We start from the raw sequence: 57671 nt of genomic DNA on the forward strand, positions 1-57671 counted from the left end.
GCAGGTCGTCGGCCTGGAACAACGCCGTCGTGAGCTGGCCGACGAGCTGGCCGAACTCGACGACGCGGACGGCATCGAGGAGCAGCGGGTGGGGTTCCTCGCCCGGCTGACCGAGCGGGCGGGCGGCACGTACGCCCGCGCGCTGGCCGCGGGCGACGCCGCGCCGAGCGACGTGGCCGCCTTCACCGACTCGGTGGCCGCCCAGCTCGCCGACGCGCGGGCCCGACGGCGCGGACTGGCCCGTCGGCGCACCGAGTTGGCCGAGGAGTTGGCCGCGGTCGAGCGCGACCTCGACGCCGCGCGCGGCAAGCGGGCGCCGGACCGGCTGGCCGCCGAGGTGACCGTGGCGGTGGAGGTCGACGACGCCGAGATCGAGCTGGAGCTGAGCTACCTGGTGGACGGGGCCCGTTGGCAACCCTCCTACGACCTGCGGCTGGTCGACGACACCGTGACGGTCACCTGGTTCGGGCTGGTCAGCCAGAGCACCGGGGAGGACTGGCCGGAGTGCGAACTCCAGCTCTCCACCGCCCGGCCGGCGGCGACGACCGGCGTACCCGAACTGTCGCCCTGGTACCTCGACCGGCTCCGGCCGGCGCCCCCGCGCGGGATGCCGGCGGACCTGCCGCTCGCGATGGCGGTGCCGCCCGCGCCCGTCGCGGCCGCCGCGGGCGGCGGTCCGGCCCGTGCCGGGGCACCCCGCCCGAAGCTGCGGGAGAGTGTCGCCGAGGTCGAGCAGGGGGTCAGCGCGGCCACCTACCGGCCGGCCCGGCCGGTGGCGGTGCCGGCCGACGGCAGCGCCCACCGGGCCACCATCGCCGTGGTCGAACTGCCGGCCCGGCTGGACCACGTCACCGTGCCGCTCCGCGCCGCCGAGGCGCACCTGCGGGCCACGGTCCGCAACACGTCGGAGCACACGCTGCTGCCCGGCCCGGCTGCGGTGTTCCACGACGCCGACTTCGTCGCGTCCAGCCGACTGCCGATGTGGGCGCCGGGTGAGGAGACCGAGCTGGCGCTCGGGGTGGACGACCGGCTGCGGGTGGAACGGACGCTGCACCGGCGTGCCGAGACCAAGGCGACCCTCGGCTCGACCCGGCGGCGGGAGATGGAGTACCGGATCACCGTCGCCAACCACACGCCCCGCCCGGCGACCGTCGAGGTGCGGGACCAGCTTCCGGTGTCGCGCGACGAGGCGGTGGTGGTACGGGAGACGACCGTCGAGCCGCCGCCGGTCGAGCGTACCGAGCTGGGTGAGGTGACCTGGCGGCTGCCGCTGGGGCCGGGCGAGAGCGGCGAGGTCGCGCTGGGTTTCCGGGTGGAGCTGGCCAAGGGGGTCGAGCTGACCGGCTGGCGGGAGTAGGCGCCACCCCACCGGCGGTCAGGGTGTCCGGGCCCGCCGGGAGGGCCGTCGGGGGGCGTCGCTGGGTACCACGACGTCGGCCTGATCGGCCGGGTGGACCGCGGCTGAGTAGAGCTGTTGGGCGGGGAGGCAACGGGCCGGTGTCGCTCGGTGGGTTCCCCTGCCGGATCGGGATCCGTCAGGGGAACACCACGGTACGGGCCTACGGCACCGCCACCGCCGCGTCGTTGCCCGGCAGCTGGGTCACGCTGGGCAGCTGCGGCGCCACCCCGGTCGTGCGGCCACCCGGCTCGGTGGCCGAGCAGGCCGCGGTGAGCAGGAAGGTGTGCCAGGCGATGTCGATCGGGTGCGGATCGGGCAGGCCGACCTGGTAGTGGCTGATGTTGATGCCGGAGGACACCTGGCGGGCGCCGTCGCGGCTGTGCATCGAGAACGTCAGGTGACCGATGACCGCGCCGTCGTGACCCCAGAACTCGCCGCACGGGGTGGCGAACGTGCGGATGCCGAGACCGTAGCTGCCGGCCGCGGGCAGGTCCGGCCGGATCGGCACCCCGTCGAGCATCTCGTCGAGGGCGGCCGGGCTGAGCAGGTCGCCGCCGAGCAGGGCCCGGAAGAAGGTGTTCAGGTCCGCGGTGGTGGCGATCATCTCGCCGGCCGTCCACGCCCAGCTCATGTTGAACTCGCTGTGATCGCGCACCCCGAACGGGGCGAAGTAGGCGCCGCTGTGCGGGCCGCGGATCGTCGGATCGGTACCGGGGAACGAGGTCCCGGTGAGCCGCAGTGGACGCAGGATGCGCCGCTGCACCTCGGCGACGGCGTCGTTGCCGGTGACCGCCCCGATCAACAGTCCGGCCAGGACGTAGTTGGTGTTCGAGTAGCTGAACCCGGCGCCGGGGGCGTTGGTCGGCGGCATGGCCAGGCCGATGGCGACCAGCGCCGCCGGAGCGTACGAGGTGACCCGCATCCGCGGGATCGACGCGTACGAGTCGATCAGTGCGTTGGTGTAGTTGCCGATGCCACTGGTGTGGTTCAGCAGCATCCGGACGGTGACCCGGGCGCCGGGTTCACCCGGCACGACGTCGGGCAGCCACCGCCCGATCGGGTCGTCGAGGCCCAGCCGGCCCTCGTCGACGAGTTGCAGCACGGTGGTGGCGACGAAGGTCTTGGTGACGCTGCCGATCCGGTGCCGCAGCTGTGGCTGCATCGGTCGGGGCTCGACCAGGAACGCGTGACCGGCGGCGCCGCGCCAGTCGTGGCGGCCGTCGCGCACGTCGGCCAGCACGCCGGGGACGCCGGCTTCGGGCACCGCGGCGAGTGCGGCGCGCAGCCCGGCGCGATCCAGCCCGCCGGTGGACGGGCCGGGCTGCCCGGCGGCGGACGCGGGTACGACAGCGACCGTGGCCACCAGCGTCACGCCGGTGGCGACGATCTTGAGGATTCGACGAAGACTCGACATACTTGCATGTTTGCCGGGTCCGGAACCGGTCGCCTCCTGCTCAGGCGCGAGATCCGACTCCCACCGTGGACTGAGCCGGCACCGACCAGCGGCGCAGGACCGGGCGTGATCCCGGCCTGGTGCGCACGACGCCAACCACCTACTGCATCAGGGGCATATCGTCCGCCCATCGTCTTGCGGAATCGTCAAGTCATCATGCTGTCAACGCAAGCTCGCCCTAGCGTGGCGGGATGACCCACGCACCCCACCACGGCCACGACGCCGCACAGGCCGAGATCCTCGACCTGGACGCCGAAGTCCTCGCGGCGAAGATCGCCGAGATCACGGCGTGGCTGCCCCTCGACACACCCCCGCGCCGGATCGTGGATCTCGGCAGCGGCACCGGGGCGGGCACCTTCGCCCTGCTGGACCGCTTCCCCGAGGCACACGTCACCGCGGTCGACTCGTCGGCCGGGCACCTGCGGCGCCTGCGGGACAAGGCGAGCGCCCGGGGCGCGGCGGCGCGGGTACGCACCGTACCGGCCGATCTCGACCAGACCGGCTGGCCCGACCTCGGCACCCCGGACCTGGTCTGGGCCTCCGCGTCGCTGCACCACTTGGCCCGGCCCGAACAGGCCCTGCGGGCGGTCCACCGGATGTTGCCCGTGGGCGGACTGTTCGCGGTGGTGGAACTCGCCGGCTTCCCGCGCTTCCTTCCCGAGGACGCCCCCGAGGACCGACCCGGCCTGGAGGAGCGCTGCCATGCCGTCGGCGACCACGCCGGGCACGTGCCCCATCGTGGTGCCGACTGGGGGCCGATGCTCGCCGCCGCCGGCTTCACCGTCGAGGGCGAACAGCGGGTGACCGTGCACATCGAGGCGGCGGACGACCCGGCCGTGGGCGCCTACGCCCTGGTCAGCCTGCGGCGGGTCCGGGACAAGGTCGCCGACGCCCTCGTCCCCGGGGACCGTGCCGCACTCGACCGGCTGCTCGACACCGACGGTCCGCGCAGCATCCTGCGCCGCGGCGATCTCGCGGTCCGGACCACGCGGACCGTCTGGGCCGCACGCCGTACCGGCTGACCGCCGGCCGTCCGGGGTCCGCGCCGGCGCGCGACGCTATCCGTGCTCCACACCCGCTTCGAGCCGGGCCGGCCGCCCGGGTGGGGGACCGGTCCGGGCTCCGGCGGTCAGGATCGCCTCGGCCAGGGCGGTCACCGTCTCCGGCGGGGCGCCGTCGCGCCGCAGCAGCACGAACTCCACCTCGCCCAGCGGGGGAAGCCGGTGCCCGACCGGTGCCGGCACCAGCCCCGGCGGGACCAGCTCGGCGGAGTGGGCCATTACCCCGAGGCCGGCTCGGGTGGCCGCCACCAACCCGCCGAGGCTGGTGCTGGTGCAGGTGAGCTGCCAGGTCCGCCCGGCCGAGGCCAGCGCGTCCAGGGCCTGTGCCCGGGAGATGCTGGGTGGCGGGTAGACGACCAGCGGCACCGGCTCGTCGGCGCCGAGCCGGTGGTCGGGGGCGGCGAGCCAGATCAGCCGGTCCCGCCAGACCATCCGGCCGCGGGACTGCCCGGCCACCCGTTTGGCGAAGACCACGTCCAGTTCCTGGTCGTCGAGCCGCTGGTGCAGGGTGCCGCTCAGGTCGACGGTCAACTCCAGGTCGACCAGCGGGTGTCGGTGCCGGAAGTCGCGCAGCACCCGGGGCAGGTGGGTGGAGATCAGGTCGTCGGAGACTCCGAGCCGCAACCGGCCCCGGACCGGTCCGGTGCAGAAGTATCGCCGGGCCCGGTCGCCGGCGTCGAGGATGTCCCGGGCGAAGGTCACCATCGCCTCGCCGTCGACGGTGAGGCTGACGCGGTGCGTGTCCCGGAGGAACAGCGGCCGGCCGACCTCGTCCTCCAGCCGCCGTACGTGCTGGCTGACCGTGGACTGGCGCAGGCCCAGGCGGGCCGCGGCCCGGGTGAAGCTCAGCGCCTGCGCCACCGCCAGGAAGGTGCGCAGCTGGGTCGGCTCGTACACCTCGGCAAGTTATCACGAGCCGTGATCGCAGTCAGCGCGCTGATCGTCTTTCCCGCTGATCCATCCTGGGCCGACAATGGCCGGGCCGCTGCCCGTCGACAGGTGTCGGGCAGCAGGACCGACCGGAGGGGAGAGGCGATGCGCTGGCCTCGTCGGCTGCCGATCGACCCGTTCATCGCGGCGCTGCTGGGTACCGTCGCGCTGGCCGCCGTGATCCCGCTGCGCGGTACCGGCGCCGAGGCCGGTCGAGTGATCACCGGTGTCGCGGTGGCGTTGCTCTTCTTCCTGCACGGCGCCAAGATCGCACCGCGCGCCGCCCTCGCCGGTGCTCGCCACTGGCGGCTGCACACGGTGGTGCTGCTCACCACCTTCGTGGCCTTCCCGCTGCTCGGGCTCGCCGCCGCGGCACTGCGTCCGGCGGTGCTCACCCCCGAGCTGTACCAGGGGCTGCTGTTCCTCTGTGCGGTGCCCTCCACCGTGCAGACCTCGATCGCCTTCACCGCCATCGCCCGCGGCAACGTGCCGGCGGCGGTCTTCACCGCCTCCTTCTCCAACATCGCCGGCATCGCCCTGACCCCGCTGCTGGTCACCCTCCTGCTCCAGGGCTCCGACGACGTACGCCTCAGCGCCGGCTCGATCGGCTCGGTGGTGCTGCAACTGCTGGTGCCGTTCGTGGCCGGACAACTGTCCCGACGCTGGACGGCCCGGTGGATCGAGCGGCACCGGGCCCTGACCGGCCACGTCGACCGTGGCGCCATCCTGCTCGTGGTCTACTCGGCCTTCAGCGCGGGAGTGGTGGCCGGCGTGTGGGACGAGGTCTCACCGGGTCGGCTGGCCGCCCTGACCGCCGTCGTCGGCGGGCTGCTCGCGGCGGTGCTGGGCCTGACGTACGCCGCCGGCCGGCTGCTCGCCTTCGAACGCGCCGACCGGGTCACGATCCTGTTCTGCGGTGCCAAGAAGAGCCTCGCCACCGGCCTGCCGATGGCCACCGTGTTGGTCAGCCCCGAGGCGCTCGGTCTGCTGGTGCTGCCGCTGATGATCTACCACCAGATTCAGCTGATCGTCTGCGCCGCCATCGCCCGCCGTTGGGGCGCCCGACCGGCCGAAGTCGAGCCGCCCGGCTGAACCGTGGGCCGCCCCGGTGCAGCCGAACCGGACGCCCGCCACGGCGGACGCGCGGGCCGGGTCCGTCGGTCGTGGACGGTCGTCGACCGATGGATGGCAGTCACTCTGTGCAACGTCTCTGCGGGGCGCAGTTCGGCTGAGGCTGATGTGCTTCTGGTTACCGGTCGGTGACGCAGGGCTTACCCGTGTCGTCGGGTCACCCGGAAACATGCAATTAACCTGCGCGAACGTCGTGTAGGTAGTTCATTTTTCGTTGCCGACGACCCTTGTCTTGGCCGCAGGTGTCGGCTACCTTTCGTACGTATCAATCGGGTCTTTAAGCCCGGACGCTCGGTTCACCGCATACAGGGAGTAGCGAATGAACGACGTCAATATATCTGTCTTCGCCGGGACCATGGCCGAGATGACCCACGAGGCGCTCGTGGTGGCCGCCGAGCGGCGCAGCGCCGTTCTGCTCCCCATCGGAGTGATCGAGGCACACGGTCCGCACCTTCCGCTCGGGGTCGACGCGTACGGCAGCTACACCCTCGCCCGACTGGTCCGGGAACGACTGATCGCGGCGGGCCTGCCGGTGGTCGTCGCGCCGCCCTTCTACTGGGGCGTCAACCAGGTGACCGACGCCTTCCCGGGGAGCTTCCGGGTCCGGCCCGAGATCTCCGGGGCGATGCTCGACGACATCGTCACCAGCATCCACCAGGACGGGTTCGACCAGGTCTTCCTGGTCAACCACCACGGGGACCCGAACCACGCCGCGATGATCCTCGGGGTACTGGAGTCGCAGCACGCGGCGGGGCGTACCGGGGTCACCTGGCTGGCGGCCCCCGACGTCCTCGAGCGCTTCGGACGCGACCCTCGGGAGCCGTACTGGACGGTCTATCCCAAACCCGAGCGGCTCGCCACCTTCCAGCGCGGGGACGTGCTCAACGTGCACGGCCACGACCTGGAGACCGCGATGATGCGGCGCTGGTACGGCCCCCTGGTCAACGAGGACCGCCTCGGGGGACTCGAACCCACCAGCCAGCTGACCCGCGAGGATCTGGCCGTGTGGCGCAACGGCGGCGAGAAGGCCCGGGCCCTGACCCCGCTCGCCTTCTTCGGCGACCCGCACCCCCGTGATCCCGAACTGTCGGACGCGTACGAACTGGAGGCCGACTCGATGGCGGAAGCGGTCCGTCGCCGATTGTCCTGACCGGACGTTCCCCCACCCACCCCCACGGAGGTCAGGATGAGCGAGTCGACCCAGCCGCCCGGATCCACCGAGGCGCTACTCAACATCGCCGAGCACCACCGCCAGCACGAGCGCTACTACGTCCTGCGCTACCTCGAACACGCCCACCTGCTGCGTACCGGCGTGACGACCCTGCGTACGTTGTCCCAGCGCTGGTCCGCCGTCGAGGTGAGCGCCGGCAGCACCGAGTACCAGGACCCCCGGTTCAAGATGGCGGGCTGCCCCGACCTCAATGTCCTGATCGGGATCCCGAGCATCGGGGTGCTCTTCATGGAGGGGGAGGGGACCCCCCGCGAGTTGCTCCTGCTGCGCCGGGACATCGAGTCGGTGCTGCGCGACCACGAGCAGATGGACTCCTGGCTGACCGAGAAGATGCGGGCGGCCTGGGAACGCGACTTCCAACTGCCCGACGACGCCTCCTGGCGTCGGGCCGCCACCCGGCACCAGGTCCTGATCACCACGACCTGGGCGGGTCGGCACAGTGGACTCGTCGCCGACATCCTTCGCCAGGCCCTGAGCCTGTTCGACCGGCTCGACCTCACACCGGCCGGCATCCGCGAGAACCTGCGGCTGAGCGCGGTGAAGGTGGCGACGGTGGCCGAGTTGCTGGATTCCGCCGCGAACCTGGTGGCCGAGTGCAGTGTCCTGCTCAGCCGCAACGACCGCGGCTGGGGCCGCTACCTCGAGATGATCGAGATCGGCTCATGAGCACCGGACGTGAACCCGCTCGGGACCGGGCCGCCATGGTCGGTCGCCTTCTGGAGGTGGCGGTGTACCACCGCCAGCACGAGCGCTACTACGCCCAGCGCGACCTGTTGGACGCGGTCCGGCTCAAGCAGTGGGCCTCGACGCTGCGCTCGGCGGCCGAGGCGTGGCGCACCGAGGAACACCGCCGGGCCGATCCGGCCGATGTCGGGGTGCCGCCCCTCTTCGGGCCGCTGACCTCCGCGACCGGGCCCGCCGCCCGGGTCGATCCGGCGCAGGCCCGCGACATCGACGAGTTGGCCGTCGCCACCCTGGTCCGCGACCTGACCGGGATGGCCGAGCGTTACCGACATGCCGGACAGTGGCTGGACGCGAAGATGGCCGCCTCCTGGCCGCGCGAGGAGTACCTGCTGCAACCCGGGCTGAGTCGGGTCGCCCCGGCCCGCTTCCGTGCCCTCACCTCGACCACCCTGAACGCGCTGCGGATGCGGATCACCGCCACCCTGACCGGCGCGGCCGTCCGACAGCTGCGCGACCTGGCCGCGGCCGATGCGTCCGAACGTGCCGTCCGGGCGATCGTCGCGGCCGGGCTGGTCGACGAGGCGGGCGCCGCCCTCACCCGCAAGGCCGCCCAACTCGGCGGCGTGGACGAGGCATGGCAGCAGGTCATCGGCGAGCTTGCGGCGGTGGTGCCCGATGCTGCCTGACCGCACCCTGCTCGTCGGGCTCGCCCTCGACATCGGCGGTCGGGAGGGCCGCAGCGGCGTCGCGGCCCTGCGCGCGGCGGCCGAACGGCTGCGGCCGTACCTGGTGGAGCCACCCGTACCGCTCGGCGAGCCGCCGGTCGGAGCGGACCTGCGGGAGTGGGCCTGGCGACACGAGGCCACCCTGCGGGTGGTGATCGCCCACCGGCTGCTGGCCAACGCCGGCCGGCTGTGGGACGTGGCGGACGAGCGGGCCCGCCAGGACGGGGCCGCACTCGCGGAGCAGGCGGCGAGCGTACTGCTGGAGGTCGCGGCCGGGATGTGCGGCCCGTCCGGCCGCAACGACGAAGAGACGACCACACCCGACCCGAGGACGTGAGGTTCCATGGCCACTCTGGAGTTCGTCGCCGCCGCCAGTCACGCACCCGGGGTGACCGGTTGGCCCGACAAGGTCGCGCCCGCGACAAGGCAGGAGATGGATGCGGCCTACCACGAACTGGGCCGGCGGATCCGGGCCAGCCGACTGGACCTGTTGATCGTCATCTGCAACGACCACGGGTCGAACTTTCCCCTCGACGACCACCCCGATCTCGCGTTCGTGCTCTCCGAGACCCACGTCGGCCCGGCCGAGTGGTTCACCAACTGGCTGAACGTGCACACCCAGTACTCGCTGACCGGGGCGCCGGAGGCCGGTCGGCTCCTCTTCGACGCGCTCCGTGCCGACGACGTGGACCTGCGGGAACTCGCCGGCGAGGTGCTCTTCGACGACAACCTCACGATCCCGACCAAGATGATGGGGCTGGCGGAACTCGGCGTTCCGGTCCTGCCGCTGATGCACAACACGATGATCCCGCCGGTGCCCCGGGAGAGGTTCTGTTACGACTGGGGTCGACGACTGCGAACCGCCGTGGAGACGGTCCTTCCGGCCGGGATGCGGGTCGGGATACTGGCCACCGGCGGTATGAGCCACGAGCCGGGCGGTGCCCGCTACATGCTCATCGACGAGGAGTTCGATCGCCGTTTCCTGGCGCTGGTCGCCGCCGGCGACCCGGAGCGGCTGCTGACCGAGGCCACCTACGAGGCGATGGAGGCCGCGGGAGCCGGCGGCACCGCCGAGCTCCAGTCCTGGCTGATCGCCGCGGGTGCGGCCGGGGGCGGGCCGGCCGAGACCCTGTTCTACTCCCCGATCCTGGAGTTCCGGTGCGGCATCGGCCTCGTCGACTGGAACGTCGCGACGACCTCGCCGCTGGAGGTGGCCCGGTGAGCCTGGACCGTTTCAATCCCGACCTCGCCGTACACCGGCTGGTGCAGGAGCTCAAGCGGGACCGGATCCTGCGTGAGGAGTTCGAGCGCGACCCGGCCGCCGTGGCCGAGCGGTCCGGGCTGTCGGCCGCCGAGGTGGCGGCGATCCGGGGCCGGGACTTCAAGGCCCTCTTCGAGTTGGGCATGCACCCGTTCCTGCTGGGTCAACTGTCCCGTCTGATCTTCGGTACCACCGAGGGCACCGCGACCTCGGCGGCCGCCGAGGCACTCGTCGCCTCACTGCGGGGCGAGGACGCGCCCGCGAGCTGACCGCGCGAACTCCGGCCGGAGTGCCGCTCCGGCCCCGGTTTGCCCAGGTAGCGCAGGACGACCGACGTCACCGACACCACCGTCTGCGTTGACAATTGAACCGCTTCATTCGTATCATAACTATGGTTATCCCTCGTGCGGGGTGGCCAAGGATGGGGAAGCATCATGGGCAGTTCCAAGGCACGACAGTGGTCGATCATCGGAGGAACGATCGCGGCCCTGCTGGCACTGAGCGCCTGTAGCGGCGACGGTGGCAGCGCGGACGGCAACGTCAAGCTCAGGCTCGGCACCATGCAGCTGAGCAGCACCCACCTCCCGCAGATCGCGATCGACCAGGGCTTCTTCGCCGAGAAGGGCGTCGAGGTCGAGCTCACCTTCGCCAACTCGGGCGCCGAACTCCTTCCCGCCCTGCAGGCCGGCGCCATCGACATCGCCTACTCCAACGTCGTCTCCCCGCTGCTGGCCGCCGGCCAGGGCTTCAAGTTCAGCATGATCCTCGACAACGGGCAGTTCCCGAGTGCTCCGCCGGACAACAACCCGGTGATGGTCCGCGCCGACTCGGGCATCGAGTCGCTCGCGGACCTGCAGGGCAAGCGGGTGGCCGTGGTCAACGTCGGCGGCCTCAACGACGTGTTCCTGATCGAGCGGATGCGGGAGCAGGGGCTCGACCCGAGCGGCATCAGCTGGGTGGAGGCGCCGTTCCCGACCATGGTCGACGGCCTGCTGTCCGATCAGTACGACGCCGCGGTCACCGCCGAGCCGGTGACCACGCTGGCCAACAACAGCGGGAAGATCAAAGAACTGGACTCCTTCTTCTCCCGGGTCAATCCGGGGTTCAACCTGGCGGGCTACTACGTGATGGGCGACTGGGTCGCCAAGCCGGAGAACGCCGAGGCGATCACGGCCTTCAACGCCGCGATGGAGCAGGCCCGCAAGTACGTCGTCGACGGTGACAAGGCCGACGAGGTCCGTTACGTCACCGAGTGGAGTTCCCTGGACCAGGGCCTCGTCGAGGCCATCGTCGACAACGACCTGACCCTGCGCAGCGGCTACATCGACCTGCCGTCACTGCAGCGCACCGCCGACCTGCTGCACAAGCAGGGGCTGCTGAACGAGCCCCTCGACGTCACCGCCCACGTGTGGAGCGGCGCCCCGACCGAGCAGCCGTCATGACCCGGACCGCGACGGGCGCCACGGAAGGGGGTGAGCCGCGATGATGAACTGGATCAGAGAACGTCGGGCCGGTTACGGTCTGCACGCCGTCGGCGTCGACGAGGCACCGACCCTGCGCGTCGAGCAGGTCACCAAGCAATACGCCGGGCACACCGCGAAGGCGCCGGTGCAGGTACTGGCCCCGGTCGACCTCACCCTCGAGCCGGGCAGCTTCACCACCATCCTCGGCCCCTCGGGGTGCGGAAAGTCGACCCTGCTGCAGATCATGGCCGGACTGGTCGCACCGACCGACGGGACGATCAGCCTCGACGGGCGGGCGGTCCAGGGCCCCCAGCCGGAACTGCTCTACCTGTTCCAGCAGTACTCCCTCTCCCTCTTTCCGTGGCGCACGGTCCTGCAGAACGTCGCCTTCGGCGTGGAGTCGCGGGGCCGCCGGTCCGCGGAGACCCTCGACGAGTGCCGGAGCCTCATCGAGCGGGTCGGTCTCAAGGGGTACGAGGGCCACTACCCCTGGCAGCTCAGCGGTGGGATGCAGCAGCGGGTGGCGATCGCCCGGGCCCTGGTCGCCCGGCCGAAGATCCTGTTGATGGACGAGCCGTTCAGCGCCGTGGACGCCCTCACCCGCGAGGAACTCCAGGACGAACTGCTCGGCATCTGGCAGGAGTACGACCTGACGATCGTCTTCGTGACCCACGATTTCGAGGAGGCGATCTATCTCTCCCAGGAGATCGTGGTCCTCAAGGCGCACCCGGGGGCCATCGTCGAGAAGCGGGCCGTGCCGATCGCGTACCCCCGCAACCAGCTGCACACCCGGGCGAGCGAGGCGTACCTCGCGCTGCGGCACGACCTGCACGAACTGATCTTCAGCCTGAAGAAGAAGCCAGGCGCCGGCGTACCCGTGGGGGCGCCATGAGTGTCCGCAGCGTCCCGCGTCGCCGCGTACCGGGCGGATTCTTCCTCGACACCAAGACCAGCGGCTTCACCCTGGTCGCCCTGCTGCTCGTCCTCTGGGAGGTGTCGGTCCGCACCGCCCTGGTCGACTCGATCTCGGTGCCCGCGGTCTCCACGGTCGCGGAGCGCTTCATCGAACTGCTGCGCGACGGCACCCTGGTCGACGAGTTCGCGCAGACGCTGCGCCGGATGTTCGTGGGTTACCTGCTGGCGGCCATCATCGGCATCGGCGTCGGTCTGCTGATGGGCTACTTCGACCGGATCCACAACCTGCTGGAACCGGTCGTCGAGCTGATCCGGCCACTGCCGACCCCCGCGTACATCCCGCTGGTGATCCTCTTCCTCGGCGTCGGGGACTCGATGAAGATCTTTATCACGGTCATCGCGTGTGTCTGGCCGATCCTGCTGAACACCTACAGCGGCGTACGCAACGTGCCGAGGATCCAGATCGACACGGCCCGGACCTTCGGGCTCGGCAACGCGGCCGTGCTCCGCAAGGTGGTGGTTCCCGCCGCGGCCCCGTCGGTCTTCACCGGCCTGCGGATCAGCCTCACCCTGGCCCTGATCCTGTCGATCATCGCCGAGATGGTGGCGAGCAACAACGGCATCGGGTACTTCATCCTCTTCGCCCAGCGGTCCTTCCGGGTGACCGACATGTACGCCGGAATCATCGCCCTGGGAATCATCGGCTACCTGCTGAACCTGCTCTTCGTCCGGATCGAGGGCCGGGTGCTGCACTGGAACGCCGGCTCGGGCCGCAAGGGGGCGTGATGGAGCAGCACGCCCCGGTCATCGACGTACACGCCCACGCCCTGCCGACCCCCTTCCTCGCCGACCTCCAACGCCGTGGGCTGGCGGACCTGTCCCTCGTGGAGAAGGGCACACTGCACCTCGACGCCGGCATCTCGGGCCTGGCCCCGGGCGCCGCGATCCCCTTCCCCGCCGAGCAGTACGACCTCGCCCGCCGGTTGGCCGCGATGGAGGCGACCGGAGTCGACCACCAGGCGGTCTCGGCACCACCTTTCGTGTTCGCCTCCGCGGCGAGCGACCCGGGCCTCGCCGCCGACCTCGCCCGCCGCTCCAACGACGCACTGGCGGAGTTCGTGGCCGGCTCGCGAGGGCGGCTGGTGGCCCTGGCGACCGTCCCCGTCGGTACGCCCGACGCGGCGGGGGAGGCGGTCAGAGCCCTGGACGACCTGGGCGCCGCGGGTCTGGTGATCGGCACCTTCGGCGGCGGGCGCGAACTCGACCACGACATCAACGAGGAACTGTGGCAGGAGGTGGCCCGCCGCAGAGCCTTCGTCCTGGTCCACCCGAGCCGGGCGTCCGAACCCGCTCGACTGCGTGACTTCCATCTCGTGCAACTGGCCGGGTTCCCGATGGAGACCGCGTTGGCCATCAGCCGGCTGATCTTCGCAGGGGTACTCGACCGCCACGACCTGCGGCTCTGTCTCAGCCACGGCGGTGGATGCCTACCCGGTCTCGCCGGACGCCTGGACCTGGGCTGGGACCGCAAGGCGGTGGCCCACACCTCACTGCGTCCCCCGTCGGAGTACCTCCGTCGGCTCTACTACGACACGGCGCTCTTCAGCCCGGTGATACTGCGGCGGCTGATCGAGGACGTGACGGCAGACCGGGTCTGCCTCGGCACCGACACCCCGTTCGACGTCGCGGATCTCGCGCCGATCGAAACGGTCCGCGGCCTCGGGCTGCCGCCCGACCAGGCCGCCGCGGTACTCGGCGGCACCGCGGCGCGGCTGCTCGGCGGTCACCTTCGGCGGATTGCCGAAGTGGCCGACGGTTGACCGATGGCGCGGCGGCGACCGGTCGGGGACCGCCATTACGGTGGCAGCACCACAGCGGCGCACGACAATGTGCGCCCGCCGAACGATGGGATGGGGATATGGATCCAGTTGCTGGCCTGGCGCGATCGTCGCGTGCGCAGGCTGTGGCGGCCGCGATCGAACACGAGATCGAGACTCGCAACCTCGAACACGGGTACAAGTTGGGCACGAAGACGGACCTGCGGGACCGGTTCGACGTGGGAATCGGCACCATCAACGAGGCGCTGCGGTTGTTGGTCTCGCACGGTGCCGTCGACCTGCGGCCCGGTGCCCAGGGCGGAGTCTTCGTCGCCTCGCCCGCGCCCTTCGTTCGACTCGGCCGCAAGATGCTGGAACTGAGCAAGGACTCGGTCAGCGTCGCGGACTGCCTGATGGTCCGCAACGCCCTCGACCCCCTGGTGATCTCCCAGGCCACCCAGCACCGCAGCGCGGACGACATCGAGGCCCTCCGGCGGATCGCCGACGAGATGTCCCAGGACTCCCTGTCGAGCATGGACTTCCTGCGCATCAACTGGCGGCTGCACCTGCGGATTCTCGAGATCGTCCCGAGCCCGGTCGTGCGGCACATGTACGGCTCGCTGATGGACTTCGTCCAGCAGCGGGTCCTGCACGTCAACGAGGACGTCGCGGACCGTGCGCACAGCCGGGTCGTCCACCGCGACCTGGTCGAGGCGATCGCGAGCGGCGACCAGAAGCTCGCCGCCAAGGCCGTCAGCGCCCACCAGAACCTGCTCGAAGGCGGAAACTTCCCGGGAGGACAGGAACGTTATGGCTGAGGTACGAGCGGAACCCAGCACATCCGCGCTCGTCGTCGTGGACGTGCAGAACGACTTCTGCCACCCCGACGGCGTCTTCGCCCGGGCCGGGTTCGCGCTGACCGGCCTGGCGGAACTGATCGTCAACGTCAACACCCTGGTCCGGGCCGCTCGCGACGGCGGCCGGCCGGTGGTGTGGATCCGGATGGAGTGGTCGGACGACGAGAGCGTCGGCGTCCTCGCCGAACGGAGCCGATTCCTGCGCCGGGAGGGGCTGCGTGCCGGTACCTGGGGCAGCGAACTGGTCGACGGCCTCGACGTCTCGGCCGAGGACCTCGTCGTGACCAAGCAACGCTTCAGCGCCTTCTACCGCACCGACCTGGAGTCCCGGCTCCGGGGCCGGGGGGTGACCACGCTGGTGACCGCCGGAGTCCGGACGGACTTCTGCGTCGAGTCGACGGTGCGGGACGCGTTCTTCCGGGACTTCCGGGTCGTCGTGGCCCAGGACGCCACCGCCAGCTACGTCGACGACCTGCACGCCAACAGCCTGCGGGTGATGAACACCGTGTTCGCCCAGGTGACGGAGCTGGCCCCGGCCGCGGAGATCCTCCGCGGTGGTGGCGACCCCACCTGACCCCTCCCGCTGCGTCCCCTTCTTTCGTCACATCGTTCTCGGGCGCTGCCGCGTCCGTACCCCGTCACACCCTCATGAGGAGAACCATGCGTATCTGCAACCACGACGGACGGCTGATCCTGATCCCGGCGGACCACCCCGTGACGGACGTACCGGAGACCGCGGTGGACGTCGAACGAGCCAGCGGCGGACGGTTCGGCAGCGACCCGCAGGGGGTCTTCTCGGACTGGGCGGCGTTCCGGGCCTGGTGCGAGGAGTCCACGGCCGAGCCCGACGTCAAGATCGACGTCGAGAAGCTGGGTCCGCCGGTCCCAGCCCCGCGGCAGATCTTCGCGATCGGTCTCAACTACCTCGCCCACGCCGTCGAGTCCCGGATGGAGGGTGCGGCCGTTCCACCGACCTTCACCAAGTTCGTCTCCTGCCTCACCGGTCCGTACGCCTCCGTCACCCTGCCCAGCGCGAACGTCGACTTCGAGGTCGAACTGGTGGTCGCGATCAGCCGTACGGCGCACAAGGTCGCGGCGGAGGACGCCTGGGACCACGTGGCCGGGCTGATGGTCGGCCAGGACCTCTCCGAGCGGAAGGTCCAGTTGCAGCCGCCGGTGCCGCAGTTCAGCCTCGGCAAGAGCTACCCCGGCTTCGGCCCCACCGGCCCCTGGCTGATCACGCCCGAAGAGGTCGGCCGCACCGAGGACGTCAACAACCTGCGGATCTCCTCGGCGATCGACGGCGTGACGATGCAGGACGACACCACCGCGCAGATGATCCTGAACGTCGCGGACCTCATCGCCCACCTCTCGTCCATCTGCACCCTGATGCCCGGAGACCTGATCTTCACCGGTACCCCCTCCGGGGTCGGACAGGCCCGCGAGCCACAGCGGTTCCTGCGCCCGGGAGAGGTGCTGGTCAGCACCATCGCGGGCGTCGGCCAACTGCGGACCTCACTCGTCGCCGCCGAGATCTGAGAGGAGCCGGACCGATGAGGACGATCACGCACTGGATCGGCGGCCGAGAGACCGCGGGCGACTCCGACCGGCGAGCAACCGTCTGGAACCCGGCGACGGGCCAACGACAGGCGCAGGTGGTCCTCGGGTCGAAGGCCGACGTCGCGGCGGCGGTCGCCGCCGCGACGTCGGCCTTCGAATCCTGGTCCCAGGCGTCCCTGAGCGCCCGCACCAGGGTGCTGTTCCGCTTCCGTGAACTGGTCGCCGCGCACCTGGACGACCTGGCCGAGCTGATCACCGCCGAGCACGGCAAGGTGGTGTCCGACGCCGCCGGGGAGGTCCAGCGGGGGCTGGAGGTCGTGGAGTACGCCTGCGGCATCGCCGAACTGCTCAAGGGCGAGTACAGCAGCGAGGTCAGCACCGGCATAGACGTCGTATCCGTGCGGGAACCGCTCGGAGTGACCGTCGGCATCACCCCCTTCAACTTCCCGGTGATGGTGCCGATGTGGATGCACCCGGTGGCGATCGCCTGCGGCAACACCTTCGTGCTCAAGCCGAGCGAGCGCGACCCCTCCCCGTCGATGCTCATCGCCGAGCTGTACCGGCGGGCGGGGTTGCCCGACGGCGTGTTCAACGTCGTCCAGGGCGACCGGGAGTGCGTGGACGCCCTGCTGGAACATCCGGACGTGGCCGCGGTGTCCTTCGTCGGCTCGACCGCGATCGCCCGCCAGATCCATCTCAAGGCCAGCGCCAACGGCAAGCGGGTGCAGGCCCTCGGCGGTGCCAAGAACCACGCCGTCGTCCTGCCCGACGCCGACCTCGACTTCGCCTCCGGACACATCAGCTCCGCCGCCTTCGGGTCGGCGGGGGAGCGATGCATGGCCATCTCCGCCGCGGTCGCCGTCGGCGACCGGGCCGACGGCCTGGTGGAGGCGCTCGCCGACCGGGCGACCCGGGTGCGGGTGGGCCCGGGTACCGATCCGACCTCGGAGATGGGCCCGGTGGTCACCCGGCAGGCCAAGGAGCGGATCGTGGACCTGATCGGCTCGGGTGAGTCCGCGGGGGCACGGCTTCGGGTCGACGGGCGGAACCACCTGGTGCCGGGCCACGAGGAGGGCTTCTTCGTCGGGCCGACGCTGATCGATCACGTCGACACCGGGATGGCGGTCTACCGGGAGGAGATCTTCGGCCCGGTGCTGTCGGTGGTGCGGGTCGACGACATCGAGGCGGCGATCGCGCTGATCAACGCCAATCCGTACGGCAACGGCACGGCGATCTTCACCTCCAGCGGCGCCGCGGCCCGGCGCTTCCGGCGCGGCGTACAGGTCGGCATGGTCGGAGTGAACGTGCCGGTGCCGGTGCCGGTGGCGTACCACTCCTTCGGCGGGTGGAAGGACTCCCTCTTCGGGGACAGGCACGTCCACGGGCCGGAGGGGGTGGCCTTCTACACGAGGGCCAAGGTGGTCACGAGCCGCTGGCCGGACCGGGCCGCACCCCGTGAATCCGTCTCCTACGACTTTCCGACCGGCGGGACGGCCTGACTTCGGATCGGAGCCGGCCCGCAACGACGGGTACCGCGAGCGGTCCTCGGGTTCGATAGGTTGCCACCATGGACCTGCAGCCACCCGTGGCGACCGGAGCCGGGGCGGTCATCGCGCTCGCCGGCACGTTGCTCGCCGACGTGGGCCGGGACCGGCGGCAGTGTGACCGGGGCGTCGACAGCTCCGGCTGACCCACGAAGAGGTACTTGTCGAAGTACTCCGTACTGACCTGCCCGGAGCGCGGCCGGAACTGCCCGATCAGATGGCAGGCCGGCCGGTGCACGACTTGCTCCTCACGCGACGTCATGCCGGATAGTCGGCGCCGTGGCGGAACACCTGACCGTGGGACGGGTGGCGGAGCTGACCGGCGTCAGCGTCCGCACCCTGCACCACTACGACGAGATCGGCCTGCTGGCGCCGTCCACCCGGACCACGGCCGGCCACCGGGCCTACTCCGCCGCCGACGTGCAGCGGCTCCGGGAGGTGCTCGCCTACCGGCGGCTCGGCTTCGGGCTGCGGGAGATCGCCGATCTGGTCGACGACCCGGCCACCGACGCGGTCGCGCACCTGTGCCGGCTACGCGGTCTGCTGTCGGATCAGCGCGACCGCGCCGCCGCCATGGTGGCGGCCATCGACCGGGAACTGGACGCCCGGGCGAGGGGCATCAGAACGACACCGGAGGAGCAACTGAGGATGTTCGGTGCCCAACTGTACGACGCCATCGGGTCCGCGTACCCCGCCACCCGCCGTACCGAACCGAGGATCGCCGCGCGCATCTGGGACGCGCTGGGCGACGCCCGGACGGTGCTGAACGTCGGTGCCGGCACCGGTTCCTACGAGCCTCCCGACCGCGACGTCACGGCGGTCGAACCGTCGGCGGTCATGCGGGCCCAACGTCCCCCGGGCGCGGCACCGTGCGTGGCGGCCGCCGCGCAGCGGCTGCCGTTCCCCGACCGGTCCTTCGACGCCGCGATGGCGGTCAGCACCGTCCACCACTGGCCGGACCCGATCGCCGGGCTGCGGGAGATGCGGCGGGTGGCCCGCCGCGTGGTGGTGTTCACCTACGACGCCGACGACACCGGCTGGCGGCAACGGTTCTGGCTCACCCGCGACTACCTGCCCGAGTTCGCGGAGCTACTCGTCGGCTGGCCCGCCCTGGCCGACCTGGCCGACGCGATCGGCGGACGCGCGGAGCCGGTGCTCGTCCCGTGGGACTGCGTCGACGGCTTCTTCGAGGCGTACTGGCGCCGACCCGAGGCGTACCTGGACGAACACGTCCGACGCGCGGTGTCGGTGTGGACCAGGGTCGGGCCGCGGGCCGAGCAACGGGCGGTCGACACCCTCCGCGAGGACCTCACCTCGGGCCGGTGGGCCGAGCGCAACCGCGACGTCGTCGCCCTCGACACCGCCGAACTCGGCCTGCGCCTGCTGGTGGCCTGAACGGCGGGCCGGTCCGGCGTCCGGCTCCACCCGGGCGCGCTAGAAGGCGGCGCGCAGGATGTCGCGGTGTGCCCGTACATAGCGGATGTCCGCCTCGTACAGATCGGCGTGCCCGTCCGCGATGTGCCGCTGGAACGCCGGGTTGCCCAGCCCCTGTAAGGGCGCGAAGCGGTAGGCGGCGTAGGCGACGTCCCAGACGCGGGGACCGGGGTGGACCGCGTCGAAGTCGATGAACGCCACGGCCGACCCGTTGCGGACCACACAGTTGTACGGGGCGGCGTCGCCGTGGCACATCACCTCGGCAGGCTGCCGCACCGGCAGGAGCCAGGGGTCGTCGGAACGCGGCCGGAACGTGACGCTCGCGTCGTGCAGACCCCGCAGCAGCGCGGCGGCGGTGGTGAGCAACTCGCGCGTACGCAGGTCCGGCGTGAGCGCGTCGGGCACCTCGCCGTCGACGAAGGTGAGCACCTCGTTGCCCGCACCGTCGAAGCCGCGTGGCTCCGGCGCGCCGTGGAACCCGTGCTCGTGAAGGTGCCGCAGGAACCGGTGGATCGCCGGCGCCGCCGAAGACACCGGCCGATGGACGACGTCGCCGCGGCGGCGCACCACGTGCACTCCGCCACGGAACTCCTGTTCCTCGGTCATCCGCTGCTCGCTCGTCGTTGCCGCGGCCCGGGTGCCGGTGCCCGAGCGGCGGCAGACTAAGCCCCGGGAGACCAGCACACAAGACGTGCCGTGGATTCGGGCTGCAGCTTCGCCGGCACCGTCTGCGCGTCCCGCAAGGGCGGTTCGGCGAGCACGGATCTGACCTGGCTCTTCAACGACCACCAGGGCACCCAACAGACCGCCGTCAACGCCGGCACCCAGGCGGTGTCGATCCGCCGACAGACCCCGTACGGAGCTCCGCGCGGCGCCAATCCGGTCTGGGTCAACAACAAGGGCTTCGTCGGCGGGGACATCGACCCACCGGCCTGACCAACGTCGGCGCCCGCCAGTACGACCCCACCCTGGGCCGGTTCATCTCCGTCGACCCGGTCCTCGTCGCCGACGACCCAGCCCAGTACAACGCCTACCAGTACGGCGGAAACAACCCGATCGACAACGCCGACCCGACCGGCCTGTACTTCACGGAAGACGGTGAGGACACCGGCGACCGCGCCTACGTCGACACCACTCCCTCCGGGGAGACAGTAACCAAGATCGTCAAGAAGTACGTGCCCCCAGGCTGCGGGGCCAGCTGCCAGCAGCAGCGGGAGGCGTTCCGGAAGGCCAGCAACGAACGTGCCGAGGCGGAACGCAAACAACGCGAATGCCAGGCCAGCTTCTGGTGCCGCAACGCCGGTGCGGTGGGCGCGGTCGCCGGTGTCGCCGCCGGTGTCATCGTCGGCGGAGCCTGCACGGCCGGAAGCTTTGCTACTCGCTGCGCAGTGCCGCCGAGCGTGGCCAGGCGAGGAACCGCGCGTGCAGCACCCCCGACGGGGTGTGTGGCAGGTCCTCGCACGCCTGCACCAGGTACGCCGACAGGTGCAGCATCAGCGACACCCGTGCACCGGTGAACTCCGCGACGAGCTGCCGTTTACGAGTCCGACAGGGCCACGCCGCCCCGCACCCCGCGCAGATCCACTGCGGCCGTACCGGCTGATGCACCGACAACAACCCCACCACCCCTCCGGCTCGTTGGAAGGGGGAAGGGGCCACCGCCGACACCCGACCCGACCACATCCCGGGTCGGCGGCGGCCCCTTCCTCCTGGCACCCACCAGCCCGGCGAATCTGCCGCAAGCGAACCGGCGAGGCCCTGCCGCTGAACCTACGAACCAACCCCGGGCACCCCAACGTCCCGACAGACATCACGCCGGACACTTCCACGACCCTGGCGCGTCCCGCCGTGTCCACTACCGTGGGACGGTATGAGTCACCGCCTGCGCGCGGCCATGCTCCGCGCCCACCTCGATCCGGCCGCCCTCGCCGCAGCCGTCGGTGTCGACGTCAAGACCGTCACCCGGTGGCTCACCGGTCGCGTTCCCCATCAACGCACCCGCCTCGCCGTCGCCGACGCCCTCGGTGAGACCGAGGCCGATCTGTGGCCGCAGACCCGTCCCGACCAGGCTCCGGGCGCGGAGGCCACCGCTGAGGTCGTCGCCGCCTACGCCCACCGCGCCGACATCCCTCACCACGTCTGGGCCGCCCTGCTCACCGGCGCCACCACGCGGATCGACCTGCTCGGCTACGCCTACCCGTTCCTGCTGGAACTGCTGCCCAACACCATGCAGCTCATCACCGACAAGGCCACCAACGGCGCCCGGGTCCGTCTCGCGTTCGCCGACCCCGACTGCCCGCACGTCGCCGAACGCGACGCCCTGGAACAGATCGGCGGCACCCTACCCGGCCGGATCCGCAACGCCCTCAACTTCTGCGAACCCCTCCACGGCGTGCCCGGGGTGGAGATCGGCCTGCACACCGTGCACCTGTACAACTCGGTGTTCCGCTTCGACCACCAGATGATCGTCACCCCACACCTGTACCGCGCCCGCGGCTACCAACACCCCGCCCTGCACCTGCGCGAACTCTCTCCGCACGGCATCTTCGCCGCCCACGCCGACCAGTTCGAACAGATCTGGCAAACCACCACCGCCTACCCCAAGGAGACCCGGTGATCGGCCGGCGCGACTACTACCACGACCCGCACGCCCCCACCGCGAACAGCCTCGTCCCCGGCGCCGCCGCCGTCGTCACCGACGAGCATGGACGCGTACTGCTGCAACGCCGCACCGACTCCGGCAACTGGGCCCTACCGGGCGGCGCCATGGACATCGGCGAAACCCTTCAACAGTGCGCCATCCGCGAGGTCAAAGAAGAGACCGGACTCGACATCGAGATCACCGGCCTGCTCGGCATCTACACCGACCCCGCACACGTCATCGCCTACGCCGACGGTGAGGTCCGGCAGGAGTTCACCGTGACCTACCTCGCCCGAGTCACCGGCGGCACGCTGACCGTCAGCGACGAATCCACCGAGGTCCGCTTCATCCACCCCACCGACTTCGACCGCATCCCCATCCACGACACCGTCCGCCTCCGCCTCCACCACCACGCCGAGCACCGCGACACCCCCTACCTCGGATAGCCCCACCCATCGATGCGCTGGCCGTCGGCGACCGGGCGTCACAGTACGCGGCCGAGTTGTCGGCGGGACTCCACGCCGAGTTTCCGGAACACCTTGCGCAGGTGGTAGTCGACGGTGCTGGTGCTGATGAAGAGCCGTTCGGCGATCTCCGGGTTGGTCAGGCCGTCGCGGGCCAGCGCGGCGATCGCCGCCTCCTGTGGGGTCAGGTCGCCGGCGGTCTCCGGGTTGCGTTTGCGGGCGGTCTCGCCGGTCGCGAGCAGTTCCTGGCGGGCGCGTTCGGCGAAGGCGGGGGCGCCCAGTTCCTCGAACATCGTCAGCGCGGTCCGTAGCGGGCCTCGGGCGTCCTTGCGTCGTCGCTGCCGCCGTAGCCATTCGCCGTAGAGCAGGTGGGCGCGGGCGGTGTCGCCGACCGCGGCGGTGTCCCGCAGGGTCGCTATGGCGGACTGGAACAGTGCCTCGGCGGACGAGTCGGGAGCAAGTAGCGCGCGGGACCGTTCGAGCAGGCCGCGTGCCCACGGGGTGCCGCTGGTCGTGGCCCGTCCGTCGAGCGTCGCCAGCGCGTGCGCGGCGCGGTCGCGGTCCTCGGCGTACACGGCGGCTTCGATCAGGTCGGGCAGCACCCGGGCGTACGCGCCCGCGTAGTCGTCCTCGACCAGCCCGACGCCCGTGGCGGCTGCGGCCGCGTAGTTGCCCCGACCCAGGTCGAGGATGATCGAGCCGAGGTCGGCCAGGCCGGCGCTGGCGCCCATGCCGAGCCAGTTCGCCGCCGTCCGGGCCCGCCCGATGTGTGCCTCGGCGTCGGGTACGCAACGCCAGCCGATCTGTTCCGGGCTGCGGAACACCTCCCACATGTACGGCGTGCTCGCCACCGCGCTGCGTAGCTGGTGCACCTCGAGCAGCAGTTCGTCGGCGGTCTCCAACCGGCCGAGGGTGGTCTCGTGGGTGGCGAGGGCGAACAGGGCGATCTCCAGCACCTGTAGGGCACCGGTGCGCCGGGCCACCGCCGCGGTGCGGTGCAGGATCGCTTCGCGGGTCCGGTCGTCCCAGATCCGGGTACAGAGGGTTACCCCGGTGAGGTAGTGGGTGAGCAGCGTCGGGTCGGAGACCTCGCCGGTGGCGAGCCATGTCGTGGCGCGGCGGATCAGCGGTACCGCGTCGGCGACGTCGACCACGGACACCGCGAAGGCGTCCAGGAGCAGGTCGGTGAGCGTCTCACCGCGGTTGGAGCGCCCGGTCACCGCCGCGGAGATCTGGCGCAGGTCGGTGCCCTCGATCAGGTACTCCGAGGCCATCGACCCGTCGATGGCCCCGAGTAGGGCGGCGCGGGCCAGGTCCGGGTCGTCCACCCGGAACGCCTCGTACGCCGCCAAACAGGTGGCCGACACCTGCGCCATGCCCCGCTCGGCGCCGAGGGCGACGATGGTCCGGGCCCGCAGCATCAGGCGGTCGCCCTGGCCGGTCGGGTCGAGCAGGTCCGGGTCGATGGAGCCCAGCAACAGGTGTGCCTGGGTCGGTGCCCCGGAGGTGAACGCGGCGTCTGCGGCGGCGAGCAGCCGCCCGGCGCGGGCCCGTTCGTCGGGGGTGAGTTCGGCGGCCCGGGTGAGGAAGGTGGCCCGGGCGGCGTAGCCACCCCGGTTGGCGGCCCGTCCGGCGGCCAGGACGAGATCGGCGGCGACTTCCTCGTCCGGCTGTAGTGCGGCGCAGGCGCGGTGCCAGGCCCGCCGGTCGGCGTCGGCGCCGCGGCTGGTGGCCGCCGCCAGGGCCTGGTGGGCCTGCCGGCGGTCGGAGCTGGTCGCGCCACCGTAGACGGCCGATCGGACGAGCGGGTGCCGGAACCGGATCTCCGCGCCCAGGGTGATCAGCCGCGCCCGTTCGGCCTCGTCGGCGGCTTCGGGGCGGACACCGAGGTCGGCGGCGGCGGCCGTGATGTACCCGATGTCGCCCTGCGGTTCGGCGGCCGCGACCAGCAGCCAGCGCTGGGTCTGCGCCGCGAACCGGTGCACCTGCTGCAGGTAGTGCGCTTCGAGTCGGCTGCCGACCGGGAGCGGTTCGGGTAGCAGCAGCGCGCCGGCCAACTGGTTGCCGGTCAGCGACGCCGACAGGTCGGTGATGGCGAGCGGGTTGCCGCGGGTCGCCGTGACGATCTGCCCGGCCACCTTGGGGTCGATGACGCCGTCGACCACGGTGCGCAGCAACTCCAGCGCGTCGCCGTGCGGCAGTCCTTCGACGAGCAGCACCGGCAGCCCTTCCAGGGCGGCCACGTCGTCGGTGCCGGTGCGTACGGTGAAGACCAGGCCGATGCCCTCGGCGTGCACGCGGCGGGCCACGAACGCGAGCACGTTCAGCGACTCGCGGTCCAGCCACTGGGTGTCGTCGATGCAGCACAGCACCGGGCCTCGGTCGGCGGTCCTGGCGAGCAGCGAGAGCACCGCGAGACTCACCAGGAACCGGTCGGCCGGCGGGCCGTCGGTCAGCCCGAACGCCACCGACAGCGCCTGGTGCTGGGTGGCCGGTAACCCGTCGAGGTCTCTGACGTGCGGGACGAGCAGGCGGTGCAGGGCGGCGAAGGGGAACTCGGCCTCCGCCTCGACTCCGGCCACCCGCAGTACCCGCAGGTCCGCCCCCGCGTCCGCGACCGCGTCGAGCAGCGCGGTCTTGCCGATTCCGGCCTCACCACGCAGCACGATCACCTGGCTCATGCCGGCCCGTACCCGCTCGATGAGCGCCTCCAGCGCGGCGCGTTCGGTGTCGCGTCCCAGCAGCACGGCGAGCAGACTACGCGATACGTGCGCGTCCACTACGCACTCCACTGTGACGACTACGCGACCACCGGACGCGAGCGGCCTCCGCGGCGCATAACTTCGGGCGCATGACTGAGCTGGATTCCGGCCGGCACGTCATGCACGGCCGGGACGCCGAGTTGGCCGTCGTCGAACAGCTTCTGGCCGGCGCGCGACACCACCGCGGCGCGGCCCTGGTGGTCCGCGGTGACCCCGGCATCGGCAAGACGATGCTGCTGGCCGCGGCGCAGCGGGCGGCGACCGGCGCCGGGATGGCCGTACTGACCACGAACGGAGCCGTGGCCGAGTCGGCCCTGCCGTTCGCCGGCCTGCACCAACTGCTCGCCCCGCTGCTGGGCAACCTGCGGGCGTTGACCCCACGGCTGCAGCGCACGCTGCGCGGCGCCTTCGGTCAGGAGGACGCGCCCGCCGACCGGTTCACCGTCGGGCTGGCGGTGTTGGAACTGCTCGGCGAGCAGGCGGCGCGTACGCCGCTGTTGGTGGTGGCCGAGGACGCGCACTGGCTCGACCCGGAGACGCTGGACGTGCTGGTGTTCGTGGCCCGCCGGCTGACCGTGGAACCGATCACGGCGGTGATGGCGGTCCGTTCCCGGTACGCCGGGGTGCTCGCCGGTACGGGCCTCGGTCAGCTGCAACTCGCCGAACTCGACGACGGCGCCGCGCGGCGGGTACTGGCCGAACACGCACCGGACCTGGCTGCCGGGCTGCGCGAGCGGGTGCTCACCGAGGCGGCCGGTAACCCGCTCGCGCTGGTCGAGCTGCCGCGGCTGCTCACCCCCGGTGCGGACCTGCCCGAACTGCTGCCACTCAACGAACGCCTCGAATCGGCGTTCGCCGACCGGTACGCGCAGCTGCCGGAGCCGACCCGCGCGGTGGTCGCGGCGTTCTCCGCGGACACCGGTTGCCCGCTGCCCCGGCTGCTGGCGGCGGCACAGGCGTTGACCGGCGCCCCGGTGGTCGCCCGGGAGATCCAACCGGCGATCGACGCCGGCCTGCTGCAGGTCCACGGTGGTCGGCTGCGGTTCCGGCATCCCCTGGTCCGCTCGGCGGTGTACGCCGCGGTCGACGACCTCGCCCGGGTGGCCGTGCACACCGCACTGGCCGAACAACTCGTCGACGACCCGGACCGGCGCGCCTGGCACCGCAGCGCCGCGACCCTCGGCCCCGACGAGGAGGTCAGCGGCGAACTCGAAGCCGCCGCCGAGCGGGCCCTGGAGCGCGGCGCGCTCGGTGTCGCGGTGACCGGGCTGGACCGGGCCGCCGAGGTCACCGGCGAGCCGGTGCGGCGCTCGTCGCTGCTGTTGCGCGCCGCCGAGCTGGCGTCGCAGCTGCACGACCGGCAGGTGGTGGTGCGGCTGCTCGGGAAGGTCGATCCGGAGCGCGGTGACTGCGCCGACCGGGCCCGCCTGGCGTTGGTCCGCGACATCGTGGAGCCCGGCGACGTCCGCGACACCGGCCGGCTGGACCTGCTCTGCGACCTGGCGCTGGCGGCGCAGGCGGGTGGCCATCCCCAGCTCGCCGCCCTGCTGTGCTGGCGGGCGGCGTCGCGTTGCTGGTGGGCGGGTCTGCCGTCGGAGGCCGGCGGGCGGATCACCGCGGTGCTCGGCAAGCTCGGCCTGGCCGCCGACGAGCCGGCCGCGCTCGCCATCGCCGCCTACGCCCAGCCGGACGTGCACGGCCCCGGCGTCCTGCGGCAGCTTCCCGCCCTGGTCCCGGACCGCAGCGACGTCGACGGGATGCGGTTCCTCGGCGGAGCGGCGCTCATCCTCGGTGACTTCGTCACCGCGTCGTCGTTCATGGCCACCGCCGCGGCCGGGTACCGGGCGCAGGGTCGCGCGGCGCTGCTGGCCCGCACGCTCTCCTCGGCGGGCTTCATCCGGCTGTGGTTGGGCGGGTGGCCGGCGATCCGCGCCGACCTGGCGGAGGTCGGCGCGCTCGCCGAGGAGACCGGCGACCACTTCTGGGTCGTCGCCGCCGCTGCCGCCCGGGCGCTGCTGGAGGCGATGTACGGCAACCACGAGGCGGCGGTACGGCTGGCCGACTTCGTGCTGTCCAGTCCGCTGGTGCTCGGGGTGCGCTTCGTCGCCGAGGCGGCACAGCACGCCCGCGGGGTGGCCGCCAACGCCGCCGGTCGGCACGACGAGGCCGTCGACCTGCTGCTGCGGGTCTTCGACCCGCAGGACGACACGTTCCATCCGGACATGTCCGGATGGGCGTTGCCGGATCTCGCCGATGCCGCCGCCCGCTCGGGCCGCCACACCGAGGTACGCGAGATCCTGGCCCGGGCCCGGCAGCGGGCGGACCGGTTCCCGTCGCCGATGCTGCACCGCTGCCTCGCGTACGCCGAAGCCCTCCTCGCGCCGGAGCCCGACGCGGCGCAGGCGTACGCGCGGGCTCTGGCGATGGATCTGACCGCCTGGCCGGTGCACCGCGCCCGGCTGCACCTGGCACACGGTTCCTGGCTGCGCCGCCGCCGTCGGATCCTGGAGTCGCGGGCGTCGCTGCGGATCGCCCGGGACGGTTTCGACGCGCTCGGCGCGGCTGCCTGGGGCCGGCTGGCCCGGGAGGAGTTGCGCGCCGCCGGAGAGGAGAGCGCCGGGCGGGCCACCCCGTCCGGGGAGCAGCTGACCTCGCAGGAGTTGCAGACGGCGATGCTGGCCGCGGCCGGCCTCACCAATCGGGAGATCGGCCAGCGGCTGTTCATGTCGCACCGCACGGTCAGCTCCCACCTGTACCGGATCTTCCCGAAGCTGGGCATCAGCGGGCGCGCCCAACTGCGCGCGGCCCTGGAGGCGCTGCCACCGTCAACTGACTGATGCGCCGCCGCCGTCGGCCGTGCAGGGTCGGGGCATGAAAGACGTACGAGTCACCCATATCGGCGGCCCGACAACGCTGATCGAGGCGTCCGGTTGGCGGATCCTCACCGACCCGACGTTCGACCCACCGGGACGCCGGTACCAGTTCGGCTGGGGCACCAGCTCACGCAAGCGGACCGGGCCGGCGCTGCGACCGGACGAGGTCGGGCCGGTGGACGCCGTCCTGCTCAGTCACGACCAGCACGCCGACAACCTGGACGACCGGGGGCGTGAACTGCTGGCGGAGGCGCCCGTGGTGATCACCACGCGGGCTGGGGCCCGTCGGCTCGGCGGCCGGGTCCGTGGACTGCGGGCCTGGGACGAGACGGTGCTGGAGGGCGCGGACCGCCCGCGGGTCACCGTCAGCGCCACCCCGTGCCGGCACGGTCCGGCGCTGAGCCGACCCGTCGTCGGGCCGGTGATCGGGTTCGCCCTGCGGTGGGCGAGCCAGGAGCACGGGGTCCTCTGGATCACCGGTGACACCGTGCTCTACCCGGGCGTACGGGAGGTGCCGCAGCGGATGACCGTCGACACCGTGCTGCTGCACCTGGGCGCGGTACGTTTCCCGCTGACCGGCGGGCTGCACTACAGCCTCACCGCGACCGACGCCGTGGAACTCTGCCGGCTGGTCCGGCCGCGCACCATCATCCCGGTGCACTACGAGGGCTGGTCCCACTTCAGCCAGGGCCGCCAGGCCGTCGAACGGGCGTTCGCCGCCGCCCCGGACGGGCTCGGCGAACGCCTGCACTGGCTGCCGTTGCCGACACCGTCAACCTACTGATGCCCGCCCGGCATCGCATCGAGCAGCGTGATGGGCATGACAACTCGACGGAACCTGATCGCCGGCTCGGCGGTGATCGCGGCCGGAGCCCTCGTCGGGGCGCCGGCCGCCGCGTCCAGCCGTGGAAAGCCGACAATCGTCCTCGTGCACGGCGCGTTCGCCGACGCGTCGGGGTGGAACGAGGTCGCCCGGATCCTGCTGCGCGACGGCTACCGGGTGATCGCGCCCGCCAACCCGTTGCGCAGCGTCTCCGGCGACTCGGCCTATCTGGCGAGCGTACTGGCCATGCTGCCCGGGCCGTTGGTGCTGGTCGGGCACTCGTACGGCGGCATGGTCATCACCAACGCCGCCCTCGACAACCCGAACGTCAAGGCCCTGGTGTACGTCGCCGCGTTCGCCCCGGACGACGGCGAGACGCTGCACGGGCTGCAACTGAAGTACCCGGGCACCCGGCTCGGGGAGGCCGCCCTGGACTTCCGCCCGCATCCCGCGGGCGTCGACGGCTACGTCAAACCCGAGGCCTTCCGCGAGGTGTTCGCCGCCGACCTGCCGCGCGCCACCACCGACCTGATGGCCGCCACCCAACGGCCCGGCGACACCACCACGCTGGGCGAGCCGTCGGGCGCACCCGCGTGGCGGACGATCCCCTCCTACTACCTGGTCGCCCGGGACGACAACCTGATCCCGGCCGCCGCGCAACGGTTCATGGCCCGCCGGGCCCGCGCCCACACCGTCGAGGTGAAGGCCTCGCACGTCGCCATGATCTCCCAGCCCCGCGCCACCGCCGAGCTGATCCGGAAGGCCGCCCGATGAACTTCGTGACCACCGCCGACGGCACGCGGATCTGCTACAAGGACTGGGGCGCCGGCCGTCCGGTGGTGCTCAGTCACGGCTGGCCGTTGAACTCCGACAGCTGGGAGGCGCAGCAACTGTTCCTGGCCGAGCACGGCTACCGGGCGATCGCACACGACCGGCGTGGGCACGGCCGCTCGACGCAGACCTGGCACGGCAACGAGATGGACACCTACGCCGACGACCTGGCCGCCCTCATCGAGCAACTGGACCTGCGGGACGTCACCCTGGTCGGGTTCTCCACCGGCGGCGGCGAGATCACCCGCTACATCGGCCGGCACGGCACCGCCCGGGTCGCGCAGGCGGTGCTGGTCGCCGCGGTGCCGCCGCTGATGGCCCGCCGCGACGACAACCCGAACGGGGTACCGGTCGAGGTGTTCGACGGTCTGCGGGCCGGTTCCCTGGCCGACCGCTCGCAGCTCTACCGCGACCTCGCCGACGGGCCGTTCTTCGGCAACAACCGTCCCGGCGTGGAGATCTCCGAGGGGATCCGGCGCGCCTTCTGGCTCCAGTCGATGGCGGCGGGACACCGCAACGCCTACGAGTCGATCGCCGCCTTCTCCGCCACCGACTTCCGGGACGACCTCGCGACCTTCGACGTGCCGACGCTTGTCGTGCACGGCGACGACGACCAGGTCGTGCCCTTCGAGGTCGGCGGCAAGGCATCGGCGGCCCTGGTCAAGGGTGCCCGACTCGTCGTCTACCCGGGCGCCCCGCACGGCATCACCGACACCCACAAGGAGCAGCTCGGCCACGACCTGCTCGCCTTCTGCAAGGAGTACGACGCATGAGCACTATCGTTCTCATCCACGGCCTGTGGGTCACCCCGCGCAGCTGGGAGCAGTGGATCCCGTACTACGAGGCCAAGGGGCACACCGTCGTCGCCCCCGCGTACCCCGGCTTCGACGTCGAGGTGGAGGCGCTGCGCGCCGACCCGACGCCGATCGCCAAGGTGACCGTCCCGGAGACCGTGGCGCACCTGGAGAAGATCATCACCGGGTTGCCGGAGAAGCCGATCCTGATCGGCCACTCGTTCGGCGGCACCCTCACCCAACTGCTGCTCGACCGGGGCCACGGCGCCGCCGGGGTGGTCGTCGGCTCGGCGCCGCCCGAAGGCATCCGGGTCACCCCGCCGTCGCAGATCAAGTCACTGTTCCCGATTCTGAACAACCCGGCCAAGCGGCACCAGGCCGCCGGGTTCACCCCCGAGCAGTGGCACTACGCGTTCTGCAACACGCTGTCGGCCGAGCAGTCGCGGGCCGCGTACGACCGGTACGCCATCCCCGCGCCCGGCAGCTGGGTGTGGGCGTACGGGCTGCTCGCCAACTTCAAGCCGGGTCGGCAGGACACCTGGGTCGACTTCCACAACAACGAGCGGGCGCCGCTGCTGTTCATCGCCGGCGGGGCGGACCACATCATGCCGCCGTCGGTGAACAGGTCCAACGCCCACCACTACAAGGCGCCGGACACCGTCACCGAGTACCACGAGTTCCCCGGCCGTTCACACTGGACGTGCGGTGAATCCGGTTGGGAGGCGGTCGCCGACAAGGCACTCGACTGGGCGCTGCGCCACGCTCGCTGACCTCGCCGGACGAACCGGCCGTGACCGGCGCCCGCGCTGGTCACGGCCCGGGGGAGGGCCGTCAGCGGGGCGGGTCGGCACAGATGCCGGCGTCCCGGGCGAGCAGTGCCGCCTGCACCCGGTCCGCGACGCCCAGCTTGGCGAGGATCGCCGAGACCTGGTTACGGATGGTCTTCGTGCTCAACCCGAACCGGCGGGCGATCTGCGCGTTGCCCTCGCCGGTGGCCAGGTGCCGCAGGATGTCCCGTTCGCGCGGGGTGAGCCGGTCGAACGGCGCCGCCAGGCCGGCGGCCACCGGCGGGGTGCGGCCCAGCCCGGTGACGTCGATCCCCGGCCCGAGCACCAGCCCGCCACCGGCGACCGTCCGCAGCGCGTCCACCACCAGGTCCGGATCGGTGTCCTTGAGCAGGTAGCCGCGGGCGCCGATGCGCAGGGCCCGGGCGACCAACTCGTCCTCGTCGGCCATGGTCAGCATCAGCACCACGGTCTCCGGGCGGTGCCGCAGGATCTGTTCGGTCGCCTGGACCCCGTCGCCGTCCGGCAGGGCGATGTCCATCGCCACGACGGTGACCTGCCCGTGCGCCACCGCGGCGATCGCCTCGGCGCAGGAGGCCGCCTCCTGCACGTCCGCCACCCACGACTCGCCCTCCAGCATGGTGCGCAGGCCCCGCCGTACCACCGGATGGTCGTCGACGATCAGCACCCGTGCCTGTTCCGACATGCCCGCCCTCTCCCGGTCGTGCCCACCGACTCCTGCCGGGCGCCCCGCCCCGGCCGCACCGGCGACTTCGACACCGGCCCTAAGCATCCTCGACCCACGGCAGCCGGACCCGCACCACGGTCCCGCCCGGTGCGCCGGCACTGATCTCGCAACTGCCGCCGAGTTCGGCCGCCCGGTGCCGGATCGACTCCAGACCCACCCCACCCGCCCGGGGGCGGACCACCCCGATCCCGTCGTCGGCCACCTCCACCAGCAGACCGCCGTCGCGGCGGACCCGGACCTCGCACCGGCTGGCCCGGGCGTGTCGCGCCACGTTGGACAGCGCCTCCGTCACGATCCGGTACGCCGCCACCTCCACCGCGGCGGGCAGCGTCCGCAGCTCACCCTCGACCCGCAGGTCCATCGCCAGTTGCGGACTGTCGAACCGCCGGCACTCCAGCCGCAGCGCCGACTCCAGCCCCTGGTCCAGGGCGGCCGGTCGCAACTGGTCCACCAGCCGGCGTACCTCCGCGGTGCAGGTACGCAGGTCGTCGGCGAGCCCGTCGAGGATCGGACCGAGGCGGTGCGACCCGGCGGGCAGCTTGCTCGCCGCGCGGACCTGCATCGACATGCCGGCGAACGTCGGCCCGAGCCCGTCGTGCAGATCCCGGCGCAGCCGGCGGCGCTCCTCCTCCCGGGCCAGCACCAGCGCCTCCCGGGACTGCTGGAGTTGGCGGATCAGCCGGGCGGTCGCCACCGCCACCGTGGCCTGCCGGGCCACGTCGGCGAGGATCCGCCGCTCCATCGGGGTGAACCGGTCACCGGCGCGCCGGTGGGCCACCACCAGCTGCCCGACCCGGTCGCCGTGCAGGAGCATGTCGAAGCGCTCCACGGAGGTGGTCGGGGTGCCGTGTACCGCCTGCGGGCGTGCCGGGTCGCCGTTCGGCGGGTCGCCGGTCTCCGGACCGTCCACCTCGACCGCCACGTACGGCACCCGCAGCGACCGGGCGATGGTGTCGGTCAGCAGCGCCGGCACCGCGTGCGGCTGCCCGGTGCGTTCCAGTAGACCACCGAGGCGGGTCAGCATCCCGTACGGATCGTCGCGGTGCCCGTAGAGCAGCCGGTTGACGCCACGCTGCACCCGGCCGCGCAGTGGTTCGAAGGTGATCGCGATAAGGCCGGTAGCGGCCAGCGAGGCGTTCGAGGTGTCCGCGCCGACGACCAGGTCCCGCAGCAACGCGACGATGGAGACGAACCCGGCGATCACCAGCAGGCTCATCACCAGCCAGACCAGCGTCCGGTTGATCACCCGTTCCAGCTGGTAGAGCCGGTGCCGCAGCACGGCCAGGGTGATCGCGCCCGGGATCGCGACCACCATCAGCACCCAGGCGCCGGCCAGGTCGAGCAGGTCGAGCACGCCGCCGAGCAGGAACAGGGCACCGGCCACCAGCAGGCAGGCCAGCTGCTGGCGGGCCTGGCCGCTGGCCCGGCGCCACCGCCCGGCCAGCGACACCAGGACCGCGACCACCAGCAGCGCCTGCGCGGCGATCGACAGCAGGGCGACGCGTACCAGCAGCTGCGCCGGACCGGTCGCCGGCTCGGCGGTGAGCAGCAGACCGCGCGGGTCGTCGAGGGCGGCGACGGCGAAGGCACCGGCGGTCACCGCACCGCAGCCGACCAGGCCCACGGCGACGGCGCGCCACCGTCGGCCCGGTAGCTTCCCGTCCGGGAAGACCAGCAACGCCAGGAAGACCAGGGTGTACGGCGGCCACCACAGCCACTGGCCCAGCCAGGCCAGCGGCAGCCACGACGACCAGCTCAGCGCCACCACCGTGACCGTGGCGACCAGGCCGGCGGCGAGCATCAACCGGCCCACCGGGTGGCCCGGCACCCCGGCCAGCACCAGGGCGCCGAGTGCGGTGAACACGGCGGCGAAGACCGCCGTCAGGGCGCTGGGGCCGAACAGCAGCGGGTCGCGCCGCAGGAGCTGCCCGGCCAGGACGAGCAGCGCCACTGCCACCGCCGCGCCGGCCAGCAGGCCACGTCGAGTCGATGTGATTCCCTCATCCGGCGCCACGGTGGTCCTCCTGGTCGATGCTGTCGGTCAGTGTGCCCAGCCGGCGGCGTGCATGGCGTTGTGCAGGAAGTTGCCCCTGCTGCCGTGGTTGTGCCACGGCATCTTGTCGACGGCGTCGGTCAGGGGGCCGTCGAGCACCGGCACCGCGGCCACCGCCTCGGTGACGTCGAGGCGGGACTGGCCGGCGAAGTCCGGGTTGTCCCGCAGGAACCGTTCGAGGTGGTCCCGTACCGCCCGCAGCCGGGACAGCACCGCCGCCGGGTCGGCGGGCTCGCTGCTCGGCAGCAACCCGACCAGCTGCCACTGCGGGTCGAACAGTGGCACCAGCCGCAGCCCGGCGGTGTCGAAGAACTCCACCGCGCCGCGCAGCGGGTCGCCCTCGGACTGTTCCGCCAGCATTCGCGGCAGGTCGGGGTAGGTGTGCGCGAAGGTGTCGTCGTTGGCGATCACCAGGATCCGGCCGTCCACCTCCGCCGCACCCCCGTCCGTCTGCGCCGATACCAGGTTCATCTTTCTCGTTCTCCTCTCGTGAATCCGTTCGACCGTGGGGTCACCGGTCGAGCCGGTGCTCCACGGGTCGGGACGCCCCCGGTCGTCCCGACCCGTCGCACCCGGCCACCCGTCCGACCGTCCGAGAAGGACGATCGGACGGGCGCTACGGGTTGTCAGTGCAGGTTGGCGTTGGCGGCGCGGGTCATGTTCGCCAGCGCGGCCACCTTCGGCAGCCCTTCGACGTGGCTGCCCGTCTTGATCTGCCCCGACCAGTGGGCGTACCGGTCGCTGAGCTGTCCGGAGCGCAGGCTGGCGGCGCTGACCAGACAGGCGCTGACCGGATCCTGTGGTTTACCGGGCACCTCGACCTGCGCACAGTCGGCACCGTAGCGTGGCAGGTCATCCTGGGGCTCGAAGCCGGACACGTCGTCGGCGCACGGATTCCAGCCCTCCTGCCGGCACCCGGCGTACTGCGCCAGAGCGTGCCGGAAGGCGCCCGCGAAGTGCTGGTTGACGGCCTGGTTGACGTCGGTGCGCGGGGCGGTCCAGTCGCCGGGTAGGGCGTGCGTACCGTAGAGCAGCCCGTTGAGGGCGTCGTCGCGCTCCAGCGCGGTGGCCCACCCCAGCTGTGAGTACGCCTGCAGCAGGCGTACCGCCCTGGTCACCGCCTGGCCCTTCTCCCACAGCAGGCGGGAGCTGTCCCACCCGAAGTTGGCCGGCCGGTTGACCCCGGTGCCGTCCACCATCACGGTGTAGTAGTACTTCTGCCGACCGGCCAGCATGGCCGCGGCCTTCTTGCGCGCGGTCTCGGTCGCGTCCACGACCGGCGGCACCGGTGCCGACTCGAACGCCGTCCGGTAGCTGGCGTTCCACCGTTCGTTGAGGAAGTGCGTCTCGTCGTAGCAGTAGCCGCTCGGCTCGTTGTTCAGCACCCGCATCGAGCAGTAGACCCCCACCGGGAAGACCCGGGTCGCGGTCTGGGCGTCGTGCCAGGCGCCGCCGTGCCACTGCACCCGCGACCGGACGGTGATCTGGAGGTCACCGCTCTTGGTCTGCAGGCGCGGTCCGTCGTTCTCCACCACGTTCACGAACTGGGCGTCGAAACAGGTCGCGAACTGCGGTCGCTGGTCGGTCGGCAGGCCGTGGTCGGCCAGGTGGTAGGGGTTGGGCAGGGTGGACCGCCGCAGGGTGGCCGGCACGGCGCGGCTGCCGAGGTTGCCCGAGCAGGCGGCCATCGCCGAGGACTCGGCGATCTTGGCCGCGATCTGCTGGTCGGCGTCGCCCCACAGGTCGTACTCGGGGAGCGGGACGTCGAACCCGTTCCACAGCACCGACCGCCGGACGGCCTCGGCCTGCTCGGCCCAGGCCTTCATGGCATCGCGGTAGTCCTGCAGCAGGGTGGCGAACAACTCGTTGGTGCCGCCGTCCTCGGCCGGAGCGCTGAACTGCCGGACCTGGGCGTTGATGTCGTCGCCGACCTTGGCGATCGCCGTCGCCCGGCTGCCGAGCACCCGGGCGGCGAACGCCGGGTTCTGCAACTGCAGGATGTTGTAGGTGCGGGCCGCGGTGCCCCAGGCCGCCGGGTTGGCCACCCGGGCGTTGGGCCACTGCGCTCCGAGCCGGTTGGCCGCCCACGCGGTGAGGTAGTTGATGGCCCCGTCCGGCAGGTACTTGTCCAGTTCGCTGAGCGGGTCGGCCAGGCTTGTGCCCTCCGGCACGGTATAGGTGCCCTGGTCCTTCGCGGTGAGGGTGGCGAAGGTGAAGGTGGGCGACTCCGCCTTGGGGAAGTAGGTGTTGATGTAGTCCGGAATCGGTTCGCTGGCGATGGCCTCGTGGTGTACGTACGTGGTGATCACCGACCTCAGGGGACTTTCCGCGATGCTCTGCAGCGCGACGTGGATCGCCAGCGCCATCGAGTCCACCTTGCGCTCGATCGTGTGCAGCTGGGTGGTGATCTCCCCGAGCTTGGCCTTGATCTCCTCGACCGACCGGGTCAGCTCGGTGAGCATGCCGACGAGGTCGCCGTACATGGTGTTGAGCGCCGTCTCGATGCGGTCGAAGCGCTTGTCCATGCCGTCGGCCAGCCGGCTGATCTGCTGTTGCAGCTTCTTGATCTCCGCCATGATCATGGCGTTGGGGTCGCTGTTCGCCCCGGTGAAGAGCTTCACCAGGCTCATCGCCGCGCCGAGCAGGTTCCCGGTGAGCACCGCGGTCCCCAGCACGGTCGCGGCCGTGGTCAGTCCGGCGTTGAGCACCGTGGTCATGTACGTGTTGATCGCGGTGACCGAGGTGACCATCGCATCGCCGATGATCTGCAGATGACCGGCGAACGCCTTGTCGGTGAAGCCCATCAGGGTGGAGAGGATGCTCACCGACTTGCCGAGCCCCTCGAAGATGACCTTGTTGCTGTCGGTCTTCTGCTTCTCGGCGGCGCGGGTCGCCTCGTCCGGGGTGTTGCCGTTCAGCACGTACGTCGTCGAGTAGTTGATCACCTCGGTGGTCCGGACGACGCCGTCCTGGTCCAGCACCTGCAACACCCGGGTGGCCTGCTCCTGCACGAGCAGCCGGTAACTCGTCCGGTCGGCACTCGCGGCCTTGATCGCGGCCAGCGGCACGTAGTGACCGATCGTGCCCGGGTTGTCCGGCCGTGGCGGGTGGATCCGGACGCCGAGTAGCGTCGCCGCACTGGCCCGTACGCTGGTGCTGGTCCGGGCGGCGAACGCCGCGTCCCATCCGATGGCCAGCGCCGCGTCGGTGCTGGCCCGCCGGTGCAGGTCGGCGAAGGTCTGGTCCATCACCTCCCGCACCTGCGCGTTCCACGCCGAATCCTGGAAACCGCCCCGCACCAGGTCCAGCGCGTCCTCGACCACGTTCGCGCCCTCGACGCCGACCGTGCTGGTCAACACGCGGCGCAGCTGCGGGCCGTTGAGCACCGGCGCGTCGGTGTCGGTCTCCGACTCGCCGCGGACCCCGAGACCGGCCAGCACCGCCATCGCGAGTCCGAACCGCGACTGCCCGTCGTCGGCACCGTCCGGCACCGCCTTGTCGGCCCGGGCCCGGACCAGCGCCAGGTGCGCCGTGATCTCCTCGCTGCCGGCGGTCGGGTTGGCCTCGCGCCAGTCCAGCAGTTCGGCGGTGACCACGGCGTTCTTGACCCCGGCGGAGTCCGGACCGGTCAGCTGCACCGCCGCGCTGAACAGGGCGGCGTGTGCCGCCGCGTCGTCGAAGGCGACCGGATCGGCGGCCCGCGCCGGTACCTGCACGGCGGCTGCCACCATCACCCCGGCCAGGGCGATCGCGCAACCCCGCCACCATCGGCCCGTCCCGGGCCGTTGATGTCTCTTTCCTGTACGCACCACAGCTCCCTACGGGACACGGGCCACGCGCCCGCGTCCTGCCGGTGACCGTGCCCGGCCGGGCGTCCCGCCCGACAGGGACACCTGTCCCGGTCGGACGGGCGATCGTCCCGCCGGCCGCGTCCATCGCCGCCGAGCACGCCGGAGCGATGGGCCCGGGGGCGATGCCCGGCCGGCGGATCCGCCGGTCCGGTGGTGGGTGCGGCCCGCGGGGGCGTACCCACCACCGGACGCCCGGGCCGTCCGGTTCAGCCGCGCCGCCACTTCTGGTTCGCGCCGCCCAGGCACTCCCAGAGGACCAGGCGGGCGCCGTCGGCGTTGACCCACCCGCTGATGTCGACGCACTTGTTGGCCTGCGGGTTGACCAGGTCACCGGCGGCGGAGAGGACGAACTGCTGGGCGGGGTTGCCGCTGCAGTTCGCGATCTGGATCACCGCGCCGTTGTCCCGGGAGCCCCAGGCCACGTCCATACACTTGTTGTTCTGGGTACGCAGCGTGCCGTTGGTGAAGGTCCACGACTGCGCCGCGGTGCCGTTGCAGTTCCAGGTCTGCAGCGGTACGCCGTCGGAGAAGTTGGAGCTGGGCACGTCGATGCACTTGTTGTTCCAGTTGCTGATGATCCGGTTGCCGCCGCCACCGCCGCCGGTGGTGACCAGGGTGAGACCGTAGGCGTTGAGGATCTCGTTCACCGGCTGGAACCACGTCTCGCCGCCGCTGGTGCAGTTGCCCCAGCCGCCGGAGGTGACGCCCTGTGCCTGGTTGCCGCTGAGCCAGGCCCCACCGGAGTCGCCGCCCTGGGCGCAGGCGTTGGTACGGGTCAGGCCGTGCACGGCACCCTGGGCGTAGTTGACCGTCTGGTTGCGGCCGAGCAGGGTGCCGCACCGCCAGCCGGTGGTCCGGCCGGAACGGCAGACGGAACTGCCGATCGCGGCGTCCTGGGAGCCGGCCACCGTGACGTTGCCACCGGCGTAGTTGTTCACCCACGGCTGCGGCGTCCAGTTGCTGTTGGTGCGCACCCAGCCGTAGTCGCGGCCGGGGAAGGTCGAGCCGGCGAAGGTGCCCTGGGCGACGTTGTTGTAGCCGAGCGTCGGGCTGCCGACGCCGCCGCAGTGTCCGGCGGTGACGAAGCCGCCGTGTACGGCGAAGCCGACCGAGCACAGGGTGTTGCCGTTGATCACGTACTGGTCGCCGCCGCGGATGTCGTAGCGCAGTTGGGGTGCCTGTGCGGATTCGGTGATCCGGACCAGGTCGGCGTCGGCTCCGCTGGCGGCCACGAACCGGGCCGCGGCGGCGGTGGATCCGGTGGCGGCGGTGACGACGACCTCGTTCGCCGCCACGTCGACGTGCCAGCCGTGGATGGTGGCGTGGTCGGCCCGGGCGGCGTACCGGTCGAGGGTCTGCCGCACCCGCTCCAGGGTGGACTCGCTGTGCTCGGCGGTGGTGACCTCGGCGCCCTCGGCGCGGACGACGGCGCCGAGCGCCGGGTCGGTGACCGCGACGGTCAGCCGCTGGCCGCCGGTGGGGATCCAGGCGCCGGCGAAGGCCGTACCGAGGCGCGCCCGAAGACGCCGCTCGACGTGCGCGGCGCTCGCCTCGACCCGCAGCCGGGTGCGCACCTGCGCGTCGGTCAGTCCGAGGTCGCGGCGCATCGCCCGGAGCATCTCCGGTGCGGGGCCGTCCTCGGGCGTGCCGGCGCTCGGGCCGGCGGGTCGGGCCGGCTCGGCGGCCGCCGATGCGGGGGTGACGACGGCGGAGAGGCCGGCGATCAGGAGTGCGGCGGTGGCCGCCGCGAGGGTGCGTGGCGCTCGTGGCATGGGACTCCTCCTGGTTGGGGCGATGCCGGGCATCGCGGGGAGTTCATGGGAGAGCGCTCTCCCGAAGAAGTCTGTCGATGTAGACGGTAACTGTCAAGACTGTTTCGAGTTCTGCTCCCGCAGGTCGGGCGGAACTCGTCGCGGTTACCGGCCCGCCGTCGGTCGGCCTACGATTGCTTCCTCGCCCGACGATCCGGGACGGAGAACGGAGAGCACCAGATGAAGCAGGCGCAGCGACTGAAGAGTGTCCGGTACGACATCCGCGGACCGGTGCTGCGCCGGGCCCAGCAGATGGAGGACGCCGGGCACCAGATCCTCAAGCTGAACATCGGCAACCCGGCCCCGTGGGGGTTGAACACCCCGGAACCGATCGTCGCCGACGTGGTGTACAACCTCGGCTCCGCGCAGGGCTACAGCGACGCCCGGGGCATCTACTCGGCTCGGGTGGCGGTCGCGCAGTACTACCAGACCCAGGGTGTCACCAGCGTGCAGCCGGACGACGTGATGCTCGGCAACGGCGTCTCCGAGCTGATCGTGATGTGCCTGCAGGCGTTGCTCGACAACGGTGACGAGGTGCTGGTGCCGAGCCCGGACTACCCGCTGTGGACCGGCGCGGTGACGCTGTGCGGCGGCCGGGCGGTGCACTACCGCTGCGACGAGAGCGCCGGCTGGCAGCCCGACCTGGACCACCTGGCGGCGCAGATCACCCCGCACACCCGGGCCATGGTGATCATCAACCCGAACAACCCGACCGGCGCCGTGTACTCCCGCCAGACCCTGCTCGACATGCTGGAACTCGCCCGCCGGCACCAACTGCTGGTCTTCGCCGACGAGATCTACGACAAGATCGTGTACGACGGGGCACGGCACCACACCCTGGCCGCGCTCGCCCCGGACGTGCCGATCGTCAGCATGGGCGGCCTGTCGAAGACGTACCGGGCGGCCGGGCTGCGCTCGGGCTGGCTGGCCGTCAGCGGGTTCACCGGTCGGGACACCGACTACCTCGACGGGCTCCAGCTGCTGGCCAACATGCGGCTGTGCCCGAACGTGCCGGCGCAGCACGCGGTGCAGACCGCGCTCGGCGGCTTCCAGAGCATCGAGCCGCTGATCCAGCCCGGTGGCCGGCTCTACGAGCAGCGTGAGCTGGCCTGGCGGGAGCTGACCGCGATCCCGGGCGTGGACTGCGTCAAACCGGCGGGGGCGCTCTACCTGTTCGCCCGCCTGGACCCGACCGTCTACAAGATCCACGACGACGAGCGGCTCGTCGTCGACCTGCTGGAACAGCAGCACATGCTGCTGTCCCACGGCACCAGCTTCAACATCGACGAGCCGAACCACCTCCGCCTGGTCTTCCTCGCCCCGACCGACGTGCTCGGCGACGCCGTCGGCCGCCTCGCCACGTTCCTGAGCACCTACCAGCAGTAGCCCGCACAGTCGGCCCGGCGACGGCGGGTCAACCGCCGACCGGCACCGCCTCCGCGGCCAGGGTGACCGCGCCGAGCAGGGCGGCGTCGTCGGCGAACCGGGACAGCACCACCTCCGGCCGGTGCGGCAGCACCTCGGTGAGCCGGTCCACCAGCAGGCCCCGGATCAACGCGCTGCCCGACACCCCGCCGACCAGCACCACCCGCTGCGGGTCCAGCAGCAGGCAGCTGGTGACCAGGTGGCGGGCCAGCTCGTCGAGGCGGGCGGTCAACGCCGCGCGGGCCGGGCCGGGCCGCTCGGCGGCGTCGGCCAGCGCCGCGGCCCCACCGGTCAACCCCAGCTCCGCGGCGAGCCCGTCCAGGGCCCGGCCGGAGAAGTCCAGCTCCAGCATGGTGCCCGGCCACGGCCCGCCGGCCACCGCGTACCCGATCTCACCGGCGGCACCCCGATACCCGGCCACCACCCGACCGCCGACGGTGATCGCCGCGGCCACCCCCGTACCGATCCCCACCACCAGGCCCGGGTCGGCGTCGCGCAGCGCACCGAGGCGCAGCTCGGCCAGGGCGGCGGCGTTGAGGTCGTTGTCCACCGCCACGTCGACGACGCCCAGCGCGTTCCGTACCGCCTCGGCCAACCGCAACTGCTCCCAGCCGGGCACGTTCGGCGCCAGGTCGATGCCGTCGGCGCGGACCACCCCGGGGGAGGCCACCCCGGCCGCCAGCAGCGGACCGCCCACCTCGTCGACCAGCTTCGCGGCCAGCTCCAACGCCCGGTCCAGGGCCTGCCGGGCACCCTGCTCGGCGTGGGTGGGAACCCGTTGCCGGGTCAGCAGCCGGCCCTGCCGGTCGGCCACCCCGACGGCCATCTTGGTCCCGCCGAAGTCGATGCCGAGCAGCAGCCCGTCGGTGTCTGCGCCCGCCTGCGGGCGCGTCAGCTGCACGCTCATCGGGCCGCCAGTTCGGCGGCGACCGCGTCGAGCGCGGCGTCGGCCCGGTCGAGGCGGTCCCGTACCGCCGCCAGTCGCGCGGTGACCGCGTCGAAGGTGCCGCGCAGCGTGGCCACCTGGGCGCGGACGGCGGCGGTACCCGGCCCGTCGGCCTGGGCGCGGCCCAGCACCAGCTCCGGGCGGACGGCCGCGGCGATCAGATCCTCGACGGCGGCGGCACCGAGCCCGTCGGCGACCAGCCCGTCGGCGGCGGCCCGAACCCCGTCGGCGGTCCAGGTGTCCGGGCTGCCGGCGCGGACCAGCCGACCGACCACCGAGTGCGCGGCCCGGAACGGTACGCCGTGGCGGGTCAACGCGTCGGCGGCAGCGGTGGTGGTGGCGCCGGACGCGACGATCTCGGCGGCCGACGGCGGCTCCAGCGGCTCGATCTCGGCGAGGAAGCCACCGAGCAGGGCGAAGAACCGGTCGGCCCGGTCGTTGCTCTCCCAGAGCCGTACCTGCACGTCGGTGGTGGCGTTGTTGGAGTCCTCCCACCAGGCCGCGCCCACGTTGTTCAGCACCGAGGCGGCGTCGGCGGCGGCCTGCCCGGCGTAGGAGACCAGGTGTTCCAGCACCACCGGGTTGCGTTTCTGCGGCATGATGCTGCTGCCCTGGGTGAAGTCGCCGGGTGTGCTCACCCAGCGCCAGCTCAACCAGTCCATCAGGGTGCGGGCCAGCCGCGCCCCGGTGGCCAGCGCCTGCGCGTTGAGGGTGCCGACCCGGACCAGGTGGTCGGCGCCGGCCACCGCCTCGTACGAGTTGGTCACCAGGGCGGCGAAGCCGAGCAGCTCGGCCACCCGGGCGGGGGAGATGTCCAGGTCGGTGCCGGCGAAGGCGCACGAGCCCAGTGGCGAGACGTTCAACGCCTCGATCACGTCGGCGTAGCCGACCGCCTCCCCGGCCAGCGCCTCGGCGTACCCGGCGAGGGCGTGCCCGATGGTGGTGGGCTGGGCCGGACGCCGGTGGGTGTAGCCGGTGATCACCACGTCGGCGTACCGGTCGGCGGCGGCCAGCGCGACCGCGCCGGTGGCCAGCACCCGGTCGAGTACCCCGGCCAGCTGGTCGCGCAGCAGCATCCGGAACACCCCGGCGTCGAGGTCGTTGCGGCTGCGCGCCATCTGCACGTCCAACTCGGACGTGGGCACCCCGCAGGCCGCCGCGAGCCGCTTCTCCACCAGGTAGTAGGTGTCCTCGAAGGTGCCGTCGAAGGCCGGCGCGGCGGCGGTGTCGGCGCGCAGCCCGGCCAGTCCGCGCAGCAGCCGGGCACCCCGCTCGACCGGGATCAGCCCCTGCTCGGTCAGCATCACCACGTGCGCCTGGCTGGCCCGCACCATCGCCGGGAACAGGTACCCGACGTGGTGCTCGTAGGTGGGACGCAGGTGGTGCCGCTGGTAGGTGGTCAGCGCGGGTGTGCTCATGGCGGGGTTCCTTACTTCCGTTCCGGGCCGGGTCGGCGCGGGTGGTCGACCCGGCGGTCAGCCGGTCAGCCGTCGAGCCCGAGCAGGCGTTCGGCGTTGCCGGCGAAGATCGCGCGAAGGTGGTCGTCGGGCAGGCCCAGTTCCCGGCAGATGCGCAGCTGGTCGTCGAGGTAGCGGGTCACGTAGCCGCGGGGGAACCACGACGAGTCGCTGCCGTACACGATCCGCTGCGGGCCGATGGTCTCGTAGCAGCGCCGGAACAGATCCTCCAGGGTCAGCTTGTACGGCATCCAACGCACCCACTGGTTGGAGCCGGAGGTGTCGACGTGGACGTTCGGGCAGCCCCAGGCGGTGAAGAGCAACTCCTGTACGTACTGCACGCCGAAGTGCGGCACCACCACCGGCAACTCCGGGAACCGGCGGGCCATCCGGGCCAGCTCCTCCGGACCGCCGTACCGGCCGAAGGTCAGGCCACCGGCGCTGCCGTAGTGCCCGATGTGGATCAGGACCGGTACGCCGAGACGCTGGGCGGTGTCCCAGAGCGGGTCGAGGTCCGGCCCGTCCAGCGGGCCCCGCAGCAGCGGCGCGAACAGCTTCAACCCGCGTAGCCCGCGTTCGGTGACCGCCCGTGCCAACTCGGCGGCGGCACCGGGGGCGTACGGGTCGTGGTGGGCGAAGCCGAGCAACAGGTCCGGATGCCGGTCCACCACGTCGGCGACCGCGTCGTTGCCGCCGCCGGTGACGAACACCGCCCGGCGTACCCCGACCCGGCGTAACTCGTCGGCCCACCGGTCGGCCTCGTCCGGCCAGTGCGCGGCGGGCGGCTCCGGCTCGGGGAACCCCCACGCCTGCCGCCACGCCTTCGCGTAGGGCGCGGCGGCGGCGCTGCGGGCGGCCCGCTCGCGCGCCCCGCCGGGGTGCATCCCGGCGGCCTCCTCGCAGGCGTGGACCGTCTCGTCGGCACCGATGCGGAAGTGCAGGTGGAAGTCGACGATGTCCAGTCCGCGGTCCCCGGTCACACGTCCTCCCCGCGCAGTGGCCCGGCGGGCGGGGTGCCGCCCGGCAGTGGCCCGGCGGGCGGGGTGCCGCCCGGCAGTGGCTCGGCGGGCGGGGTGCCGCCCGGCAGTGGCCCGGCGGTGGGTGGGGCCGGCGGCGGGGCGGCCACCCAGGCGGTGACGATCTCCCGCAGCCGGGCCCCGGCGATGTGCCGGACCCGTTCGCCGGTGGCCACGTCGGCCAGCGAGATGTGCCCCGACCAGCCCTGCCACGGGTCGGGCCGGGACTCCACCAGCACGTAGGGGTGCGGCACCGGCAGCTTCGGCTTCGGCGGTAGGTCCTCGACGGCGTCGAGGCGTACCGCGTCGGGGTCGAACCCGAGCACCCCGGAGGTCTCGTACGCCCCGCCGTGCCCGCGGGCGGGCAGCTCGCCGTAGAGTTGCGCGGTCTCCGCCAGGGTGACCAGCTGGAACCAGTTGACCAGCAGCAGGCTGGCCGTGCGTCGCCCGGAGACCCACTCCATCGCGGCCCGCACGGTGGACATGTTGGCGTCGTGCCCGTTGACGATCAGCAGCCGGGGGAAGCCGGCGGCGACGATCCCCTCGATCACGTCGGCGAGGTAGCCGACGGCGATCTCCGGGCGGATCGCCACCGTCCCCGGCCACGGCCGGGTCTGCCCCGGGCAGGCCGCGTACGCCACGGCAGGGAAGAGTACCCCGCGCGGGCCGTCGCCGGTGGTGCCGCTCTCGGCGGCGAAGCCCTCGGCCAGGATCAGGTCGGTGCCCAGCGGCAGGTGCGGGCCGTGCCACTCGACCGCCCCCACGGGCAGCACCGCGAAGTCGGCCGCGGCGGCCACCGCCGCCAGTTCGCCGCCGGGTACCCGGCTGACCGGCAGCAGCCCGGAGTCCGGCCAGGTCACCGTCACGCCGTCCACTTCGCCGCCTCCCGGGAGGCCGACCGGCCGCTCTGCAACCGGCCGGAGATCACCATCACCACGAAGATCAGCACCACCTGGAGCATGCCGTACGCGGCGGCGGTGCCCACCTCGAACGAGTACATCCGGTTGTTGATCTCCACCGAGATCGGTGCGGTCTGCGAGGTGTAGATCAGCACCGAGGCGACGAACTCGCCGACGCCGTTGACGAACGCCAGCAGCGCGCCGGCCGCCACGCCGGGCACCATCAGCCGCAGGGTAACCGTGCCGAACGCCCGCCACCACGAGGCGCCCAGGTTGCGGGCCGCCTCCTCCAGCGACGGGTCGATCTGCGCGAGCGTCGCCGAACTGGACCGGAACACCAGCGGCAGGAACCGCACGAAGTACGCCAGCGGCATGATCCAGAAGGTGCCGATCAGCACCTGCCCGAAGCTGAACACGTTGCCGGTGCTGAACGCCGAGATCAGGTTGATCGCCACCACCGTGCCGGGCAGCGCCCAGGCCAGCATGACCGCCACGTCGAGCAGCGCCCGACCCCGGAAGTCCAGCCGGCGCACCGCGTACGCGATGAGCACGCCGACCACCACGCAGCCGACGGTGGCGATCAGGCTCATCTGCAGCGAGTTGAGGATCGGCTGGAAGGCGCGCGGGTCGGAGAAGATGGTGACGAAGTTCTGCCCGGTGTACGCCGACGGGATCACCTCGGTGGTCCACGACCCGTCCGCGGAGAACGCCACCAGCGCGATGGTGCCCACCGGAGCGAGCAGCACCACCGTGGCCAGGATCGAGGCGGCCAGCGCGGCCCACTTGCCGAACGGGTTGGTGATCTCCCGTCGGTGCGCGGCGATCCCCTTGGACTGGGAACGGTAGCTGCGCCGACCCTCGTACCAGCGCATGGCGAGCAGGAACAGGATCGACACCACCGCCAGCACCGAGGCGTACGTGGAGGCCATCGGCAGGTCGCCGTTGGTGCGGTTGATGTAGATCTGCATGGTCATCGTGCGGTCCACCCCGAACAGCAGCGGGGCGGTGTACGACGCCAGCGAGGTCATGAACACCAGCAGCGACGCGGAGACCAGCGCCGGGGTGAGCATCGGCAGCAGCACCGTCCGCCACACCCGGACCCGACCGGCACCCAGGTTGTACGCGGCCTCCTCCACCGACGGGTCCATCCCGGCCAGGGCGGCCGAGGCGGCCAGGTAGAAGAACGGGTACATGGTGAAGGTGTGCACCACCAGCACCCCGGCGATGCCGGTGAACGGCAGCACCGGACTCTCCGTGCCGAACAACTGCTGCAACCCGCGCGGCAGGATGCCGGTCTCGCTGTAGAGCAGCTGGAACGAGATCGCCCCGATCAGCGGCGGCAGCGCCGCCGGCACCAGGATGATCGCCTCGATCAGCCGGCGCCCGGGGAACTGGAAGCGCTTGAGCAGGAACGCCATCGCCACGCCGACGATGCCGCAGAGCAGCACGCTGGCCGCGGAGATGCCCAGCGAGGTGAGCAGCGACGAGCGGGCCACGCCCTCGCCACGCAGGAACTCGGTGTAGTTGGCCACCCCGTCCACCCCGACGCTCTCGGCGAAGGTGGCGAACATCGGCTGGACCACGTACCCGAACAGGATCAGCGCCAGCGGGAACACCAGCGCGTACGGGAACCAGCGGGAGCTGGCGCCGCCGGCGAAGCGTCCGCCGAGGCGGGGCCGTCGGCCCCGGCCAGCCGGGGCCGGATCCTCGGTGATCGGCGGGACGGTGGCGGCGCTGGGTGCGGCTGTCACGGGTGCACCACCCACATCCGCTCCCGGTTGAGCCGCAGCCCGATCTGGTCACCGACCGCGATGCCGGCCGGCACGTCGATCGCGGCCACCTGCACCGGCTCGCCGGCCACGTCGACCACCAGGTTGGTGGCCATGCCGGTGAACTCCAGCTCGGTGATCCGGCCGGGCAACGCGCCCGGCTCGGTGGTCGAGGTGAGACCGATGTGTTCCGGGCGTACCGACACCAGGGCAGCCTCCCCGGCCCGCAGGCCGTGCCCGACCGGTGCCGCGACGGCGGTCTCGGCGCCGTCGGGCAGGCCGACGGTGACGGTCTCGTCGGTGACCGCCGTCACCGGCAGCGACAGCACGTTGCTGCGGCCGATGAACCGGGCCACGAAGGCGTTCGCCGGCCGGTGGTAGATCTCCTGCGGGGCGCCGATCTGCTGCACCCGCCCGGACTCCATCACCGCGATCCGGTCCGACATGGCCATCGCCTCGGCCTGGTCGTGGGTCACGTAGATGGCGGTGTTGCCGCTCTCCTTCTGGATGCGGCGGATCTCGGTGCGGGTCTCCTCGCGCAGCTTCGCGTCGAGGTTGGACAGCGGCTCGTCGAGCAGCAGCGTACGCGGCCGGATGACCAGTGCCCGGGCCAACGCGACGCGCTGCTGCTGACCGCCGGAGAGCTGGTCGATGCGCCGTTCGCCGTACCCGGCCAGGTGAACCTGACCGAGCGCCTCCTCGACCCGGCGCCGCGACTCGGCCCGGCCCACCCGGCGGATCTTCAGCCCGTACGCGACGTTCTGTGCCACCGACATGTGCGGGAACAGCGCGTAGTTCTGGAACACCATGCCGGTGTCGCGCTTGTTCGGCGGCCGACGGGTGACGTCCTCGGTGCCGAAGCGGATCCGCCCCGAGGTGGGGAAGTAGAAGCCGGCCACCATCCGCAGGGTGGTGGTCTTGCCGCAGCCGCTCGGGCCGAGCAGGGTGAAGAACTCACCGGCGGCGATGCTGATGTCGACATCGTCGACGGCAGCGGTGTCGCCGGTGCGGGCGAATCGCTTGCTCACCGACTCCAGCGTGACATCGATCATGATGTCCTCTCCTTCAGTGTGCTGCCGGCGGGTGCGCAAGGGGGCCCGCTTGGGCGGGGGTGTCCCTGCGCACGGTCCTGGCGGGCGGCCGGGGTGGCCGTCGGCGGCGGCCGGGCCGGGCCGGTTACCCGACCCGACCCGGTGCCGACGCGGTCAGCCCTTGTTCTTGATCTGGCTGTTCCAGTGGTTGATCCACTCGGTCTCGTGCTCGGCGATGACGTTCCAGTCGACGTCCATCGGCCGCAGGTCGAGCTGGGACAGCCACTCCGGCTGCTCGGCGATCTCCACCGCCGGGATCTGGAAGAAGTCCTTGGCCAGGTCGGCGCGGAGGCTGTCGTCGAAGAGGAACTCGATGAACTTCTGCGCGCCCTCGGAGTTGCCGCCCTTGACCGTGGCGAGGCCGTCGACCAGCACCGGGGCGCCGGAGGTCGGCATCACATAGCCGAAGGGCATGTTCGCCTGGTTGGCCTGTAGCAGCACGTCCTGCAGGTTCCAGGCGCTGAGCACGCCCTGCTGCCGGGACAGCTTCAGGTACAGGTCGGCGGGGTTGGCCGCGTACGAGCCGGTGTTGGCGTCGAGGCGCTTGAGCCAGTCGTACCCGGGCTGGGGGTTGCTGCCGTCGGGGGAGAGCCGCTGGATCATCGAGGCGTAGATCGACCGCATGGTGCCGGAGGCGGCCACGTCCCGGATGATGATCTTGTCTTTCCACTGCGGGTCGAGCAGGTCGTCCCAGTCCTTCGGCGCCTGCTCCGGGGTGAGCACCGCGTTGTTGTACATGATCACCTCGGGCAGCAGGATCTCACCGAACCAGCGACCCTCGGCGTCCTTGTACTTCTCGTCCATCTTGCCGGCGAACGACGGCTGCCAGGCGGCCAGCAGGTCCTCCGCCGCACCGGCGGACAGCCCCTGCTGGGTGCCGCCCCACCAGACGTCGGCCTGCGGGTTGGCCTGCTCGGCCCGGACCCGCTCCAGGATCTCCTGGGCGCCGATGTTGAGGATCTCGACCTTGCCCTGGTACTCGGGGTACTTCTCGGTGAACTTCGCCACCACGAAGTCGGTGACCTTCTTGTCCCGGGCGGTGTAGATGGTCAGCTGCTCGGTGCCGCCGGCCGCGTCGTCCGAGCCGCCACCGCCGCAGGCGGTGCCGACGGCCAGCACGGTGGCGAGCGCTCCGGCCATGAGGAGTCGTCGTTTCATCGAGGTACCTCCGAGGGGAAAGGGGTCGTTCAGGGGGTGGGAAGCAGGGTGGGTAAGCCGGCCGCCGCGGCGGCCAGGGCATAGCTGACCGCGCCGTGCAACACCGCGCGGTCACCGAGCGCCGCCCGCCGTACCTCGGTGGTGGCGGGGGCGCAGCTGTTGACCAGCGTCTGTAGCCGGTCCACGGCGGGGTCGTCGAGCTGGGCGGCGGCGCCGCTGAGCAGCACCCGGCCCGGGTCGATCACGCAGACGCAGGAGACGATCAGCCGGGACCAGGCCGTCAGTACCTCGTCCAGGTACGCCGCCGCCCCCGCGTCGGTGCGGGCCAGCTCGACCAGGGTGGACACCGGCGTGTCCGGGCGGCGGCCGGGGGCCAGCGCGACCACCCGCTCGGCGACGGCGTTGGCCGACCACCGCTCCTCGAACGGGCCGATCCCGTCGTGGCCCCGGTCCGCCGGATCCAGGGGCAGGAAGCCGACCTCGCCGGCGGCGCCGCCCGCGCCCCGGCGGACCTGTCCGTCCAGGACCAGGCCGGCGCCGATGCCGTCGGCGACGTGCAACAGCAGCAGGTCGGCGACGTCGCTGCCGGCCCCGGCGGCGTGTTCGCCGGCCGCCATCAGGTTGACGTCGTTGTCCACCACCACCGGTACGCCCAGGTGGCGCTGGACCGATTCTCCTATCTGCCGGCCCTCTACCAGCCCGACCGAGGGGGCGAGCCGGACGGTGCCACCGGAGGAGACACCGGGCGCGGCGATGGCCACCCCGCGCAACGCCGGCAGCTCGTCACCGGCCAGTTCGGGTACGGAGCGGCAGATGGTCTCCACGATGTCGCCGGTGAGTCGGACCGCGCGGTGTGCGAGGACGGTCCCGTCGCTGTCGGCGATCTCGCAGCTGATCCGGGACGGCTCCAGCGACACGGCCGCCACCAACTCGGCACGCGGGTTGAACTCCAGCATGGCCCGCGGGCGCCCGGCCCGGGAGGTGCCGGGACCGCGTTCGATCAGGTAGCCCTCGGCGATCAGCTCGCGGACCAGTGGGGTCAGCGTGGCGGGGCTCAGCCCGGTCAGCTCGGTCAGCTCGGCTCGGGAGAGCAGCCGCACCTGGCGGGCGGTGGAGATCACCGAGAGGCGCTTGATCTCCTTCGACCGCTCCCGGCTCACCGGGCTCGTTGGTGGCGTCACCACGTCAGTCACACTTCCTTCCTACGGCGAACGAACTATTGCGTCAAGTAACGAATGCATCTCGGCCCGTTCCGCAAACGGGACTGAGCTGCGCAAACTGGCGGAATCTAGGGCTGGGCCGACCGTGATCGCGAGGAATCGCCGGCCTGGCGGGTGGCGGAATCATTCCTTCTGCAAAGAAACGGGTGAGGGGGGGTCGAGGTCGGCCCGATCCTTCCAGGCGCCGCCCGGCGAGGTGTCCAGTGTGTACGGACGCGGCTCGTCGGGTCGTGCCGCCGACCGCCGACACGATCAGGGGACACCGCCGCGGTCGGCGCGGCGATCTGACCGGTTAGTCCTACTCTCGACGTGTTCATGCCTCGCATTCGCATTCCTGGTCGGCCGCCGGGCCGGCGCGGACGGAAGCCAGGCTGCGTACTGCTCGATCGCGTACCGCGGAGGGTGATGATGGGCCACGACGAGGCAGATCGGAAGATGCACCGGCGCCAGTTCGTCCGGCTCTCCGGCACGGTCGGCGCCACCGGAGTCCTGGGCCTGGTCGCGGCGGGTGTCGCGCGGGCGGACGGCGGGCATTCCCCCGAGCCCCCGCCACCGTCCCCGGGTACTCCCGGCGCCGCACCCTGCCCCACGCCCTCGCAACTGTGTGGCTACCCGAGTGACACCGGCGGCAGGTACGACCTGTGGGACCGGGTGCAGGTCTGCGAGGGTACGAAGGCCGGCCCGCCCTTCCCGCAGTGCCTGCGGACCACCGCCACCTATGTGATCCTCAACGGCGGCTCGGGGTCGAACCACGACTACCTGCTGGTGCCGAGCTGCCGGATCAGCGGCATCGAGTGCCCGTTCATCGCCACCGCCAACGCGCCGAACTACTGGCTGGACGCCTGGCTCAACGCCCAGCCCGGCCAGCCGGGGCACGTCGTGTATCCCCACGTCGGACTGGGCGTCAACTCCGCCGACCCGGCGATCCGGCAGCAGGACCAGCTGCACATCCACCTGGCCGGGATCCACTCGGGCATCCAGACCCAGCTGAACAACTACGACAGCGCGATCACCAACAACCCGTCGAACTGGCCGAACCAGATCGTCCCGATCTGGGGCCTGACGAGCACCGGTGCCCCGGCCCCGCGGTCCTACCGGGTGCTGCACGTGGCCAACCTGAACGAGAACCTCTTCACGCTCCTGCGCGACGACGTGGTCCGGCCGACCGGATCGACCATGGGCGCCCAGATCCTGGCGGTGACGCCCCGGCTGATCGGCAACGGCGGATTCTACGTGCTGAACAGCGAACCCGGACTGCCGGTGCCGCCGGGCCAACCCGGCGGCACCGGTACCGTCGACTTCCTGCTCGCGTACGCGTGACCCCGGCCGTCGGGCGCCGGAGTTGACCACCTGGGATAGCGTGTCGGCTGGCTATCTGGGGCGATCCCGGCGATTCTCGGGGAAGAGGCGGTCACGTGTCACTGTGGAAGAAGACCAGCGTGCTGGCGGTCGCCGGGCTCACGGCGCTCGCCCTGACCGCCTGCGGCGGTGCGAAGTCCGGCGGCGACGAGCAGGCGCCGCCCAGCGTGCTGCAACTGCTCGTCAGCGACATCAAGGGTTCGTTGCAGAAGACGATCGAGACCACCGACACGAGCGACTCGGTGACCGTGACGATGCGCGGCACGGTGGCCGGCGAGAGCGTCTCGACGCAGGGCGTCATCGACCTGCGCGGCCCGGTCAAGGCCGAGCTGACGACCGAGGTGGCGGACGGCAACGCGATGATCGTCCGGATGATCGACGGCGTGGTCTACGTCGAGATCCCGGCCGAGGAGCGCGCCGAACTGGGCGGGAAGCGCTGGATGAAGGTGGACCTGGACGCGGTCGGCGCGCAGGCGGGGATGGACTTCTCCAAGCAGCTCGAGGACGTCGACCCGACCAAGCAGGTCAAGACGCTGCTGTCCAGCGAGGGCGTCACGGTGGTCGGCGAGGAGACGCTCGACGGCACGTCCACGGTCCACTACACCGTCACCACCCCGCTGGCGACCCACCTGGAGCAGGTCGACGCCGCCCTGCGGTCCGAGGTCGAGAAGCAGCTGGCCGCGCAGGGCGTCGAGGACGTCACGATCGACCTCTGGGTCGACGAGCAGTACCGGCCGCGGCGGGCCGGCGTCGTGATGGGCACGATGGCCCAGACGACCGTCGACTACACCGACTACGGCAAGCCGGTGGAGATCGAGACGCCCCCGGCGGCGGAGACCGTCGACTTCGCCGACATGCTGCAGGGCCTCAAGGAACTCCCCGTCACCAGCTGAACCGGTCCGGCGAGTTCGTCGGTACGGAACCGCCCTTGCGGGGGCGCTTCCGTACCGAGATCTTCCGGAACCTGGCCTCAGCCGGCCGGCTCGGCGAACCAACCGGAGGCGGGTCGCGGCGGCGGTGGTGGGGGAACGGGCTCCGTACTCGGCTGCGGCGGCCACAGCGTCCGGGTGCCTGCGGCGGCGACGCGGATGGCCGTGCCGTCGAGAACCGTCCGGGACTCCGGCAGGCCGAGGCCCGGCCAGGCGAGCACCACGGTCACCGGGCCCTCGGGCGGCAGCGGAGACACCCAGTAGTGCTGGTCGACGCGGTGCTCGTCGCCGCTACCGCCCTGTTCGAGCAACATCATCTGGTCGTCGTCCGCCGCCGTCTCGGGCGGCCGGGTGCCGTACAGGTTCGCTGCGCGCCGGCTGTCGGCGTACTCCAAGCCCAGCAACAGCCGATCGTCGACCGGGATGTCGACGCCCGGGTGGCCGTGTGAGCTGACGAGTGCGAACAGCCTGCCGCCGACGAGATCCGGCCCGGTCCGGCGCAGCCGCACGGTCAGCGTGAACTGGAAGCCGGTCGAGTACGCCAGCAGGTTGCTGATCCCGACCGCCACGTCGCCGGTGCGGCCGAGCAGCACCGTACCCACGACCCCGGCCGGAAACTCGTTGTCCGGCGGCGACGTCCGCAGGTTCCGCTGCCCTACCCGCTCGGGCGACTCGCCCGTGGCATCACGCCGGTCACCGGTCCGCATCCGGCCATCCTCGCACCCGCGGCCCGCCCGGCGTGGCCCCAGCCGGGACGGACGGACCGCATCAGCGGCCCGGTGGCGATCCCGATCCGGAACTTCCGGCCTACGCGGGGACCGTCCGGGGGTCGCCGGCGGCGTCGTGGGCGGCCATGGTCTCCTGCCGGTCGGGCTCCTCGCGCAGGATGGCGCAGTCGAGCCACGCCGCCGGGACGGCGAAGCCGTCCACCAGCGTCCGCAACTGCGGGCGTAGCTCCTTGAGCAGGCTGTTCACCACCGACGTGATCGCCTTCGAGCGGGCCGGCGTGAGTCGGCCGTGTTCCAGCAGCCAGCCCTTGTTGCTCTCGACGACGCTGAGCGCGTACAGGTCGCAGACGCGGGAGAGGAGTTCCTGGACCGCCGGGTCCGGAGTGCTCTCGATGCCGGCGACGAACGCCTCCAGGGTGACCCGGTCGACGTGCGCGGCGGCGACCGCGAGGAGGTGGTCCTGTACGTCGTTGAAGATGTCGAAGGGGTGGTCCTTCTTGGTGTTCGCGCCGCCGCGCAGCCGGCGGATCGCACCTTCGAGGAGGTGCCTCTCGCGGTCCTCGAAGACCTTGAGCTGCCAACCGCGGTCGGTGACGGCGACCTCCTCGTCCCGGCCGGGTACGGCGCTGATCAGTCGTTGGATGAGGGAGCGCGCGGCGGTGCGTTCGAGCACCATCTCCCGTACCTGGTCGGCGACGAAGGAGGCCCGTCCCCAACCGTCCAGCGAGCCGAACTCGTCCCGGTAGCCGGTGAGCAGCCCCTTGGCCACCATCTGCAGCAGGACGGTGTTGTCGCCCTCGAAGGTGGTGAAGACGTCGGTGTCGGCCTTGAGCCCGGGCAGCCGGTTCTCGGCCAGGTAGCCGGCGCCGCCGCAGGCCTCCCGGCACAGCTGGATGGTGCGGGTGGCGTGCCAGGTCTGTGCGGCCTTGAGGCCGGCGGCCCGGGACTCCAACTCCCGCTGCTGGTGCTCGTCGACCGGGCCGTCCCCGCGCTGCGCGTCGTGGAGCGCGGCGACCAGTTCGGCCTGGGCGAAGTGGTACGCGTAGGTGGTCGCCAGGGCGGGCAGCAGCTTGCGCTGGTGGGCCAGGTAGTCGTTGAGCAGTACCTCCCGGTCGGCGCCGGGGGTGCCGAACTGGCGGCGGATGTCGCCGTAGCGCACCGCGATGGTCAGCGCCGACTTGGTGGCGGCGCTGGCGGCGCCGCCCACGCTGACCCGACCGCGGACCAGGGTGCCGAGCATGGTGAAGAAGCGCCGGGAGTCGTTCTCGATCGGGCTGGAGTAGCTGCCGTCCGGGGCGACCTGGCCGTAGCGGTCCAGCAGCATGTCCCGTGGCACCGTCACGTGGTCGAAGGTGATCCGTCCGTTGTCCACGCCGAGCAGGCCGGCCTTCAGTCCGGCGTCGCCGATGGTGACACCGGGCAGCGGGTTGCCCTGTGCGTCGCGGATCGGTACCAGCCAGGCGTGTACGCCGTGCCGCCGCCCGCCGGTGATCAGCTGGGCGAAGACCACCGCCATCCGTCCGTCGCGGGCGGCGTTGCCGATGTAGTCCTTGCGGGCCGCCTGGTGTGGGGTGTGCAGGTCGAAGGTCTGCGTCCGTGGGTCGTACGTGCAGGTGGTGCGCAGTTGTTGGACGTCGGAGCCGTGGCCGGTCTCGGTCATCGCGAAACAGCCGAGGAGCTTGCCGGAGATGATGTCCCGGAGGTACGCGTCGTGGTGCCGGCGGGTGCCCAGGGCCACCACGGCGCCGCCGAACAGGCCCCACTGCACGCCCGACTTGACCATCAGCGACAGGTCGACCTGGGCCAGCATCTCGCTGGCGACGATCGACGCGCCGACGTCGGATTGGCCGCCGTACTCGGTGGGAAAGGCTGCTGAGGTACCCAGTTCCACGGGAAGTTCGGCGAGCAGCCGGGTGATCCGGGCGCGGGCCTGGTCGCCGGTCTCGCCGTGGACGGGGAGGAATCGGGCGTCGAGGTGCCTACGGTGCGCGTCGCGTACGGCGGACCAGGGTCCGTCGAGCACTTCCTGCAGGCGGGCGAGGTCGATGGGGCCGGGTGCGTGACTGGGCATGACTACCTCGCAGACGGACGGTGATGGGTACAGCTCGTACCCGATCAAGAGTACCCAGCCGCTACAGTGATCCGGTGAGTGACGCGGTGAGACGTGACACCATCGCCGCGCGCCGGGCCGCCGCCGCCACCGAGGAGCGGGCCCGGCGCCGCCAGTTGATCGTGGAGGCGGCGGCCCGGGTGATCGAGGAGTACGGCACCGACACCGGTCTGAACGTGGTGGCCGACCGGGCCGGGTTGCCCAGGCCGCACGTCTACCGGCACTTCACCGGCAAGGAAGACCTGGACCAGGCCGTCGCCCGGCACGCCGCCCGGTTGCTCAGCGCCTGGATCCGCCCCTCACTATCCGCGCCGGGCACGCCCCCCGAGGTGGTGTACGCGATCATCGGACGGGTGCTCAGCTGGGCGGTGGCGCACCCGAACCTCTACCGGTTCCGGGCGCGCCTGGGCACCGCGCAGGCCGTCCCCGAACTCGCCGACGCCGCCGTGGTCAACCTGCGGGCCGCCGGCTACGACGCGCAGCTGCCCGCGTACGTGGTGGCCGGTGTGGTCGGCATGGTCGACGCCGGCATCATCTGGTGGTTCGACCACCGGGACGAGACCGGCCTCGACCAGCTCAACGACTGGCTCGCGGCGCAGGTCTGGCGGGTCGTCGCCGAGGCGCTGGGGCAGCCACCGGCGGCCACACCCGCACCCTGACCCGCCGGCCCCGCATCCTGACCCGCCGGCCACCCGGCATCGCCGGACTCAACCGGCGACGGTCTGGGTGATCAGGTGCTCCAGCACGGCCTGGACGTCCCCGTCGGTGCCGGCCATGATCCGTCGCTGTCGACTCGCGCCGGTGCCGTCGCGGCGCAGCCGGTCGAGCTGCCCGACGACCAGGTCCAGGTCGCCGTGCCGGGTCAACGCGGGCGCGACGGTGTCGAGCAGCTCGTCGACGAGGTGCCAGGCCGGCCGGGCGCCACCGCCGCGCAGGTCGACGAGTTCACCGTCGAGTCCCTCGTGGGCGGCCCGCCAGTGCGCGGCCGCCACCAGGCAGTCCCGGATCCGGGCCGGCGGTATGCCGCCGCGGACCCGGTCGATCATCGTGTCGACCAGCGCCCGGACCAGCGCGGCGACCAGCACCGCGTCGTCCACGGTGGGGCAGACGTCGCCGACGCGTACCTCGACCGTCGGGTAGCTGGCCGACGGGCGGGCGTACCAGTAGACCATCGAGGCGTCGAGCATGATGCCGGCGGTGATCAGTTCCTCGACCGTGGCGTCGTAGTCGGCGGCCGACCTGAAGTACGGGGTCGGTCCGATGCTCGGCCAGCGTTCCAACTGCATCGAACGCCAGCTGGCGTGGCCGGTGTCGCGACCGTCGTAGAGCGGCGAGTTGGCGGTGAGCGCCTGTACCACCGGCAGCCACGGACGCAGGTGGTTGCAGACCTGGACGGCCAGTTCGCGGCCCGGCACCCCGACGTGTACGTGGCAGCCGCAGACCGCCGGGTCGTGCGCCACCGGCCCGAAGCGGCGGGACATCGCGTGGTACCGCTGCTCGTCCGGCACGCTGAGGTGCCGGTCGTGCACCGGCGTGGCGCCCACCGCGACCAGCCGGGCACCGGCGGTACGGCCGGCGTCGGCGGCGGCCCGGCGCAGGGCGAGCAGTTGCTCGCGCAGCCGGGTCAGGTCGGTACAGACCGGGGTGACCATCTCCAGCATGC

General features: G+C 71.9%; 50 protein-coding genes and 2 pseudogenes (2 of these 52 running past the window's edge). 31 read left to right on the top strand and 21 right to left on the bottom strand.

Translation table 11 applies throughout. The features are described 5' to 3' along the window. On the top strand, positions 1-1357 hold the 3' portion of the coding sequence (locus D2L64_RS06730; RefSeq protein WP_119573820.1) for a DUF4139 domain-containing protein. The gene continues 230 nt to the left of window position 1, outside the view; the window shows 1357 of its 1587 coding nt (coding positions 231-1587); its start codon lies off the left edge, out of view; its stop codon occupies positions 1355-1357. A 202-nt stretch (positions 1358-1559) separates the two neighbouring features. On the opposite strand, the gene D2L64_RS06735 is transcribed toward D2L64_RS06730, so the two are convergent. Next, entirely contained in the window at positions 1560-2684 is a 1125-nt protein-coding gene (locus D2L64_RS06735) for a serine hydrolase domain-containing protein (RefSeq protein ID WP_233558818.1), read from the bottom strand. Between the two features lie 359 nt (positions 2685-3043). Between D2L64_RS06735 and D2L64_RS06740 the strand changes: the two genes are divergently transcribed. Further along, on the top strand, positions 3044-3874 hold the full coding sequence (locus tag D2L64_RS06740; protein WP_119573822.1) for a class I SAM-dependent methyltransferase: 831 nt from the start codon (positions 3044-3046) through the stop codon (positions 3872-3874). 36 nt (positions 3875-3910) lie between these two features. Here the strand turns inward: D2L64_RS06740 and D2L64_RS06745 are convergent, their stop codons facing one another. Next, entirely contained in the window at positions 3911-4810 is a 900-nt protein-coding gene (locus tag D2L64_RS06745) for a LysR family transcriptional regulator (RefSeq protein ID WP_119573823.1), read from the bottom strand. Positions 4811-4948: 138 nt separating this feature from the next. Here D2L64_RS06745 and D2L64_RS06750 point away from each other — a divergent pair, with 138 nt between their 5' ends. From D2L64_RS06750 to D2L64_RS06830, 17 genes are all read left to right on the top strand, one after another. Continuing rightward, positions 4949-5935: a bile acid:sodium symporter family protein gene (locus tag D2L64_RS06750; protein WP_119573824.1), complete on the top strand. Its 987-nt coding sequence runs from the start codon at positions 4949-4951 to the stop codon at positions 5933-5935. A 358-nt stretch (positions 5936-6293) separates the two neighbouring features. After that, a complete protein-coding gene (locus tag D2L64_RS06755) occupies positions 6294-7124 on the top strand; it encodes a creatininase family protein (RefSeq protein ID WP_119573825.1) in 831 nt (276 codons plus the stop codon). Positions 7125-7160: 36 nt separating this feature from the next. Then, positions 7161-7871: a hypothetical protein gene (locus tag D2L64_RS06760; RefSeq protein WP_119573826.1), complete on the top strand. Its 711-nt coding sequence runs from the start codon at positions 7161-7163 to the stop codon at positions 7869-7871. Continuing rightward, on the top strand, positions 7868-8575 hold the full coding sequence (locus D2L64_RS06765) for a hypothetical protein (protein WP_119573827.1): 708 nt from the start codon (positions 7868-7870) through the stop codon (positions 8573-8575). The genes D2L64_RS06760 and D2L64_RS06765 overlap by 4 nt, the downstream gene beginning before the upstream one ends. Further along, complete coding sequence (locus tag D2L64_RS06770) at positions 8565-8951, top strand: hypothetical protein (protein ID WP_119573828.1); 387 nt, start codon at positions 8565-8567, stop codon at positions 8949-8951. Before D2L64_RS06765 ends, D2L64_RS06770 begins: the two co-directional genes overlap by 11 nt. Positions 8952-8957: 6 nt before the next feature. Beyond that, positions 8958-9836: a DODA-type extradiol aromatic ring-opening family dioxygenase gene (locus D2L64_RS06775; RefSeq protein WP_119573829.1), complete on the top strand. Its 879-nt coding sequence runs from the start codon at positions 8958-8960 to the stop codon at positions 9834-9836. Next, positions 9833-10144 (top strand): extradiol ring-cleavage dioxygenase, encoded by a 312-nt coding sequence (locus D2L64_RS06780; RefSeq protein ID WP_119573830.1) that lies wholly within the window; start codon positions 9833-9835, stop codon positions 10142-10144. Before D2L64_RS06775 ends, D2L64_RS06780 begins: the two co-directional genes overlap by 4 nt. A gap of 165 nt (positions 10145-10309) precedes the next feature. Continuing rightward, the gene (locus tag D2L64_RS06785; RefSeq protein WP_119573831.1) at positions 10310-11317 is read left to right on the top strand and encodes an ABC transporter substrate-binding protein; all 1008 of its coding nucleotides are present in this window, start codon (positions 10310-10312) and stop codon (positions 11315-11317) included. A 43-nt stretch (positions 11318-11360) separates the two neighbouring features. Then, positions 11361-12230: an ABC transporter ATP-binding protein gene (locus tag D2L64_RS06790; protein ID WP_158603466.1), complete on the top strand. Its 870-nt coding sequence runs from the start codon at positions 11361-11363 to the stop codon at positions 12228-12230. Further along, positions 12227-13039, top strand: coding sequence for an ABC transporter permease (locus D2L64_RS06795; RefSeq protein WP_119573833.1), 813 nt, complete (start codon positions 12227-12229; stop codon positions 13037-13039). Before D2L64_RS06790 ends, D2L64_RS06795 begins: the two co-directional genes overlap by 4 nt. Further along, entirely contained in the window at positions 13039-14073 is a 1035-nt protein-coding gene (locus tag D2L64_RS06800) for an amidohydrolase family protein (RefSeq protein WP_119573834.1), read from the top strand. Before D2L64_RS06795 ends, D2L64_RS06800 begins: the two co-directional genes overlap by 1 nt. A 143-nt stretch (positions 14074-14216) precedes the next feature. Beyond that, positions 14217-14888 (top strand): FadR/GntR family transcriptional regulator, encoded by a 672-nt coding sequence (locus D2L64_RS06805; RefSeq protein ID WP_199714448.1) that lies wholly within the window; start codon positions 14217-14219, stop codon positions 14886-14888. Continuing rightward, positions 14881-15501 carry a cysteine hydrolase family protein gene (locus D2L64_RS06810; RefSeq protein WP_119573836.1) on the top strand — a complete coding sequence of 207 codons (621 nt, stop codon included), beginning with the start codon at positions 14881-14883 and terminating at the stop codon, positions 15499-15501. Before D2L64_RS06805 ends, D2L64_RS06810 begins: the two co-directional genes overlap by 8 nt. Positions 15502-15587: 86 nt before the next feature. After that, a complete protein-coding gene (locus D2L64_RS06815) occupies positions 15588-16466 on the top strand; it encodes a fumarylacetoacetate hydrolase family protein (protein ID WP_119573837.1) in 879 nt (292 codons plus the stop codon). Between the two features lie 14 nt (positions 16467-16480). Beyond that, on the top strand, positions 16481-17986 hold the full coding sequence (locus D2L64_RS06820) for a CoA-acylating methylmalonate-semialdehyde dehydrogenase (RefSeq protein WP_119573838.1): 1506 nt from the start codon (positions 16481-16483) through the stop codon (positions 17984-17986). Positions 17987-18054: 68 nt separating this feature from the next. Next, positions 18055-18177: a hypothetical protein gene (locus tag D2L64_RS28225; RefSeq protein WP_267898658.1), complete on the top strand. Its 123-nt coding sequence runs from the start codon at positions 18055-18057 to the stop codon at positions 18175-18177. A gap of 133 nt (positions 18178-18310) precedes the next feature. Further along, positions 18311-19426, top strand: coding sequence for a MerR family transcriptional regulator (locus D2L64_RS06830; RefSeq protein WP_119573840.1), 1116 nt, complete (start codon positions 18311-18313; stop codon positions 19424-19426). Between the two features lie 39 nt (positions 19427-19465). On the opposite strand, the gene D2L64_RS06835 is transcribed toward D2L64_RS06830, so the two are convergent. After that, positions 19466-20071: a phosphotransferase gene (locus tag D2L64_RS06835; RefSeq protein ID WP_119573841.1), complete on the bottom strand. Its 606-nt coding sequence runs from the start codon at positions 20069-20071 to the stop codon at positions 19466-19468. A gap of 105 nt (positions 20072-20176) precedes the next feature. Here D2L64_RS06835 and D2L64_RS06840 point away from each other — a divergent pair. Then, positions 20177-20838: pseudogene (locus D2L64_RS06840) on the top strand (RHS repeat-associated core domain-containing protein); the annotation flags it as partial. Position 20839: 1 nt separating this feature from the next. Here D2L64_RS06840 and D2L64_RS27830 read toward each other — a convergent pair. Next, a complete protein-coding gene (locus tag D2L64_RS27830) occupies positions 20840-21088 on the bottom strand; it encodes a flavin reductase (RefSeq protein ID WP_233558819.1) in 249 nt (82 codons plus the stop codon). Positions 21089-21359: 271 nt separating this feature from the next. Here D2L64_RS27830 and D2L64_RS06845 point away from each other — a divergent pair, with 271 nt between their 5' ends. Further along, positions 21360-22082 carry a helix-turn-helix domain-containing protein gene (locus D2L64_RS06845; RefSeq protein ID WP_233558820.1) on the top strand — a complete coding sequence of 241 codons (723 nt, stop codon included), beginning with the start codon at positions 21360-21362 and terminating at the stop codon, positions 22080-22082. Continuing rightward, entirely contained in the window at positions 22079-22552 is a 474-nt protein-coding gene (locus D2L64_RS06850; RefSeq protein ID WP_119573843.1) for an NUDIX domain-containing protein, read from the top strand. The genes D2L64_RS06845 and D2L64_RS06850 overlap by 4 nt, the downstream gene beginning before the upstream one ends. A 38-nt stretch (positions 22553-22590) precedes the next feature. Here the strand turns inward: D2L64_RS06850 and D2L64_RS06855 are convergent, their stop codons facing one another. Further along, the gene (locus D2L64_RS06855) at positions 22591-25350 is read right to left on the bottom strand and encodes a helix-turn-helix transcriptional regulator (RefSeq protein ID WP_199714449.1); all 2760 of its coding nucleotides are present in this window, start codon (positions 25348-25350) and stop codon (positions 22591-22593) included. Between the two features lie 71 nt (positions 25351-25421). On the opposite strand from D2L64_RS06855, the gene D2L64_RS06860 reads away from it, so the two are divergent. From D2L64_RS06860 to D2L64_RS06880, 5 genes and pseudogenes are all read left to right on the top strand, one after another. After that, a complete protein-coding gene (locus tag D2L64_RS06860) occupies positions 25422-28169 on the top strand; it encodes an AAA family ATPase (protein ID WP_119573844.1) in 2748 nt (915 codons plus the stop codon). Between the two features lie 34 nt (positions 28170-28203). Beyond that, the gene (locus D2L64_RS06865) at positions 28204-28989 is read left to right on the top strand and encodes an MBL fold metallo-hydrolase (RefSeq protein WP_119573845.1); all 786 of its coding nucleotides are present in this window, start codon (positions 28204-28206) and stop codon (positions 28987-28989) included. 36 nt (positions 28990-29025) lie between these two features. Next, complete coding sequence (locus tag D2L64_RS06870) at positions 29026-29802, top strand: alpha/beta fold hydrolase (RefSeq protein WP_199714450.1); 777 nt, start codon at positions 29026-29028, stop codon at positions 29800-29802. Next, positions 29757-30632, top strand: a pseudogene (locus D2L64_RS06875) (alpha/beta fold hydrolase); the annotation flags it as partial. The gene D2L64_RS06870 and the pseudogene D2L64_RS06875, both read left to right, overlap by 46 nt. After that, positions 30629-31423, top strand: coding sequence for an alpha/beta hydrolase (locus D2L64_RS06880; protein WP_119573848.1), 795 nt, complete (start codon positions 30629-30631; stop codon positions 31421-31423). The pseudogene D2L64_RS06875 and the gene D2L64_RS06880, both read left to right, overlap by 4 nt. A gap of 61 nt (positions 31424-31484) precedes the next feature. Here the strand turns inward: D2L64_RS06880 and D2L64_RS06885 are convergent, their stop codons facing one another. The 5 genes from D2L64_RS06885 to D2L64_RS06905 form a co-directional block, all read right to left on the bottom strand. Next, complete coding sequence (locus D2L64_RS06885; protein ID WP_119573849.1) at positions 31485-32144, bottom strand: response regulator; 660 nt, start codon at positions 32142-32144, stop codon at positions 31485-31487. Positions 32145-32223: 79 nt separating this feature from the next. Beyond that, a complete protein-coding gene (locus D2L64_RS06890; protein ID WP_233558809.1) occupies positions 32224-34200 on the bottom strand; it encodes a sensor histidine kinase in 1977 nt (658 codons plus the stop codon). A 27-nt stretch (positions 34201-34227) separates the two neighbouring features. Continuing rightward, positions 34228-34710, bottom strand: a complete 483-nt coding sequence (locus tag D2L64_RS06895; protein WP_119573851.1) for a hypothetical protein — start codon at positions 34708-34710, stop codon at positions 34228-34230. A gap of 155 nt (positions 34711-34865) precedes the next feature. After that, on the bottom strand, positions 34866-38048 hold the full coding sequence (locus D2L64_RS06900; RefSeq protein WP_147376203.1) for a cache domain-containing protein: 3183 nt from the start codon (positions 38046-38048) through the stop codon (positions 34866-34868). A gap of 248 nt (positions 38049-38296) precedes the next feature. After that, on the bottom strand, positions 38297-39862 hold the full coding sequence (locus D2L64_RS06905) for a ricin-type beta-trefoil lectin domain protein (protein WP_119573853.1): 1566 nt from the start codon (positions 39860-39862) through the stop codon (positions 38297-38299). Positions 39863-40081: 219 nt separating this feature from the next. Between D2L64_RS06905 and D2L64_RS06910 the strand changes: the two genes are divergently transcribed. Further along, positions 40082-41287, top strand: a complete 1206-nt coding sequence (locus tag D2L64_RS06910; protein WP_119573854.1) for a pyridoxal phosphate-dependent aminotransferase — start codon at positions 40082-40084, stop codon at positions 41285-41287. A 28-nt stretch (positions 41288-41315) separates the two neighbouring features. On the opposite strand, the gene D2L64_RS06915 is transcribed toward D2L64_RS06910, so the two are convergent. The 8 genes from D2L64_RS06915 to D2L64_RS06950 form a co-directional block, all read right to left on the bottom strand. Then, positions 41316-42233, bottom strand: coding sequence for an ROK family protein (locus D2L64_RS06915; RefSeq protein WP_119573855.1), 918 nt, complete (start codon positions 42231-42233; stop codon positions 41316-41318). After that, complete coding sequence (locus D2L64_RS06920; RefSeq protein ID WP_119573856.1) at positions 42230-43690, bottom strand: lyase family protein; 1461 nt, start codon at positions 43688-43690, stop codon at positions 42230-42232. Before D2L64_RS06920 ends, D2L64_RS06915 begins: the two co-directional genes overlap by 4 nt. A 65-nt stretch (positions 43691-43755) precedes the next feature. Continuing rightward, on the bottom strand, positions 43756-44709 hold the full coding sequence (locus D2L64_RS06925) for an amidohydrolase family protein (RefSeq protein ID WP_199714451.1): 954 nt from the start codon (positions 44707-44709) through the stop codon (positions 43756-43758). Next, positions 44706-45611 (bottom strand): creatininase family protein, encoded by a 906-nt coding sequence (locus tag D2L64_RS06930; RefSeq protein ID WP_233558810.1) that lies wholly within the window; start codon positions 45609-45611, stop codon positions 44706-44708. The genes D2L64_RS06925 and D2L64_RS06930 overlap by 4 nt, the downstream gene beginning before the upstream one ends. Beyond that, positions 45608-47395 carry an ABC transporter permease gene (locus tag D2L64_RS06935; protein ID WP_233558811.1) on the bottom strand — a complete coding sequence of 596 codons (1788 nt, stop codon included), beginning with the start codon at positions 47393-47395 and terminating at the stop codon, positions 45608-45610. Before D2L64_RS06935 ends, D2L64_RS06930 begins: the two co-directional genes overlap by 4 nt. Next, on the bottom strand, positions 47392-48465 hold the full coding sequence (locus D2L64_RS06940; RefSeq protein ID WP_119573858.1) for an ABC transporter ATP-binding protein: 1074 nt from the start codon (positions 48463-48465) through the stop codon (positions 47392-47394). The genes D2L64_RS06935 and D2L64_RS06940 overlap by 4 nt, the downstream gene beginning before the upstream one ends. A gap of 153 nt (positions 48466-48618) precedes the next feature. After that, positions 48619-49662 (bottom strand): extracellular solute-binding protein, encoded by a 1044-nt coding sequence (locus D2L64_RS06945; protein WP_119573859.1) that lies wholly within the window; start codon positions 49660-49662, stop codon positions 48619-48621. Positions 49663-49691: 29 nt separating this feature from the next. After that, positions 49692-50855, bottom strand: a complete 1164-nt coding sequence (locus tag D2L64_RS06950; RefSeq protein ID WP_119573860.1) for an ROK family protein — start codon at positions 50853-50855, stop codon at positions 49692-49694. A 435-nt stretch (positions 50856-51290) separates the two neighbouring features. Here D2L64_RS06950 and D2L64_RS06955 point away from each other — a divergent pair, with 435 nt between their 5' ends. Together D2L64_RS06955 and D2L64_RS06960 are read left to right on the top strand one after the other, a co-directional pair. Then, positions 51291-52202 carry a CDP-diacylglycerol diphosphatase gene (locus D2L64_RS06955; RefSeq protein ID WP_119573917.1) on the top strand — a complete coding sequence of 304 codons (912 nt, stop codon included), beginning with the start codon at positions 51291-51293 and terminating at the stop codon, positions 52200-52202. Positions 52203-52297: 95 nt separating this feature from the next. Continuing rightward, positions 52298-53134: a LolA-like protein gene (locus tag D2L64_RS06960; RefSeq protein WP_119573861.1), complete on the top strand. Its 837-nt coding sequence runs from the start codon at positions 52298-52300 to the stop codon at positions 53132-53134. Between the two features lie 77 nt (positions 53135-53211). Here D2L64_RS06960 and D2L64_RS06965 read toward each other — a convergent pair whose 3' ends face one another. Both D2L64_RS06965 and D2L64_RS06970 read right to left on the bottom strand, forming a co-directional pair. After that, entirely contained in the window at positions 53212-53877 is a 666-nt protein-coding gene (locus tag D2L64_RS06965; RefSeq protein ID WP_119573862.1) for a hypothetical protein, read from the bottom strand. A 100-nt stretch (positions 53878-53977) separates the two neighbouring features. Continuing rightward, positions 53978-55969 (bottom strand): acyl-CoA dehydrogenase family protein, encoded by a 1992-nt coding sequence (locus tag D2L64_RS06970; protein WP_119573863.1) that lies wholly within the window; start codon positions 55967-55969, stop codon positions 53978-53980. Between the two features lie 74 nt (positions 55970-56043). Between D2L64_RS06970 and D2L64_RS06975 the strand changes: the two genes are divergently transcribed. Further along, positions 56044-56667 (top strand): TetR/AcrR family transcriptional regulator, encoded by a 624-nt coding sequence (locus D2L64_RS06975; RefSeq protein WP_158603467.1) that lies wholly within the window; start codon positions 56044-56046, stop codon positions 56665-56667. 48 nt (positions 56668-56715) lie between these two features. On the opposite strand, the gene D2L64_RS06980 is transcribed toward D2L64_RS06975, so the two are convergent. Continuing rightward, positions 56716-57671, bottom strand: the 3' portion of a protein-coding gene (locus tag D2L64_RS06980) for a carboxylate-amine ligase (RefSeq protein WP_119573865.1). It continues 175 nt past the right edge of the window; the window shows 956 of its 1131 coding nt (coding positions 176-1131); its start codon lies off the right edge, out of view — the gene reads right to left on this strand; the stop codon is at positions 56716-56718.

The sequence above is a fragment of the Micromonospora radicis genome (assembly GCF_003583405.1).
GTDB lineage: Bacteria > Actinomycetota > Actinomycetes > Mycobacteriales > Micromonosporaceae > Micromonospora > Micromonospora radicis.

What these genes read in the sequence shown, in the direction of transcription:
- D2L64_RS06920 (WP_119573856.1), bottom strand. Translation starts at nt 43,690, where the DNA reads ATGAGCACACCCGCGCTGACCACCTACCAGCGGCACCACCTGCGTCCC.
- D2L64_RS06765 (WP_119573827.1), top strand. Translation starts at nt 7,868, where the DNA reads ATGAGCACCGGACGTGAACCCGCTCGGGACCGGGCCGCCATGGTCGGT.
- D2L64_RS06755 (WP_119573825.1), top strand. Translation starts at nt 6,294, where the DNA reads ATGAACGACGTCAATATATCTGTCTTCGCCGGGACCATGGCCGAGATG.
- D2L64_RS06870 (WP_199714450.1), top strand. Translation starts at nt 29,026, where the DNA reads ATGACAACTCGACGGAACCTGATCGCCGGCTCGGCGGTGATCGCGGCC.
- D2L64_RS28225 (WP_267898658.1), top strand. Translation starts at nt 18,055, where the DNA reads ATGGACCTGCAGCCACCCGTGGCGACCGGAGCCGGGGCGGTCATCGCG.
- D2L64_RS06970 (WP_119573863.1), bottom strand. Translation starts at nt 55,969, where the DNA reads ATGCCCAGTCACGCACCCGGCCCCATCGACCTCGCCCGCCTGCAGGAA.
- D2L64_RS06790 (WP_158603466.1), top strand. Translation starts at nt 11,361, where the DNA reads ATGAACTGGATCAGAGAACGTCGGGCCGGTTACGGTCTGCACGCCGTC.
- D2L64_RS06750 (WP_119573824.1), top strand. Translation starts at nt 4,949, where the DNA reads ATGCGCTGGCCTCGTCGGCTGCCGATCGACCCGTTCATCGCGGCGCTG.
- D2L64_RS06865 (WP_119573845.1), top strand. Translation starts at nt 28,204, where the DNA reads ATGAAAGACGTACGAGTCACCCATATCGGCGGCCCGACAACGCTGATC.
- D2L64_RS06770 (WP_119573828.1), top strand. Translation starts at nt 8,565, where the DNA reads ATGCTGCCTGACCGCACCCTGCTCGTCGGGCTCGCCCTCGACATCGGC.
- D2L64_RS06945 (WP_119573859.1), bottom strand. Translation starts at nt 49,662, where the DNA reads ATGAAACGACGACTCCTCATGGCCGGAGCGCTCGCCACCGTGCTGGCC.
- D2L64_RS06905 (WP_119573853.1), bottom strand. Translation starts at nt 39,862, where the DNA reads ATGCCACGAGCGCCACGCACCCTCGCGGCGGCCACCGCCGCACTCCTG.
- D2L64_RS06785 (WP_119573831.1), top strand. Translation starts at nt 10,310, where the DNA reads ATGGGCAGTTCCAAGGCACGACAGTGGTCGATCATCGGAGGAACGATC.
- D2L64_RS06760 (WP_119573826.1), top strand. Translation starts at nt 7,161, where the DNA reads ATGAGCGAGTCGACCCAGCCGCCCGGATCCACCGAGGCGCTACTCAAC.
- D2L64_RS06815 (WP_119573837.1), top strand. Translation starts at nt 15,588, where the DNA reads ATGCGTATCTGCAACCACGACGGACGGCTGATCCTGATCCCGGCGGAC.
- D2L64_RS06775 (WP_119573829.1), top strand. Translation starts at nt 8,958, where the DNA reads ATGGCCACTCTGGAGTTCGTCGCCGCCGCCAGTCACGCACCCGGGGTG.
- D2L64_RS06880 (WP_119573848.1), top strand. Translation starts at nt 30,629, where the DNA reads ATGAGCACTATCGTTCTCATCCACGGCCTGTGGGTCACCCCGCGCAGC.
- D2L64_RS06885 (WP_119573849.1), bottom strand. Translation starts at nt 32,144, where the DNA reads ATGTCGGAACAGGCACGGGTGCTGATCGTCGACGACCATCCGGTGGTA.
- D2L64_RS06940 (WP_119573858.1), bottom strand. Translation starts at nt 48,465, where the DNA reads ATGATCGATGTCACGCTGGAGTCGGTGAGCAAGCGATTCGCCCGCACC.
- D2L64_RS06800 (WP_119573834.1), top strand. Translation starts at nt 13,039, where the DNA reads ATGGAGCAGCACGCCCCGGTCATCGACGTACACGCCCACGCCCTGCCG.
- D2L64_RS06810 (WP_119573836.1), top strand. Translation starts at nt 14,881, where the DNA reads ATGGCTGAGGTACGAGCGGAACCCAGCACATCCGCGCTCGTCGTCGTG.
- D2L64_RS06740 (WP_119573822.1), top strand. Translation starts at nt 3,044, where the DNA reads ATGACCCACGCACCCCACCACGGCCACGACGCCGCACAGGCCGAGATC.
- D2L64_RS06910 (WP_119573854.1), top strand. Translation starts at nt 40,082, where the DNA reads ATGAAGCAGGCGCAGCGACTGAAGAGTGTCCGGTACGACATCCGCGGA.
- D2L64_RS06955 (WP_119573917.1), top strand. Translation starts at nt 51,291, where the DNA reads ATGGGCCACGACGAGGCAGATCGGAAGATGCACCGGCGCCAGTTCGTC.
- D2L64_RS06895 (WP_119573851.1), bottom strand. Translation starts at nt 34,710, where the DNA reads ATGAACCTGGTATCGGCGCAGACGGACGGGGGTGCGGCGGAGGTGGAC.
- D2L64_RS06965 (WP_119573862.1), bottom strand. Translation starts at nt 53,877, where the DNA reads ATGCGGACCGGTGACCGGCGTGATGCCACGGGCGAGTCGCCCGAGCGG.
- D2L64_RS06795 (WP_119573833.1), top strand. Translation starts at nt 12,227, where the DNA reads ATGAGTGTCCGCAGCGTCCCGCGTCGCCGCGTACCGGGCGGATTCTTC.
- D2L64_RS06860 (WP_119573844.1), top strand. Translation starts at nt 25,422, where the DNA reads ATGACTGAGCTGGATTCCGGCCGGCACGTCATGCACGGCCGGGACGCC.
- D2L64_RS06915 (WP_119573855.1), bottom strand. Translation starts at nt 42,233, where the DNA reads ATGAGCGTGCAGCTGACGCGCCCGCAGGCGGGCGCAGACACCGACGGG.
- D2L64_RS06835 (WP_119573841.1), bottom strand. Translation starts at nt 20,071, where the DNA reads ATGACCGAGGAACAGGAGTTCCGTGGCGGAGTGCACGTGGTGCGCCGC.
- D2L64_RS06845 (WP_233558820.1), top strand. Translation starts at nt 21,360, where the DNA reads ATGCTCCGCGCCCACCTCGATCCGGCCGCCCTCGCCGCAGCCGTCGGT.
- D2L64_RS06820 (WP_119573838.1), top strand. Translation starts at nt 16,481, where the DNA reads ATGAGGACGATCACGCACTGGATCGGCGGCCGAGAGACCGCGGGCGAC.